Here is a 54,523-nt window from a genome sequence, read left to right on the forward strand (position 1 = left end):
GCCGCCGGGGGGACGTAGACGGGAGGCGCCCCGGGAGCGGGCTGGACGTAGCCGCCGCTCGTGGAGGGGGCCGCCGGCGCGGTGGGCTCGAGGGGCGCAGCGGGCTGCGGGTTGTCGCTCACGTGCTCATCCTAGGCAGAGCCGCCGCTCGGCGCGCGTCGGAGCGGCGTCGCGGCGAGCGGCGCGCAGCGTCCGGTGTCGGCGGTGCGCCGTAGACTCTTCCGGTGACAGTTTCCGGGATCGTTCGCGCCCTCATCCAGGCGGACACGGTCCGCGAAGCCGTCGAGTCCGCGCTCGCCGACACCGACTTCTCGCTCGTCGCGGGACTCGACGCGCCCGTCCTCGCGGCACTCGTCGAGCGCCGCCGCCGCGCCGGACACCCGGCGGCCCTGCTCGCCGTGGCGCCGACCGGCCGGCGGGCCGAAGCGCTCGGCGCGGCGCTGTCGAGCGTCCTGCCGGATGCCGAGGTGCTGCACTTCCCCGCCTGGGAGACCCTGCCGCACGAACGGCTGAGCCCGTCGCCGGAGACCGTCGGGCGGCGCCTCGCCGTGCTGCGCGCCGTCGACCACTGGGACGGCTCCCACCCCCTCATCGTGACCGCGTCGGTGCGCAGCGCGCTGCAGCCGATCGCGGCGGGGCTGACCGACGCCGGCGTGATCGAGCTGTCGGCAGGGGGTCGCGGCTACGACCTCGACGGGGTGACGCGCCGGCTCGTCGACCTCGCGTACCACCGGGTCGACATGGTGTCGCGGCGCGGTGAGTTCGCCGTGCGCGGCGGCATCCTCGACGTGTTCCCGCCCGCCGCCGATCACCCGTACCGCGTCGAGTTCTTCGGCGACGAGGTCGACCAGATCCGCGCGTTCTCGGTCGCCGATCAGCGCTCGTTGCCCGGCGAGGTGGCGGCCGTCACCCTGCTGCCCAGCCGTGAGCTGCTGCTGACGCCGGCCGTGCGCGAGCGCGCAGCGGGTCTTCGCGACCGGTTCCCGGGCCTGCGCGGCATGCTCGAGAAGATGAGCGAAGGCATCCCGGTCGAAGGGATGGAATCGCTCCTTCCGGCCCTCGCGGACGCCGCCGTGCCGCTCGTGGACTATCTCCCCGCCGCGACGGCGGTGGCCCTGGTCGATCCCGAGCGCGCGGTGGGTCGGGCGATGACGCTGGGGGAGACCAACCGCGAGTTCCTCGAGGCGGCCTGGAGCGCCGCCGTCGCCGGCGCCGACACCCCGATCGATCTCGGCTCGGGCGACTTCCTCGCCCTGCCTGAGCTGCGCGCGGCGACCTCGGCGCGCGGCGGTGTGTGGTGGACGCTGAGTGGGTTCGACTCGGGCGACGCCGACGCGGCGGCCGACCTCGCGGGCATCGACGGCGGGCACCGGGCCGATGTCGTGCGCGTCCCCGCCTCCGCCGTGCCGTCGTTCCAGGGCAACGTCGACGGCGCCACGGCCCACGTGGGCGACCTGCTCGCCGACGGCTGGCGCGTCGTGATCGCGGCCTCCGGCGCCGGGCTCGTCGACCGTGCGCGCGACGTGCTGGCCGAGCGCGGCATCGCGGCGCGCACGGTCGACGCGCTGGCCGAAGCCCCCGAGCCGGGCGTGGCCGTCGCCGTGCTCGGGGCGCTGGAGAGCGGATTCGAGCAGCCCGACGCCCGACTGGCGGTGCTCACCGAGGCGGAGTTCTACGGGCGCACCATCGGTGCCGACAGCCGCGTCGTCAAAAAGCTCGCATCGCGGCGCCGCAACGTCGTCGACCCGCTGCAGCTGAAGGCGGGCGACATCGTCGTGCACGCCACCCACGGCATCGGCCGCTTCGTCGAGCTCGTGCAGCGCGAGGTGTCCAGCGGCGGCCGCAACGCCGTGAAGACGACGCGCGAGTACCTCGTGCTCGAGTACGCGCCCTCCAAGCGCGGTCATCCCGGCGACAAGCTCTTCGTCCCCACCGACCAGCTCGACCTGCTCAGCAAGTACGTCGGCGGCGAGGCGCCCACGCTGTCGAAGATGGGCGGCAGCGACTGGGCTGCCGCGAAGGGCAAGGCGCGCAAGGCCGTCCGCGACATCGCCGTGGAGCTCGTCAAGCTGTACTCCGCCCGGATGGCGGCCAAGGGCTACGCGTTCGGTCCCGACACGCCCTGGCAGCGCGAGCTGGAGGAGGCGTTCCCCTTCGCCGAGACCCCCGATCAGCTGCAGACGATCGAGGAGATCAAGGCCGACATGGAGCGGCCGATCCCGATGGACCGCCTGCTGTCCGGCGATGTCGGCTTCGGCAAGACCGAGGTCGCGGTCCGCGCGGCGTTCAAGGCCATCCAGGACGGCAAGCAGGTCGCGATGCTCGTGCCGACGACGCTGCTCGTCAAGCAGCACCTCGACACGTTCACCGAGCGGTTCGCGGGCTTCCCCGTGAAGGTGCGGGCGCTGTCGCGCTTCCAGACCGACAAGGAGGCGCGCGAGATCCTCGCGGGGCTCACCGAGGGCAGCATCGACATGGTCATCGGCACCCACCGCATCCTCACCGAGAAGGTCGTCTTCAAAGACCTCGGCCTCATGATCATCGACGAGGAGCAGCGCTTCGGCGTCGAGCACAAGGATGCGCTGAAGAAGCTCAAGACCAACGTCGACATCCTGGCGATGAGCGCGACGCCGATTCCGCGGACGCTCGAGATGGCGGTGACCGGCATCCGCGAGATGTCGACGCTGCAGACCCCGCCGGAGGACCGGCATCCGATCCTGTCCTACGTCGGTCCGCGCAGCGACAAGCAGATCGCCGCCGCGATCCGTCGCGAGCTCCTGCGCGAAGGCCAGGTCTTCTACGTGCACAACCGCGTGCAGTCGATCCAGCGGGTCGCCGCCCACCTCGCCGAGCTCGTGCCGGAGGCGCGCATCGCGGTCGCCCACGGGCAGATGGGCGAGCACGCCCTGGAGGAGGTCGTCGACGGCTTCTGGGAGCGCCGGTTCGACGTGCTCGTGTCGACGACCATCATCGAGACCGGTCTGGACATCTCCAACGCCAACACGATCGTCATCGACCGCGCCGACAAGTACGGCCTCAGCCAGCTGCATCAGCTGCGCGGACGCGTCGGTCGCGGACGCGAGCGCGCCTACGCCTACTTCCTCTACGACGAGATGAAGCCTCTCTCGGAGACCGCGGCCGATCGGCTCGAGACCATCGCGGTGAACAACGATCTGGGCAGCGGCATGCAGGTCGCGCTCAAAGACCTGGAGCTGCGCGGCGCGGGCAATCTCCTCGGCGCCGAGCAGGCCGGCCACATCGCCGGAGTCGGCTTCGACCTGTACCTGCGCATGATCGGCGAGGCCGTCGCGACGTTCCGCGGCGACGACGTGGAGGGGCCGACCGAGCTGCGCCTGGAGCTTCCCATCGACGCCCGCCTGCCGGAGAGCTACATCGACAGCGAGCGTCTGCGCCTGGAGGCCTACCAGAAGCTCTCGGCCGCCGCCTCGCCCGACGCCCGTACGCGCGGCGGGGATGCCGGAGCCTCCAGCGACCCCATCGATCTCGTGATCGAGGAGCTCACCGACCGCTATGGCACGCCGCCGCGCGAGGTCGACGGTCTCGTCGCGATCGCCCGGCTGCGCCGCCGTGCCGCCGTCGCGGGCCTCAGCGACGTCGTCGCGATGGGGCCGAACCTGCGGGTCGTGCCGGCGCCGGCATCCGACTCGCTGCGGGTGCGGCTGCAGCGCCTCTACCCGAAGTCGAAGGTCCTCGCCGGCGGCGAGGCGATGGTCGTGCCGCTGCCGACGGCGGCGGGGGAGCCACTGGCCGACGGTGATCTGATCGCCTGGGTCGGCCAGCTCATCGACCAGCTCTACCCGCTGCCGGTCGCCGAGGCCGTCGAGGCCTGAGCCCGGGGCGCTCAGATCTCGATCGCCCCCACGGCCAGCAGGACGGCCGCCGCGAGAGCCGCGGCGACGGCGACGGCGAAGACGACCCACTCGCCGCGCTGGAAGACGCGGTCGCCGCGACGGCGCCGCGCGAGGGCGAACAGCAGCGTGCCGGGCACGAGGACCAGCATCGCGAGCAGCAGGTACTGGCCTCCCGCCGCGGCGAGCAGGAACAGGGTGTAGGCGGTGGCGCAGGCGGCCACGACGAGGGCGCCGGCGACCGCGCGCGAGCCGTCGGAGCGGGCATCGGCGAGAGCCACACGCAGCCCGTACCCCGCCGTGAGGACGTAGGGGATGAGCGCGAACGCGCTGGTCAGGCTGAGCGCGACGTCGAACGCGTTCGTGGAGAAGAGCACCACGATCAGCAGTGCCTGCACGAGCAGCGTCGACATCGTGAGGGCTCCGACCGGCACGTCACGGGCGTTCGTGCGGGCGAACACCGGGGGCAGGTCGCCGTCGCGCGCCGCGACCAGCAGCACCTCCGCCGCCATCAGCGTCCACGACAGGTACGCCCCGAGCACCGCCACGATGAGCGCCACGCCGACGAAGCCCGCACCCCACGGTCCGACGACCTCGGCGAGCACCCCGGCCATCGACGGCTGGGCCAGCTGCGCGATGCGCTCGCGCGGGAGGATGCCGAAGGACACGATCGTCACCGACAGGAAGATCGCGAGCACGCTGAGGAATCCGAGCACGGTCGCGCGCCCGATGTCGCGGCGGCGGCGTGCGTGCCGCGAGTACGCGCTCGCGCCCTCGACGCCGATGAAGGCGAACACCGTGACGAGCAGGGTGCCGCGCACCTGATCGTAGAGCGGGACGTCGCCGGGGCCGGACAGGTTCGCGGCGAACACCGCCGGATCGAACGCGAACAGACACAGGAACACGAACACCACGATCGGCAGCACCTTCGCGACGCTGACGATGCGGTTGACCGCGGCCGCCTCACGCGTACCGCGACGCACGAGCAGGAAGAAGGTCCACAATCCCGCGGACGACACCGCGACGGCCACGGGCGTGTCGCCCCCGGCGACGGCGGGCAGCACCGCGCCCACCGTAGACATGATGAACACCCAGTAGAAGACGTTTCCCGCGCAGGCGCTCGCCCAGTAGCCGAACGCGGACAGGAAGCCGAGGTAGCGGCCGAACCCGGCCCGCGCGTACGAGTACACGCCGGCATCCAACTCCGGCCGGCGCGCGGCCAGCCGCTGGAAGACGAGCGCCAGCATGAGCATGCCGGTGCCCGCCACCGCCCACGCGACGAGGGAGCCCACCACCCCCGTCTGCGCCGCGAAGGTGCCCGGCAGCGAGAAGACCCCGGCGCCGACCATCGAGCCGACGACGAACGTCGACAGGGTCAGCGTCGAGACGGTGGCGGGGGCGGGGGAGCCGGCTCCGGAGGACACGGCCGTCAGATCACTCCCTGCGCCAGCATCGCCTGGGCGACGCGTTCGAACCCGGCGATGTTGGCGCCCGCGACGTAGTCCCCGTCGCGCCCGTGTCGCTCGGCGGCGTCGAACGCGGCGCGGTGGATGTCGCGGACGATGGCGCGGAGCTTCCGCTCACTGTCCTCGAAGCTCCAGCGCTGTCGCGCGGCGTTCTGGCTCATCTCGAGCGCCGAGGTCGCGACACCCCCGGCGTTGGCCGCCTTGCCCGGGCCGAAGAGCACACCGGCCGACTGGAAGGCGGCGACGGCCGCGGGGGTGCAGGGCATGTTCGCGCCCTCCGACACGGCGCCGACGCCGTTTCCCAGCAGCGCCCGCGCGTCCGTCTCGTCGAGCTCGTTCTGCGTCGCGGCGGGGATCGCGATGTCGACGGCGACCTCCCACGGGCGGGCGCCCTCGACGAAGCGCGCGGAGGCGCGGCGGTCGGCGTACGTCGAGATCCGTGCCCGCTCGACCTCCTTCACCTGACGGAGCAGGCCCACGTCGATGCCCTCGTCGTCGACCACATACCCCGACGAGTCGGACGCCGTCACCGGAATCGCCCCGAGCTGATGCGCCTTCTCGATCGCATAGATCGCGACGTTGCCCGAGCCGGAGACACCGACCCGGCGACCCGACATCGACCGTCCGCGCACCGCGAGCATCTCCTCCGCGAAGAAGACGGCGCCGTAGCCGGTGGCCTCCGTGCGCACCTCCGCCCCGCCCCACTGCACGCCCTTGCCGGTGAACATGCCCGACTCGTGACGGTTGGTGATCTTGCGGTACTGCCCGAACAGGTAGCCGATCTCGCGGCCCCCGACGCCGATGTCGCCGGCGGGGACGTCGGTGTGCTCGCCGAGATGCCGGTACAACTCGTTCATGAAGGCCTGGCAGAACCGCATGATCTCGGCATCCGAGCGCCCGCGGGGATCGAAGTCGCTGCCGCCCTTGGCGCCGCCGATGCCCTGACCGGTGAGCGCGTTCTTGAAGATCTGCTCGAAGCCGAGGAACTTGACGATCGACAGGTTCACGCTCGGGTGGAACCGCAGGCCGCCCTTGTAGGGGCCCAGCACCGAGGAGAACTGCACGCGGAAGCCGCGATTCACGCGGACCCGCCCCTGGTCGTCGACCCAGGGCACACGGAACATGATCTGTCGCTCCGGCTCGACCATGCGCTCGAGGACTCCGGCCGCGGCGAACTCCGGGCGGCTCTCGATGACCGGCGCGATCGAGTTCACGACCTCGTGCACGGCCTGCTGGAACTCGGGCTCGTTCGGGTTGCGGTCGACCACGGCGTCGAAGACGGCGGCGACGGAAGAGGGCAGGGAGGTGAGGGTTTCTGTCACGGTGGAGCTTTCCGGCCGCAGTCCCGGGTGGTTCGGCCTGTCCCACCCTAATGGGGCTCCGACAGAGCCTCGACGGCTCGGCGGCGGCGCCCTAGGGTGAGGTCGGGAGGTCGATGATGCAGTTCGAACACCTCGGGGCCCGGCCCCGCATCCACCCCGACGCCGTGGTCGCCCCGACGGCGGTGATCTCGGGGGACGTGGAGATCGGCGCGGGATGCCAGATCCTCCACGGCGCCGTGCTGACCGCCGAGGGCGGCCCGATCACGCTCGGCACGCACGTGATCGTCATGGAGAACGCGCTCATCCGCGCCAGCGCAGTGCACCCCGTCCACATCGGCTCCCACGTCCTCGTCGGGCCGACCGCCAGCATCTCGGGGGCGACCGTGGGCGACGAGGTGTTCCTCGCCACCGGCACGCGCGTGTTCAACGGCGCGCGCATCGGCGACCGGTCGGAGGTGCGCATCGGCGCCATCGTGCACGTGCGCACCGCGCTGCCCCCGGAGTCGGTCGTGCCGATCGGGTGGGTGGCGGTGGGCGATCCCGCACGGATGCTGTCGCCCGACCGTCACGAGGAGATCTGGGCCCTGCAGAAGGAGCTGGACTTCCCCGGCTTCGTCTTCGGCCTGGACCGCGACACGCCCGATCTGATGATCCAGCTCACCGAGCGCTACGGCGCAGCGCTCGCGCGCCACGCCGACGACCGCCGCGCGGACTGAGCCCGCGCGGCGTCACGGGCGCGGGGCGGCTCACCCCGTGTTCTGCAGTCCGGCCGAGACGCCGGAGACGCTGAGCAGCAGCAGTCGCTGCCACTGCGGCAGATCCGCCTCGTCGTGCTCGCCGGTGCGCAACGTGCGCAGGGCGCGCAACTGCAGCAGCGAGAGCGCGTCGACGTACGGGCTGCGCATCTTGACGGCCCGCTGCAGCACCGGCTTGTTGGCGAGCAGCTCGTCCCCGCCGACGATGCGGACCACCCAGTCGCCGGTCAGCTGCAGCTCGTCGACGACGAGGGCGGCGAGGTCGGGACGGTCGCCCAGGTCGAGGTAGCGGCGGGCGATGCGCCCGTCGGCCTTCGCGAGGCTCATGCCGACGTTGTCGATGACGGTGCGCAGCAGCGGCCACTCCGCGTAGGCACGGCGCAGGAGCTCGACGTCGCCGACGGCTTCGAGCGCGGAGCCCAGGCCGAACCACCCGGCGAGGTTGATGCGCGCCTGCGACCAGGCGAACACCCACGGGATCGCGCGGAGGTCTTCGAGCGACTCGACGGACAGGCCGCGCCGGGCGGGGCGGGAGCCGAGTGCGAGCAGCCCGATCTCCTCCATCGGCGTCACCGTCGCGAACCAGGAGGCGAAGCCGTCGGCCTTCACCAGCGAGAAGAACCGCTCGCGCGATGCGGCATCCATCGTCGCCGCGACCTCGGCGTAGCGCTCGGCGGCGGCGCTGTTGCGCTTCTCGATCGACGGCGCCGAGGCGAGGAGCACGGCGGCCGCGACCTGATCGATGTGGCGCATCGCGATGTTCGTGTCGCCGTAGCGGGCGAAGATCACCTCGCCCTGCTCGGTGAGCTTGAACCGGCCGTCGACCGAGTGCGGGGGCTGGGCGAGGATCGCCGAGTTCGCCGGTCCGCCGCCGCGTCCGAGTGCGCCGCCGCGCCCGTGGAAGAGCGTGAGGTGGATGCCGGTCTGCTTCGCCCACGCGGCGATCTTGGCCTGAGCCTCGTACAGGGCGAGGTTCGCCGCGACCGGGCCGACGTCCTTGGACGAGTCGGAGTAGCCGAGCATGACCTCCAGGCGGCGGCCGGTCGCCTCCAGCCGCGCCGCGAACTGCGGGTGCTCCACGATCTCGGCCATGATGCCGGGGGCGGCCTGCAGGTCGGCGAACGTCTCGAAGAGGGGGATCACGTCCAGCACCGGCGGCGTGCCCCCCGGGCCGACCGCGAGGCGGGCCAGCTCGTGGACGGCGGCGAGGTCGCCGGCGGACTGCGTGAACGACACGATGTAGCGTCCGGCGGCGCGCGGCCCGTACCGGTGCTGGATCTGCGCGATCGTGCGGAACACCTCGAGCACCTCTTCGGCCTGGGTGCTCAGCGGCTCGCCGCCGGCGGCCTCGGCGAGCACCTTGGCGTGGACGGCGGAGTGCTGGCGCACCTCGAGCTCGGCCAGGTGGAATCCGAACGTCTCCACCTGCCACAGCAGCTGCTGCAGGTGGCCGTAGGCCTGCCGGGGTGCGCCGGCCTCGACGAGGGACTGCTGCACGATCCGCAGGTCGCGCAGGAGCACCTCGGGGTCGCGGTAGGCGAGATCGGCGTCGCGCCCGCGGGTCGCCGTGATCCGGCGGGCGATGAGCAGCATCGCACGCTTGTGCGGCTCGACGGCGGCGCGCTTGGCGGCATCCGCGGCGCCGTCCTCGTCGGCGTCGGCGAGGCGCTGCAGGAGCGCGAGGAGCTCGTCGCTGGGCGGTGTCGTGTCGGCGGAGAGGGTGAGGGTCTTCGCGATGCGATCGGCCGAGCGCTCCAGGCCGAGCAGGATGTGCTCGGCGCCGATCGCGGCCGCCTTCTTCGTCACCGCCGCGGTGACGAAGGGGTTGCCGTCGCGGTCGCCGCCGACCCAGGTGCCCAGGCGCACGAAGGGACGCACGACCGGCGCGCGTCCGCCGGCGGCGGGCCCCTGCAGCGCGTCGTCGACGCGGCGGTAGACGTGCGGGACGGCGGTGTAGAGCGTCTCGTCGAAGACGGCCATGATGGCGCGGACCTCGTCGACGGGCGTCGGCTTCTCGGCGCGCAGCGGCGCGGTGCGCCAGAGCGTGTCGATCTCCTCGAGCATGCGGCGTTCGGCCCGACGCTCGTCAGCGCCACCGTTCAGCGAGGCGTCGTGCTCGGTCAGCAGCGTCACGAGACGGCGGATGCTGGTGGACACGGCGCGCCGACGCGCCTCCGTGGGGTGCGCCGTGAACACGGGGTGGAAGCGCATGTCCTGCAGGCGCTGCAGCGCGGTGTCGTCGCCGACCTCAGCGGCGAGGCGCACGAAGGCGGCGGCGACGGAGTCGGCGGCATCCTCCTTCTCCGGACGGCCGTCGCGTTCGCGCAGCACGCGCACCCGCTGGTGCTCCTCCGCGAGGTTGACGAGGTGGAAGTAGACCGTGAAGGCGCGCGCGACCTCGTCGGCGCGCTCGACGGAGAAGGACTCCGCGATCGTCGCGGCCCGCTCGAACGCCTCCGGCGACTCGTCGGTGTAGGCGGCGATGGTCGCGAGCCGCAGGCGCTCGACGTCGTCGTACAGGCCGGGGGAGCCGCTCTCGCGCAGGACGCGACCGAGCAGCGCACCGAGCATGCGCACGTCGGCGCGCAGGCGCTCGGGCAGTTCGTTCTCGGCCTCGTCGCGGCCGACGAGGTCGATCGCTTCGGTTCGGGTGAGTTCGCGCATGACACCACGCTAATGGCACGGTGTTTCACCTTTGTCACGGGGTATGATTCAGCCTGGTGTGAAACCGTGCAGAGTCCGGGGCTGAGACCCGTTCGGAGTCCGCATTCCGGTGTGCCGGGAAGTCTGGTCGGCGATTCCCGTCCGTCGACCCCTCGGAGTGCCCATGTCCCTGCTGCGATCCGCGCGTTTCCCCGCCGTTCTGCTGCTCCTCGCCGCCGCCGCCGGCCTCGTGCTGGCCAACTCGCCGCTGCGCGATGCCGCGTTCGCCGTGGCCGATGCGCACCTGGGCATCCCCGGCGTCGTGGACCTCTCGGTGCGTCACTGGATCTCGGACGGTCTGCTCGCCGTGTTCTTCTTCGTCGCGGCGGTGGAGCTGCAGTTCGAGCTCACGAGCGGGCAGCTCGCCTCCGCGCGGCGCGCCGTGCTGCCGGCGATCGCCGCGGCCGGCGGCGTGCTGGTGCCGGTCGCGCTGTATCTGGCGATCGCCGGGACGCCGGCGACATCGGCCGGGTGGCCCATCCCGACGGCCACCGACATCGCGTTCGCGCTGGGTGTGCTCGCCGTCTTCGGCCGCGGCCTTCCGCCCGCGGTGCGGGTCTTCCTCCTGGCGCTGGCGATCCTCGACGACATCGTCGGCATCGTGTTCATCGCCGTGCTGTTCACCTCCGACGTCGACACCGCCATGCTGCTGCTCGCGGTCGTGCTCGTCGTCGTCTTCGCCGTCTGCAGCCGACTCCTCGACACCCGGGCGCGGCCGATCGCGATCGCGGGTCTCGCCGTGTCGGCGCTCGGCACGTGGTACGCCGTGCACGAGTCCGGCGTCCACGCCACGATCGCCGGCGTCGTGCTGGGACTCGTGATGGCGCAGCAGCCGGCGATGCGCACGCGCCACGCGATCGAGCCGTGGGTCAACGGCCTGATCCTCCCGCTGTTCGCCCTGTGCGCCGCGCTCGTGACCATCCCCGCAGTGTCGGCGGGAGAGCTCTCGCCGGCGTTCTGGGGCGTGCTCGTCGCGCTGCCCCTCGGCAAGATCATCGGCATCGGCCTCGCCGGCGGCCTCGCGCAGCGGATCCTGCGCGTCGCTCCCTCGGAGCGGCTGGCCGCGGGAGACCTGCTCGCCGCGGGCGCGCTGGGCGGCATCGGGTTCACCGTGTCGCTGCTGCTGAGCGAGCTGGCGTTCGCCGGTGACCCCGGCATCCGCGATCAGGCGACCCTCGGCGTGCTGGCGGGCTCCGCGATCTCGCTCGTCGCGGCCGGGATCCTCGTATCGTGGCGGGCATGGCATCACCGACGCCGGGTCCCGGCGATTTCCTGACACCTTCGGCATCGCCGGCGTCGTCCCCGGCGTCGTCCACTCCGTCGGGCGATGCGCTCCGCCGCGCCGCCGACGTGATGCGCGCCGTCCGCGAGCGGTGCGTGTGGTCGCGGCAGATCACCCACGACGACCTCGTGCCCTACCTCGTCGAGGAGTCGGCCGAGCTGATCGACGCGGTCGAGGCCGGCACGCGCGCCGACCTGCGCGAGGAGCTCGGCGATCTGCTCTGGCAGGTGCTGTTCCACGCCGCCGTCGCCGCTGAGGACCCGGACGATCCGTTCGACATCGACGACGTCGCCGACGCCCTCGCGGAGAAGATGGTGCGCCGCCACCCCCACGTCTTCGGGGATGCCGTGGCCACCACGCCTGAGGAGGTGCTCGTGCACTGGAACGCAGCGAAGGCCGCCGAGAAGCGCGACCGGCGGTCGGTGCTCGACGGCGTCTCGGCGCACATGCCCTCCCTCGCGCTGGCCCAGAAGGTCCTCGGTCGCGCCGCTGCGCTCCCCGGTGCGCCGTCCGCACCGCTCGCGGACGGGGTGGCGCCCAGCAGCGAGGAGGAGCTCGGGGCGACGCTGCTGGGGCTCGTCGCGCTCGCGCGGGAACGGGGCTGGGACGCCGAGCGAGCGTTGCGCGGCGCCGTCCGCACGTTGGAGGGCGGCATCCGACAGGTCGAGGCGCGGGGCGCCGGAGCCGACCTGGAAGAATGATCCCGTGGCATCCGTGAACCCGCCGCGCGGCATGCGCGACTTCCTCCCCGCCGACAAGGCCCGTCGCGAGCGCGTGCTCGCCGTCATCCGCGAGCGCTACCGTGCGCACGGGTTCGACGAGATCGAGACCCCCGTCATGGAGGACTACGACCGCCTGCACGCGGGCATCGGCGGCGACAACGAGAAGCTCGCCTTCAACGTCCTCAAGCGGGGCCTGGATGCCGACGCCGTCCGCGCCGGCGCCGACGACGCGGCCGCCCTCAGCGACCTGGGCCTGCGCTACGACCTGACGGTGCCCCTCGCGCGCTTCTATGCGACCCATCGCGCGGAGCTGCCGGCGGTCTTCCGCTCGATCCAGATGGCACCGGTGTGGCGCGCCGAGCGTCCCCAGAAGGGGCGCTACCGCCAGTTCGTGCAGTGCGACATCGACATCATCGGCGACGCGACCGGGCGCGCCGAGGCGGAGCTGCTGGTCGCGAGCCTCGACACCCTCGACGCTCTCGGGCTGGTCGGCGGCAGCATCCGCATCAACGACCGCCGCGCCCTCGACTGGATGCTCGGCAGCTTCGGCTTCGCCGACGCCGAGCGTGCCGGCGTGCTGATCACGATCGATAAGCTCGACAAGATCGGCCCCGACGGTGTCGCCGCCGAGCTGCGCGGACGGGGCGCGACCGCCGCGGCCGTCGATGCGTTCGAGGCCTTCCTGCGCCGGCCGCAGACGCGCGAGTTCCGTCCGTACGGGGAGGGGCAGATCCGCACGGCCCTTCCGGACGGGGCACCGGACGACGTGGTCGCCGATCTCGTGGCGATCGGCTCCGCGGTGTCGGCCGCACGGGGGCTCGCCGGCGAGGGTGGGGCGGGCGCCCCACTGGTGTTCGACCCGTTCCTCGTGCGTGGCATGGGGTACTACACCGGCACGATCTTCGAGCTCGCCCACCCGAGCGTCGACTACTCCCTGGGCGGCGGCGGTCGCTACGACGGGATGATCGGGCGATTCCTCGGCCAGCAGGTGCCCGCGGTCGGCTTCTCCATCGGCTTCGAACGCATCGTCGATCTGCTGGAGGCGTCCGACGAGGGCGGCGCGACCGCGGTCGTCCTCGTGCACGACCGCGACGTGCCGGTGGAGGAGCTGGTCGCACTCAAGTCCGCACTCGTGGCGGAGGGGGCGCGGGTGCGTCTCGAGCAGCGCACGAAGAACCTCAAGGCGCTTCTGGAGCGGGCCGCCGCCGACGGCTACACCTCCTTCGCGACCGTCGCGGCGGGGCAGGAGGCCGCGGCGCTCGAGGTCAAGCCGCTGAGCTGATCGCGCGCCGCGCCGACACCGACCGTTCACCTGGCCGGGGTGGAATCGGCGACGTGAACACCCGACCGGGCCGGAGCGGCGCGCCGCGACGCCGTGTGGCGATGCGCGCCGCCGCGGTCGCCGTGGTCGTCTCGGCAGCGGCGGCGACCCTGATCACGCGGAGCGTGCTGACCCGGCAGGCGGCGATCGCCCGCCGACGGATCGGCAAGCCGCTCGGCGAGATCGCTCTGGATGCCGATCGGCTCTGGCGCTCGAAGTTGCCGGGGGAGCCGATCGAGCTGGTGGTCGTCGGCGACTCGATCGCTGCCGGGCTCGGGGCCGACCGCGCCAAAGACGTGCTCGGCGCGCGGCTGGCCAAAGGCATCGCCGCGTTCCTCCAACGCCCTGTGCAGCTGCGCACGGTCGCGACGGTCGGCGCGCAGTCGCAGGACCTCGCGCGCCAGCTCGACCGTCTCCCGGGCGGCTACCGGCCGGATGCCGCGGTCATCATCGTCGGGGGCAACGACGTGACCCACCGCACGCCGGTGTCGGGGGCGGCCGCCGATCTCGAGGAGGCGGTGCGGCGCCTGCGGGCGACGGGCGCCGCCGTCGTCGTCGGCACCTGTCCCGACCTGGGGGCGCTGCGTCCGGTGCCTCAGCCGCTGCGCGCTCTGGGGGCGCAGGCCTCGCGTCAGCTCGCCCACGCGCAGGCGGCCGCGGCCCGCCGCGCCGGCGCCCGCGTCGTCTCGTTGCGCCGCACCGTGGGCCCGATGTTCGTCGAGCACCCGGACGACATGTTCAGCCTGGACCGCTTCCACCCGAGCGCCCTGGGCTATCGGCGCACGGCGGACGCGCTCGTGCCCGAGATCGTCGCCGCGCTCGCCGAGGGGGCGTTGGCTCGGGGGTGAGACCGCGGCGGTCGCCGCGCGGACCTCCCAACTGTTCTAGTTGTCATAGAATGGATGCGGAGGCCGCATGCTGATCCGCACCGATCCGACGAGCGATGTGCCGCTGTTCGCGCAGATCGCGGCATCCGTCCGCGCGGACGCCCTCGCCCGCCGTCTCCGCCCGGGGGACCGCCTGCCCTCGGCGCGCGAGGTCGCCGCCGCGCTCGACGTGAACCTGCACACCGTGCTGCACGCCTATCAGCAGCTGCGCGACGAGGGTCTCGTCTCGATGCACCGCGGTCGCGGCGCCGTCGTCACGGCCGCGGTGGATCGCCTGGCCGAGCTCCAGCCCGACATCACCGGCCTCGTCGCGCGCGCCCGCTCCCGCGGACTGTCGCCGCAGGCGCTGGCCGCGCTCATCCACCACACATCCGATCCGGAGGAGTCACCATGACCACCCCGCGGCCGCGCGCCGTCTCCCGCTTCCTCGTCGTCGCCGTCGCGATCCCCGTCGTCGCCACCCTCGTCGCCGTGCTGCTGCAGCTGGGGGCCCGCGCCTCCCTGCCCGACCCGATCGCCATCCACTGGGGCGTCGACGGAGGGCCGGACGGCTACGGCCCCCTCGCGGTGGCGGTGCTCTCCACCGCGGCGATCGGGCTCGGGGTGCCCCTGCTGATCGCGGCCTCCGCGCTCAACGGGCTGCGCCGCGGCGACCGCGGCCCCGCCTACCGGATGATGGGCGCCCTCGCCGGGGCGACGTCCGTGTTCACCGCGGTCCTGACCACGTCGTCGGTGCTGATGCAGCGCGGCGTCGCGGAGGCCGCCGACGGGCCGTCCGTCCTCCCCTGGCTGATGGTCGCGGCCGTCGTCGCCGTCCCGGTCGGCGTCCTCGCCTGGTTCCTCCAGCCCGACGAGCGCATCGTGTCGACTCCGACGACCGCGGCGATCTCCCCGCCCCTGTCGAGCGGGGAGCGCGCCGTCTGGCTGCGCAGCGTCCGTCTCGCGCGGGGCGGTCTCATCGTGCTCGGTACGGCTCTGGCGCTGCTGGTCGTCGTCACGATCCTCACCGTGGCCGTCAGCGGCAGCGCGGTGGCCGCGACGATCCTCATCGTGCTGATCGCTCTGATGGCCGCGGTCATCGCCGCGACCGCGGTCTTCCACGTGCGCGTCGATGCGACGGGCTTGACCGTCAACTCCGCGACCGGCTTCCCGCGGATCCACCTCCCGCTCGCCGAGATCGACCGCGTGGAGGTGGTCGAGGTCAGCCCCATGGGGGAGTTCGGCGGCTGGGGGCTGCGCTGGGCCCCGGGCGGCGGCTTCGGCGTCGTGCTGCGCACCGGACCCGGAATACGCGTCACGCGCCGCGACCGGCGGGTGTTCACGGTCACTGTCGACGACGCCGGCACCGGCGCGGCGCTGCTCGCCGCCGAGGCGGAGCGCGCCGCGGGGCGTTGACCCGGCCGCGCCGAGGCGGTTGGGTGGAGCCATGACCGAGCTCTCCCTCGCGGCCGCGCATGAGGTCGACCGCTACCTCGTCGACACGCTCGTCGACGCCGACGACGGCCTCGACGCGGCCGTGCGGGCCCAGCGCGCCGCCGACATGCCGGCGATCGAAGTGGCGCCCACGGGCGGCAAGCTGCTGTGGCTGCTCGCACGCCTCAGCGGAGCGCGCCGTGTGCTCGAGATCGGGACGCTCGGCGGGTACTCGACCATCTGGCTGGCGCGCGGCATCCCCGACGACGGCCGGGTCGTGACGATCGAGGCCGAACCCCGCCACGCCGAGGTCGCACGGCGCAGCATCGATCGCGCCGGGGTGGGGGAGCGCGTCGACATCCGCGTCGGTCGCGGGGCCGACGTGCTGCCGACGCTGGAGGATCAGGCTCCCTTCGACCTCGTCTTCATCGACGCCGACAAGGAGTCCAACACCGTCTACCTCGACTGGGCCGCGCGCCTGGGCCGGCCGGGGACGCTCATCGTGGTCGACAACGTGGTGAGGGCGGGACGGGTGGCGGATGCCGAGGATCCCAGCCCTCAGGTGCGGGGCGTCCGGGCGGGGCTGCAGATGCTCCGCGACGACCCGCGCTTCACGGCCACGGCCCTGCAGACGCTGGACGCGAAGGGCTGGGACGGGATCGCGCTCGCGCTGGTCGTTTGATCCGGTGCCGCGCAAGTGGCCCCGCCATCCAGGTCACTAGACTCAAGGACGGAGCCGAGACACACCCGTGACGCTCCAAGGTTCACCCTCCACAAGCAAGGAGTCCCCTGTGGCACTGATCGAGGCTGTAGGCGCACGCGAGATCCTGGATTCGCGTGGCAACCCGACCGTCGAGGTGGAGGTGTTGCTCGACGACGGCATCGTCCAGCGCGCGGCCGTCCCGTCGGGCGCATCCACCGGCGCCTTCGAGGCGTACGAGCTGCGCGACGGCGACAAGAGCCGCTACGGCGGAAAGGGCGTGCTGAAGGCCGTCAACGCCGTCATCGACGAGCTCGGCCCCGCGATCGAGGGCGTGGAGGCGAGCGAGCAGCGCGTCATCGACGAGATCCTCATCGCCACCGACGGCACCGAGAACAAGTCGCGCTGCGGCGCGAACGCCATCCTCGGCGTGTCGCTGGCCGTCGCGAAGGCGGCCGCCGACGCGGCCGACCTGCCGCTGTTCCGTTACCTGGGCGGCCCGAACGCGCACGTGCTGCCCGTTCCGCTGTTCAACGTCATCAACGGTGGCGAGCACGCCGACAACGGCATCGACTTCCAGGAGTACTTCCTCGCCCCCATCGGTGCGGAGACCTACGGCGAGTCCCTGCGCTGGGGCACGGAGGTCTACCACGTCCTCAAGGGCGAGCTGAAGGCCGCCGGCTACAACACGGGCCTCGGCGACGAGGGCGGCTTCGCCCCCGACCTGCCCAGCAACCGCGAGGGCCTCGACTTCCTCATCAAGGCGATCGAGAAGGCCGGCTTCACCCCCGGCAAGGACGTCGCCGTGGGTCTGGACGTCGCCGCGACCGAGTTCTACAAGGACGGCGTGTACACCGTCGAGGGCAAGGCGTGGTCGGCCGAGAAGCTGACCGACTACTTCGCCGACCTCGTCGCGAACTACCCCGTCGTCACGATCGAGGACGCCCTCGCCGAGGACGACTGGGACGCCTGGAAGCACCTCACCGACGCGATCGGCTCGAAGGTCCAGCTCGTCGGCGACGACCTGTTCGTCACCAACCCGGTGCGCCTGCAGAAGGGCATCGACCTCGGCGTCGCGAACGCCCTGCTCGTCAAGGTGAACCAGATCGGGACGCTCTCGGAGACGCTCGACGCGATCTCGCTGGCCACCCAGAACGGGTACCGCTCGATGCTGTCGCACCGCTCCGGTGAGACCGAGGACACGACCATCGCCGACCTCGCCGTCGCGGTGAACGCGGGTCAGATCAAGACCGGTGCGCCCGCCCGCAGCGAGCGCGTCGCGAAGTACAACCAGCTGCTGCGCATCGAGGAGGAGCTCGGCGACGCCGCGGTCTTCGCCGGCCGCGCGGCGTTCCCCCGCTTCAAGGGCTGAGGATTCGCTGAACCGATCGGGGCGGCGTACGGCGGGCGCGTGAGCGCCACGTAGGCTGGACCCCATGACGAGAGAGGGAGCCGTGCGCGACGCGCCGGCTCCCTCTTCCCGTCCCGGACGGCGCCCCGCGTCGCCCGACGGGACGCGGGGGCGCGTCGACGTGCGGGCCTGGGCCGGCGGCATCCGTTTCTCGGCCTTCACGGTCATCATGCTGGGACTCGTCGTCCTCGCGGTGTTCACGCTCGTGCCCACGGTCGGCACCTATCTGGGCCAGCGCCAGCAGATCGCCGCGCTCACGCACTCCGTCCAGGTCACGGAGGCCGACGTCGCGGCGCTGCAGCAGCAGAAGGACCGCTGGAACGACCCCGCCTACGTCACGTCGCAGGCGCGCGAGCGGCTGTACTACGTGCGCCCCGGCGAGGTGGTCTACCTCGTCGACAACGACCTGCCCGCCACGGCGATCCCGCAGGAGCAGTCCGCGGTGAGCGCGCAGGTGCAGGAGACGCGCACCGACTGGATGGCGCAGCTCGTGCGCTCGATCGCGGGCGCCGGACTCGCCCAGACGGCGACCGTGACGCCGACCGATCCCGCCGGCTGATCAGCGGTCGGTCAGCGCGCCCCGGTACCCTGGACGGGTGTCGCACCCCGCCCTGACTCCTGCCTCCGACGCCGACCTCGAGGTCATGCGCGCCCAGCTGGGGCGGCCGATGCGCGGTGTCGTCGGCATCGCCGCGCGGTGCGTGTGCGGCAATCCCACCGTCGTCGCCACCGAGCCGCGCCTTCCCGACGGCACGCCGTTCCCCACGTTCTACTACCTGACGCACCCGGGGGCGACGGCGGCCATGTCGGCGCTCGAGGCGACCCAGGTCATGCCGGAGCTGGCCGCCGTGCTCGAGACCGATCCCGACGTCGCCGCCGCCTACGCAGCCGCCCACGCCGCATATCTCGCCGACCGGGCCGTCTACGGCGAGGTCCCCGAGATCGCGGGCATCTCGGCGGGCGGGATGCCGACACGCGTGAAGTGCCTGCACGCCCTGGCGGGTCATGCGCTGGCCGCAGGGCCGGGCGTCAACCCGATCGGCGACCTCGCCCTCGCCCGCGGTGACTGGTCGCCCACGCGGTGCACGTGCGTCGTGCCGCGGAGCGCCCCGTGACGCGCGGCGCACATCGGGCGCTGGGCGTGGCCGCGGCGTTCGCACTCGTCGTGCTGATCGACGGGGCCGCCGCCGGTGCGGCGACCCCGGCCACGCCCGCCGCCGTGGTCGGGACCCCGGCGGCCGCCTCGGTGTCGACACCGGCCGTCACCGACCCGGCGCGCGCCGCGGAGTACTGGCTGGACGAGTACGGCATCCGCTCCGCCTGGCAGACCACCCGCGGCAAGGGCACGACGATCGCCGTCATCGACACCGGGATCGGGCGGTCGCCCGTCGAGTTCTCCGGCGCCGTGGTCGGCGGCGCGGACTTCTCGGGAGCGGGTTCCTCGGACGGTCGCACCCCCGTCGGCGCCGTCGATGCGAACCACGGCAGCTGGGTGGCCTCGCTCGCCGCGGCGCGGGGGACCGGCGCCGACACCGGCATGATCGGCGTCGCTCCCGAGGCGGACCTGCTGTCCCTGTCGATCGGGTTCGGTGCAGCATCCTCCGTGCCGTTCGTCCAACAGGTGGCCGACGCGATGGTGTGGGCCGTCGACCACGGGGCCGACATCATCAACCTGTCGTTCACGACGAACACGCTCACCTGGGACACCTCCTGGGACGACGCCTTCCAGTACGCCTTCGATCACGACGTCGTCGTCGTGGTCGCGGCGGGGAACAAGGGCAGCGGCACGGAGGAGGTCGGTGCCCCCGCCACCATCCCCGGAGTGCTGACCGTCGGCGGCGTCAACCGCGCCGGCGTCGCGAGCGAGCGCGCCTCGACCCAGGGGATCACGATCGGCATCTCGGCGCCGAGCGAGCAGCTCCTCGGCGTCTCCGCCGACGGGCAGCTGGTCGTCTGGGACGGCACGAGCGGTGCCGCGCCCATCGTGGCGGGGATCGCCGCGCTCGTCCGCTCGGCGCACCCCGAGCTGAACGCCGACAACGTGATCAACCGCATCATCAAGACCGCACGTCCCGCGGCCGGGTCGACCAAGGTCCCCGACGAGAAGTACGGCTACGGACTCATCGACGCCAACGCGGCCGTCGGTGCGTCGGTCGCCGAGGTCGACGCCAACCCCATGGGGAGCCTCGCGGAGTGGGTGCGGCTCTACCGCCGCGCCGACGCCGGGCCCCAGCCCACCCCCACCTCGACGCCGGTCGTCATCGAACAGCTCCCGCAGGCGGAGACGCTCGAGCGTCGCTCGCCGCTGCTGCCCAGCGCCGACACCCTGCGCTACGGGACGGTGCCGCTCGTCGGGGTCACCCTGACGGCTATACTGGTCGCGCTCGGTGTCACTGCTGCTGCCCGGCGCATCAGATCGGAGCGCGCACCTCGTACTCCGAGCCGTTGATTCAAGGAGTACTTCCCCTGTGACCCACGCAGAGACCAGCACGGCCGCCACGTCCTCACACGGGGCCGTTCCCAAGATCCTCATCGTCGGCGGCGGCTACGCCGGCTTCTACACCGCCTGGAAGCTCGAGAAGCACCTGCGCAAGGGCGAGGCGGAGGTCACGGTCGTCGACCCGCTGCCGTACATGACGTACCAGCCGTTCCTCCCTGAGGTGGCAGCCGGTGAGATCGAGGCCCGTCACGTCATCGTGGGGCTGCGCCGTCACCTGAAGAAGACGCGCATCGTCACCGCGAAGGTCACCGGCATCGACCACGCCACCCGCACGGCGACCATCACGCCCGCCGAGGGCGAGCCGTGGCAGGAGAGCTACGACCAGATCGTCGTGACCGCGGGTGCCGTCTCGCGCACCTTCCCGATCCCCGGCATCGCCGAGAACGCGATCGGCCTGAAGACGATCGAGGAGGCCGTCGCCGTCCGCGACCGCATCCTCACCAACTTCGACCGCGCCGCGAACCTGCCCGCGGGCCCCGAGCGCGACCGTCTGCTGACCGTCGTCGTCGTCGGCGGCGGCTTCGCCGGCATCGAGGTGTTCGCCGAGACCCGTGCGCTGGCGTCCTCGCTGCTCAAGGATTACCCGCAGCTGCGCTTCGAGGACACCCACTTCCACCTCATCGAGGCGATGGGTCGCATCATGCCCGAGGTGTCGCTCAAGACGAGCGAGTGGGTGCTCAAGGACCTCGCCAAGCGCGGTGCGAACGTCCACCTCGACACGCAGGTGACCGGCGCCGTCGACGGCAACGTCGAGCTCTCCACAGGTGAGACCATCCCGACCGACCTGATCATCTGGACGGCCGGCGTCATGGCGAACCCCACGGTGGTGCGCGGCAGCGACCTGCCGGTGGAGGAGCGCGGCCGCATCCGCACGCGCGCCGACCTGCGCGTGGGCACCCCGGAAGAGATCGTCGAGGGCGCGTGGGCCGCCGGAGACGTGTCGGCCGTCCCCGACCTGACCGGCAAGGGCGTCGGCGGCTACTGCGTGCCGAACGCCCAGCACGCCGTGCGTCAGGCGAAGCTGCTCGCGAAGAACCTCGTCGCCGTCCTGCGCGACGAGGTGCCGCGCGAGTACATCCACCACAACCTGGGCGCCGTCGCCGGCCTCGGCCTCTACAACGGCGTGTTCCAGTCGGGCAACCTCGCCCTCAAGGGCTTCATCGCCTGGTGCGCCCACCGCGGCTACCACGGTCTCGCGATGCCGTCGTGGGAGCGCAAGTGGCGTGTGATCGGCGACTGGTGGCACAACTTCTGGCTGCGTCGCGACAACGTCTCGCTGCAGACCGTCCAGAACCCGCGTTACGTCTTCGAGGAGTTCGCCTCCCGGCCGCGCCCGGCCGCACCGGCCGCCGCTCCCGCCGCACCCGCGATCGACCCCAAGTCGGTCGCCGCGGAGAAGAGCGCCGCCGCGGAGCCCAAGGTCGAGGAGAAGGCTTCCGCCGCCAGCTGAGGCATCCGTTTCGCACGCACCGGACCCCCACCCGCCCCGCGGTGTGGGGGTCCGCTGCGTGCGGCGTCGCTACGCTGGGAGCGGGCCCCCGTAGCCCAACGGCAGAGGCAGGCGACTTAAAATCGCTTCAGTGTGGGTTCGAGTCCCACCGGGGGTACGGGACGGAGACGATCAGCCGGCGACGCCGCGCGGGTCGGCCACGAAACGGCCGACGAGCTCGTACGCCGCGCGTGCCTCGCGGGTCCAGTGCGCCCCCGGATAGACGTGGAAGCCGTCGTCGGCCACGACGATGCGCGCGGGCGATCCCGCAGACCGCGCCTTCGCGACGAACGCGACGGCATCGTCGTGGAACACGTCGTTGGCGCCCTGGAAGACGATCGTCGGAGCCAGCCCTGCAAGGGTGTCGTCGATCGGGCTGATCGAGGGATCCCGGAGGTCGCGCGTGCCGGCCCACGCCCCGGCCGCAGCGCGCAGACCGGTGCAGCGCAGAGTGGGGTCGCGCCGTTCCCGCTGCCAGGCTCCGGCCGTGCGCATGGTCGGGTCGACCCACGGTGCCAACAGGATCAGTCCGTCGAGCGGATGCCGATGGGTGTCGCGGACGCGCAGAGCCAACGTCGTCGCGACGTTGCCCCCGGCGGAGTCGCCCGCCACGAAGATCTCCCTGGTGGTGGGGCGGTGCGCCACCTCGTCGTAGACCGCGTCGATGAACGCCTCCGCCTCGTCGACGGTGTGCTCCGGCGTGAGCGGATACGGAGCGATCGTGAGGGCGGCGCGCGTGGCCGTCATGATGCGCTGGACGATCCACCAGTGCTCGCGGACCATCGGGCTCACGAAGCCGCCGCCGGGCAGGTAGATCAGTTCGCGTCCGACGACGTGATCGTGCGGCTGCCAGCGCAGCACCGTCGAACCCGCGACCGTGCTCTCCGTCAGCCGCCCGAACGCGCCGGCATCCCGTGGCGGAGGGGCGAAGGTGCGCTGCGGATCGACCCGGGACAGATACTCTGCACCGGAGAGGTCACGACGCGTCCGCCCGGACGTGAGCCACAGCGCGCCGACGGTGAGCTTCATGAGCAGGGTCACGCGTCGAGACTAACGTCCGGGTTCCGCTGTCGATGACACCGCGTGTCATCTAGGCTGGTGCCCTCACGCGCGAAGGAGCCCCGATCAGATGAGCCTCGACCTCCTGAGCCTGCGCCTGCAGTCCGACGATGCGCGGCGCGATCCGTCGGCCTCCTGGGCGGCACGCTCCGCGGCGATCGCGGAGCTGTCCGGGCCCGTGGCGACGATCGACCTCGACGCGTTGCGCTTCAACGCGATGGACCTCGTCGTGCGCTCCGGAGGCGTTCCCATCCGCGTGGCGAGCAAGTCGATCCGCGTGCGCGAGGTGCTCGACGCGACGCTCGCGATCGCGGGCTTCCGCGGCATCCTCGCGTTCACCCTGCCGGAAGCGCTCTGGCTCGCCCGCGACCACGACGACGTGGTGCTCGGGTACCCGACCGTCGACCGGGCCGCGCTGGCCGCACTCGTGCACGACGAGGAGGCGGCCGCCCGCATCACGCTGATGGTCGACGACCTCACGCAACTCGACGTGGTGGATGCCGTGGCCTCGCCCGCCTCCCGCGCGACGCTGCGCGTCGCGATCGACGCGGACGCCTCCTGGCGGTCTCCGGTGCTCGGACACATCGGCGTGCGACGCTCGCCCGTGCACGAGCCCGCCGAGGTGACCCGTCTCGCACGGGCGATCACGCGCCGACCCGGCTTCCGCCTCGTCGGGCTGATGATGTACGAGGCCCAGATCGCCGGACAGCCCGACGCGACCGGCTCGGGCGACGCCGTCATCAGATGGATGCAGGGCCGATCGCGCAGCGAGCTCGTCGACCGTCGCGGGGCCATCGTCGCCGCACTGCGGGAGATCGCACCGCTCGAGTTCGTCAACGGCGGCGGCACGGGCTCGCTCGAGTCGACCTCGGCCGACCTCGCGGTCACCGAGACGACGGCCGGCAGCGGTCTGCTCGCCGGGCACCTCTTCGACGGATACCGCGCGTTCGACCCGGCGCCCGCGGCGGCGTTCGCCCTCGAGGTGGTCCGAAAGCCCACCGCGGACATCGCCGTGGTGCTCGGCGGCGGGTGGATCGCGTCGGGACCGCCCGTGGCCTCGCGTCAGCCCCTCCCGGTGTGGCCGCCGGGCCTCAAGACCCTCGCGCGCGAGGGCGCCGGAGAGGTGCAGACCCCGTTGCAGGGCGATGCCGCCCGCGGCCTGGCGGTGGGGGATCGCGTGTGGTTCCGACACGCCAAGAGCGGCGAGCTCGCCGAGCGCGTCGACCGCTACCACTTCACCCTCGGCGATCGCCTCGTGGGCGAAGCGCCGACGTACCGCGGCGAAGGGAAGAGCTTCCTGTGACACGACCGGGCGGCACATGGCAGAACTGGGCGCGCACCGAACGGGTCCGTCCGCAGCTGGTCGAATACCCGACGACCGTGGAGGCCGTCCGCCGCTCGGTGCGCTCGGCCGCCGCCCGCGGACGAGCCGTGAAGGCGGTGGGCGCGGGACACAGCTTCACCGGCATCGCCGTCGCGCCGGGAACCCTGCTGGAGCTCACGGAGCTCTCGGGCCTGATCTCCGTCGACCGCGACCGGGGGAGGGCCCGGCTCCTCGCCGGCACACGGCTGCATCGGATCCCCGCCCTTCTCGCGCCCTACGGACTCGCGATGGCCAACCTGGGCGACATCGACCGGCAGTCCATCGCGGGAGCCGTCTCGACCGGCACCCATGGGACGGGTCTGGGCTTCGGCGGGCTCGCGACCCAGGTGGTGGCCGCGACGCTCGTCACCGCCGACGGCGAGCTGCTCACCGTCGACGAGGACCACGAGCCCGAGCTGCTGCCCGCCGTCGCCCTCGGTCTGGGTGCCCTCGGCATCCTCGTCGACGTCACACTGCAGTGCGTGCCCGCCTTCGGCCTGCACGCCGCGGAGCGCCCCGAGGACCTCGACGCGGTGCTCGGCGCGCTGGATGCGCGGATGCGCGACGCCGACCATTTCGAGTTCTACTGGTTCCCGCACACCGACGTCGCCCTCACCAAGACGAACACCCGGCTCGCCGCCGATGCGCCCACCGCGCCGCTGTCGATCGTGTCGCGGGTGATCGACGACGTGGTCGTCGGCAACGGCGTGCACCAGCTGGCCTGCTCCGTCGGTCGGACGGTCCCGGCCCTCGTCCCCGGCATCAATCGGCTGTCGGCACGGGTGTGGGGAGACCGCGAGTTCTCCGACGCCTCGCACCGCGTGTTCGCGACGAGCCGCGGGGTGCGCTTCCGCGAGATGGAGTACGCGGTTCCGATCGAGCACCTGGGCTCGGCCGTCCGCGCCGTACGCGCGCTCGTCGACGCGCGCGGGTGGCGGGTGGAGTTCCCGATCGAGGTGCGGGTCGCCGCCGGCGACGACCGCTGGCTGTCGACGGCCCACGGCCGCGACAGCGGGTACGTCGCGGTCCATCGGTACTGGCGGGCCGATCATCGCGCCTACTTCGAGGCGGTCGAGCAGATCATGCTCGATCACGACGGACGTCCGCACTGGGGGAAGCTCCACACCCTGGATGCGGCGACCCTACGGAGCCGCTACCCCCGCTTCGACGACTTCGTCGCCCTGCGCGAGCGACTCGATCCCGGGCGCATGTTCCGCAACCCCTACCTGGACCGGATCCTCGGCGCCTGATCGCGCCTGCCGCGCCTGCCGCGCGGGTGCGCGAGGTGGGGAACGCCTGGGAGTGGGGGTCGGGGCCGACGCGGGACGCCGCGACGCCGATAGGATGAGCCTCAGTCGATGGGAGTCGTATGGAATGGCTGATCCCGGTCCTGATCGTCGTTGCTCTGGTGGTGATCGCCGGAATCTATCTGTGGGCGACGTACAACTCGCTGGTGGCGCTCGGCGTGCGCGTCGACGAGGCCTGGAGCGACATCACCGTGCAGCTCAAGCGTCGCGCCGACCTGCTCCCGAACCTCATCGAGACGGTCAAGGGCTACGCCGCGCATGAGAAGGCGGTCTTCGAGAACGTCACCCGCGCCCGCGCCGAGACCCTCACCGCGGGCTCGCCCGCGGAGGCCGGCGTCGCCGAGGGGCACATGCAGCAGGCGCTGAAGTCGCTGTTCGCCGTGGCAGAGGCCTACCCGCAGCTGCAGGCGAGCCAGAACTTCCTCCAGCTCCAGCAGTCGATCGTCGACACCGAGGACAAGATCCAGGCGTCGCGCCGGTTCTACAACGGTGGTGTGCGCGAGCTCAACACCAAGATCAAGGTGTTCCCGAACAACATGTTCGCCCGGAACCTCGGCTTCCACGAGCGGGAGTTCTTCGAGGTCGTCGACGGCGCCGCCATCGCCGAGCCGCCGCGCATCCAGTTCTGAACGCGCGCGCGGCATGTACTCCGCGATCGCACGCAACAAGCGCAACACCTGGCTGATCCTGGCCGGCTTCGTCGTCGTGCTCGGACTCATCGGTCTCGCCGCCGGCTGGCTCGCGGGCAACAACTGGTGGATCACCGCCTTCGTGCTGCTCGGCTCCGCGGGCTACGCCACGGTGCAGTATTTCGTCGCCGATCGGGAGGCGCTCGCGCTGTCGGGGGCCCAGCCGGTGACGAAGGAGGAGGCCCCCCGCTACCATCGCCTCGTCGAGAACCTCTGCATCTCCACCGGCACCCCCATGCCGGCGCTGTACGTCGTGGAGGATCCCGCCCCCAACGCGTTCGCCACCGGACGCACGCCCGATCGGGCCGCGATCACGGTCACCACCGGGCTGTTCGAGCTCATGACCGACCGTGAGCTGGAGGGCGTGCTCGGCCACGAGCTCGGCCACATCCGCAACTACGACATCCGGGTGTCGCTCGTCGTCTTCGGCCTCGTCGTCGCCGTCGGCCTCGTCGCCGACATCCTGCTGCGCATCGCCTTCTTCGGGGGCGGCCGTCGCGGCGGCAACAACCAGTCGCAGCTGGTCTTCCTGATCTTCGGCGTCGTGGCCGCCATCGTCGCGCCGCTGCTGGCCGCCCTCGTGCAGGCGGCGATCTCCCGCCAGCGCGAGTACCTGGCCGACGCGACGAGCGCGCTGACCACCCGCGACCCCGACGCGCTCGCGTCCGCGCTCGCCAAGCTCGGTGAGTACGGGCGGCCGCTCGCCAAGGCGAACACCGCGATGGCGCACCTGTGGATCAGCGACCCGCTGCGCCCCGGAGCGGTGCAGCGCATGTTCGCGACGCATCCGCCGATCCCCGATCGCATCGCCCGTCTGGAGGAGATGGGCGGACGGTTCTGAGTCTTAGACTGGCGGGATGAGCGGTTCCGACGACACACCCGGCTCCGCACCGCGCGGGTCGTTCCTCGACGCCCTGCGCGAGCGAACGGTCGCCTCGGACATCGACCGCGGACTGCCGCGCGGACTGCGCGTCGCGACCGCCTACGCCTGGCGGTTCGTCGTGATCGCGGCGGCCGCCGGCATCCTCATCTGGCTCGTCATCCAGCTGAAGCTCCTCGTCATCCCGCTGCTCGTCTCCATCCTGATCACGGCGCTGCTCTGGCCCGTGTTCACGTGGATGCTGCGCCGGGGCGTGCCGCGATGGCTCGCGATCGTGATCGCCGTCATCGGCACGATCGGCGTGATCGGGGGGCTCCTGTGGCTCGCCGTCTGGCAGATCACCCGCGAGTGGGCGAGCGTGCAGGCGCGCACGACGGAGGCGATCGGCCAGTTCCGTGACTACCTGATCGACGGCCCCCTGCACCTGACCGCCCAGCAGATCGACGACCTCCTCGCGCAGGCGTGGACCTTCCTGCAGCAGCAGGCGGAGCTGCTGTGGTCGGGCGCCCTCGTCGTGGGCTCCACGGTCGGGCACGTGGTCACCGGCGCCGTGCTCGCGCTGTTCATCCTGCTGTGCACGCTGGCGGACGGCGCCGGCATCTGGCGGTGGGTCGTGCGGCTCTTCCCGCGCCGCGCGCGCAGCGAGGTCGACGGCGCGGGTCGCGCGGGATGGCGGACGGTCGTCACCTACGCCCGCACCCAGCTGCTGGTCGCGACCATCGACGCGACCGGCATCGCGCTCGGCGCCTTCCTGTTGGGCGTTCCGCTGGCGATCCCGATCGGCGTCCTCGTCTTCCTGGGCGCCTTCGTCCCCTTCGTCGGCGCGATCGTCACCGGAGCGCTGGCCGTCTTCCTCGCCCTCGTCTACAACGGACCGTGGATCGCGCTGTGGATGCTGGTGGTGGTGCTCGCCGTCCAGCAGCTGGAGGGACACGTCCTGCAGCCGCTGCTGATGGGGTCCGCCGTCAAGGTGCACCCGCTGGCCGTGGTCCTCGTCGTCACCGGGGGAGCCATGATCGCCGGCATCCCGGGCGCCCTCTTCGCGGTGCCCCTCGCCGCCTTCGTCAACGTCGTCGCCGTCTATCTGGGGCGTCGAACCGAGAACGGGGCGCTGCCACCCGACAGCGCCGACCTCATCTGGAGCACCGTTCCCCGCAGCAGGAAGAAGACCGCGTGACCCTCCCGACCCTGGCGGAACTCGAGGACGCCGCCGCCGTCCTCCGCGACGTCATCGTGAAGACCCCTTTCGACGTCTCCGAGCACCTCACGGAGGTGCTGGGTGCGCCGGTGTACCTCAAGCTCGAGAACCTCCAGCGCACCGGATCGTTCAAGATCCGCGGCGCGACCTACCGTCTGTCGCGGCTGAGCGCGGAGGAGCGTGCGCGCGGCGTCGTCGCCGCGTCGGCGGGAAACCACGCCCAGGGCGTCGCACTGGCCGCCCAGAAGCTCGGCATCCCGGCGACGATCTTCATGCCACTCGGCGTCCCGGTACCCAAGCTGCTCGCCACCCGCGGCTACGGCGCCGAGGTGGTGCTGGAGGGGGCGACGGTCGAGACGCCGCTGCGCCTCGCCGCAGAGTTCGCCGAGCGCACCGGCGCCGTGATGATCCACCCCTACGACCACCGCGATGTCATCGTCGGTCAGGGGACACTGGGCCTGGAGGTCTGGGATGCCGTGCCCGACCTCGACACCGTCGTGGTCGGCATCGGCGGGGGAGGCCTGATCGCGGGCGTCGCCGCCGCGGTGAAGGCCCGCGCCGCGCTCGAGGGCCGCACGGTCCGGGTGATCGGCGTGCAGGCGGAGAACTCCGCCGCCTATCCGTCCTCTCTCGCCGCGGGCGTGCCCCTCACGGTCGACACGACCCCGACCATCGCCGACGGCATCGCCGTCGCGCGCCCCGGAGACGTGCCCTTCGAGGTGATCAGCGAGCTGGTCGACGAGGTCGTGACGGTCAGCGACGACGACATCGCGCGGGCCCTGCTGGTGCTGCTCGAACGCGCGAAGCAGGTCGTCGAGCCCGCCGGAGCCGTCGGCGTGGCCGCGATCCTGGCCGGGAAGATCATCGCGAGCGGGCCGACCGCCGTGATCCTGTCGGGCGGCAACATCGACCCCCTGCTGCTGCAGCGTGTCGTGGCGCACGGACTCGCGGCATCCGGTCGGTACATGACGCTGCAGGTGCCGCTGCCGGATCGTCCGGGCCAGCTCGCGCGGGTGTCGGAGCTGCTGGCGATCGCCGGCGCGAACGTGATCGAGGCGCTGCACACGCGCCACGGCCAGGGGCTGCAGATCAGCGAGGTGATCCTCCAGCTCAGCGTCGAGACGCGCGGTCAGGAGCACCGCGCCCACGTCATCAGCGTGCTCGAGGAAGCGGGCTTCCGCCCCCGCGTCGCGCAGGACTGAGCCTCTCCGCGAGTTTCGGTCGCCTCACGCGCCCGAAACGCGCGTGGATGCCGTTTCGGGCGCTCGAAGCGACCTAAACGCGGGTCGCGGCCGGCTCCTGTGGACGGGGAGAGATGGGGCGGGGGATGCTGCGGCATCCTCGAGTCATGTCCGAGCTGCCGCGCGCGTTCACCGTCGCTCACGCGCGCGCCCAGGGGACCGCGCCGTCGGCGCTGCGCTCGCGTGCGCGGTGGGCGCGTCCGTTCCGCGGGCTGCGCGCCGCGGTCGACGCGACGTGGGTCGACGTGACCCGGGCCCGCGTGGAGGCGGCGGGGGAGGGCGTCTTCGTGTTCGGCCCCAGCGCGCTGCGGCTGTGGGGGCTCGACCTGCCCGCGCCCTACGCCGACGACGGACTTCTGCATCTCGCGGTGCCGCGTCCGGGACGGGCTCCGCGCGGCGAAGGTGTGGTGGGGGTCAGCGTCGGCATCGATCCGGTGCTCTGCACCTGGCGGCTCGGCATCCGGGTCACGACGCCCGCACGGACGTGGGTCGATCTCGCGCGGATGCTGTCCGTTCCGGCGCTCGTCGCCGTCGCCGATCGGCTGTGTCTGCCCGAGCTCGACGCGTGCACCACCCGCGAGCTGCAGGTCGCGCTCGACCTGTCGCCGCGGGTGCGCGGCGCCGCGCACCTGCGTGCCGCGTGGCCGCTCGTGGTGCCCGGGGCGGAGTCGTACCCGGAGTCGCAGATCCGGGTCTCGCTGGAGACCGCGGGTCTGCCGCGACCGCTCGTGAACGCCGAGATCCGCGACGGCCGAGACCTGGTGGCGCGCGTCGACCTGCTCTTCGCGCCCTGGGGCGTGGTCGTGGAGTACGAAGGGGCCCATCATGCCGATGACCGGCGCCAGTGGCGCCGCGACCTCACCCGGATCGGGGAGCTGCAGCGCCTCGGCTACATCGTCGAGCGCGCGCACGCCGACGACCTGCGCGATCCGGCGCGGCTGACCGAGCGCGTCCGCACGCACCTCGAGCGCCGCGGCTGGCGCGGCTAGCGGCCCGTGCCGACGAGTTTCGGTCGCCTCACGCGCCCGAAACGCGCGCGGATGCCGTTTCGGACGCTCGAAGCGCCCGAAACGTCGGCGTCACTGACCGTTGTAGGTCTCGACCTTGACGATCTCGACGGCGATCTCGCGGCCGTTGGGGGCCGTGTACGAGGTCTTCTCGCCCTCGGACAAGCCCAGGATGGCCGCGCCGAGGGGCGACGCCTCGCTGTAGACGTCGAGCTCCGAACCGGCCGCGATCTCGCGGCTGCCGAGCAGGAACACCTCTTCGCCGCCGGCGACGATCGCGGTGACGACGGTGCCGCCCTTGACGGTGCCGTCCGACTCCGGGGCCTCGCCGACGACGGCATCCTTCAGGAGGGCCTGGAGGGTGCGGATGCGCGCCTCCTGCTTGCCCTGCTCGTCCTTGGCGGCGTGATAGCCGCCGTTCTCCTTGAGGTCGCCCTCTTCGCGAGCGGCCTCGATGCGCTTGGCGATCTCTTCGCGACCCGTCGTCGACAGGTGCTCGAGTTCGGCGGCGAGCCGGTCGTAGGCGTCCTGGGTGAGGAAGGTCTCCGTGTTCTCGGGCACGTCGTCTCCTTGTCGATGAGCGTGGTCGTTGACCGTTGTCGGTGCGGCCGCGCGGCGCGACGGCGGCTTCGAGGAGAAGCGCCGTCGGTGCGGGCCTAAGCCAAACGCCCCGGCAGCTGCCAGGGCGCGTGTGTCGAATCAGCCTACGGGATCCAGCACGACGGGACCAAACCGGTCGTCGCCTCGGCCGTCGTCGCGACGGTCTCCGAGAAGCTCCGGCTGTGCGCGTCGTCGGCGGGGTAGGAGACGACCTTCCACCCGACGATGCCGTGCTCGGTGTCCTGCGCCTCGATCACGCAGTCGACCGCGGCACCGCGCGGCAGGGTGAGCTGGAAGTCGACCGTCACGCTGTGCGCGTCGTCGAGGTGGAACGCGGTCACGTCGATGTCCACGGACTGCGCGGCCTGCGCGTAGGTGCTCCACCCGAAGTAGCCGACCACGGCGATCGCGAGCGCTCCGACGCCGATCCAGGCCCACCGGCGCCCGCGGATGCCGCGTCCGCGTCCGTAGCGGTCGTCGAGCTCCTGCTGCGTGCGCATCGCGGTCATGACACTTCCCGAGGTTCTAGGCTGGACTTCCAGGCTAAGCGCTCCGCGCGGAACAGAGGAACGATGCACGCACTGACGGTCGCACTCGCGAGCGTCGCCGCCGAGGCGACGCCCACCCCGACGATGACGGTCGATCCGGATGTCGTCACGCCGGGATTCGCGGGCTTCGTCGCCATCGCCCTGCTGTCGGTCGTCGTCATCTTCCTCATCGTCGACATGCTCCGCCGCATCCGCCGGGCGGGATACCGCTCCGAGATCGCCGAGGAACTCGACGCCCACGAGCGCGACGCCGCGGCCGCGGCCTCCGACGCGCAGGCCCGGGCCGCCGTCGAGGCGAGCGACACCGACGACCAGGACATCGACCCGCCGTCGCGCTGACCGCGCCCGTCGCGCGCGGCGGCGCTCAGCCGGCCGCGCCGAGCGAGGGGGCGAGCGGATCGAGAGCGATCAGCAGGCACGCCGTCCAGTGGCACAGGAACGCCAGCACCGTGCACACGTGGAAGATCTCGTGGAAGCCGAAGTGGCCGGGCCACGGGTTCGGCTTCTTGAGCGCGTACACGACGGCTCCCGCGGTGTACAGCAGCCCGCCGACGATGACGAGGATCATCATCGCCAGGTTCGCCGCCATCAGGTCGCCGAGGTACATCACGGCCGCCCAGCCCAGCAGCAGGTAGAGCGCGACGTACAGCCAGCGGGGCGCGTGGATCCAGAAGACGCGGAACAGGATGCCGAGAAGGGCACCGGACCACACGAGCACGAGCAGCAGCGCGCCCTTGCCGGGGGGCAGTGCGAGCACCGCGATCGGCGTGTAGGTGCCGGCGATCAGCAGGAGGATGTTCGCGTGGTCGATGCGCTTGAGGACGGCCTTCGTCGTGGGGCCCCAATTGAAGCGGTGGTACAGCGCCGAGTTCCCGAACAGGAGCAGCGAGGTCGCCATGAACACCGCGGCGGCCCACTTCGCCGGAGCGCCCTGCGCGAGGACGATGAGCACGACACCCGCGGCGATCGCCACGGGGAAGGTGCCCGCGTGGATCCAGCCGCGCCACGACGGCTTCAGCTCCACCTGGGCGCCGACGGATGCCGCTTCGATGAGGGGAAGCTGAGGCATGTCCGCGCCGTCGGAGGCTGCGTGTCGGGTCACGGTCCTGAGCCTACGCGCCCGCGTATGCCGGCTCGTGCACATAGCGCCTGCGCGAGACGACGGCGGTGCGCGCGGTAGCGTAGTCGCCGTGACACCCACCGGTTCGGGCGAGGGGCGCGGGTTCCTCTATCGCCTCTACAGTTCGCGCCTGCGACGTGAGTTGACCCCCGATACCGTTCCGCACCACGTGGCGATGATGATCGACGGCAACCGCCGCTGGGCACGCCAGGCGGGTTTCACCACGGTCGCCCACGGCCACCGTGCCGGGGCCGCGAAGATGCACGAGTTCCTGCGCTGGTGCGATGACCTCGGCATCCGCGTCGTCTCGCTCTACCTGCTGTCGACGGACAACCTCACCAAGCGCGACTCGCAGGAGCTCGCCGACCTCATCGAGATCATCGCCGAACTGGCCGATGAGCTGTCGCACGAACCCGGCTGGCGCGTGCAGCACGTCGGGCGCGCCGAGGTCCTCCCGGCCGATCTCGCCCGGGTGCTGCGGACGGCGGAGGAGCGGACCGCCGGCAACACCGGGCTGCACGTCAATCTCGCCGTCGGCTACGGCGGGCGCGGGGAGATCGTGGATGCGGTGCGCAGCATCATCGCGCAGCATCACGAGCGCGGCGGCTCGCTCGAAGAGCTGGCGGCCAGCCTCACGCCGGAGCAGATCGGCGAGCACCTCTACACGGGCGGCCAGGCCGACCCGGACCTCGTCATCCGCACGTCCGGCGAGCAGCGGCTGAGCGATTTCCTCCTCTGGCAGTCGGCCCACTCGGAGTTCTACTTCGTGGAGGCGCTGGGACCGGACCTGCGCGAGGTCGACTTCCTCCGCGCCATCCGCGACTACGCCACCCGCGACCGCCGGTACGGCGGCTGAGCACCCGGCCCCGCGCACGGCGCGTGGGACAATGGCAGACGTGAACGACCTGGAGCCCTACCTCGAGACCTTCGACAGCGCGACGGGATACCTCGACTGGGCGGCCTTCGGTCCGCTGTCCCCGGCGGTGCGGGCGGAGATGCTCGCCGACGCCGAGCTGCTCGGCAGCGGACGGCGCTCGAGCATCGATCTCGTGACCGCGCGCGTGACCGAGGCGCGCGATCTGGTGGCGGGCGTCCTCGGATGCGCGCCCGAGGAGGTCGTGCTGCAGCCGTCGACGACCCACGGCCTGTTCCATACAATGCAGGGCCTCACCGGCACGGTGGTCGTCTCCGCGCAGGACTTCCCGTCGCTCCGGGTCACCGCTCGGCGCGCCCAGGACGCGCGCGGCCTGCTCAGCGTGCGGGAGATCGACCCGATCGACGGCATCGTGACGGTGGATGCCGTCGCGGAGGCGCTCGACGACGACGTGACGGCCGTGGGCGTGAGCCTCGTCGACTTCCGGACGGGCGCCCTCGCCGACCTCGCGGCGCTGCGCGAGCTCATCGGTGACCGTCTGCTCATCGTCGACGCGATCCAGGGATTCGGGGTCACCGAGGTGGACTGGGCCGCTGCGGACGTCGTCTGCGCGAACGGCTACAAGTGGCTGCGCGCGGGCCGGGGCACGGGCTTCGCGCGCTTCTCGGACCGCGCCCGGGAGCGCATCGAACCCGTCCTGTCGGGGATCTCCGGGATGCAGGGGGATGCCACGACCCCGGGAGTGCCCGCGCCCCTCGCGACCGCGGCGGCGTACCAGGTCGCTCCCACCGACCCCCTCGCGGCCGGCCGCCTCGCGGCGGCGCTACGCGAGATGACGGATGCCGGCATCCCCGCGATCGCCCAGGAGCTGCGCGCGCGTGCACGCGACGTGATGGATCTCGCCGACCGTTACGCGGTACCGGTGCTGACCCCCCGCGACCGGCACGCCGGCATCGTCACCCTCCAGCCCGCCGCGCACGACGCCGCCGCGCTCGCGGCCGCCCTCGCGAACCACGGTGTGACGGTGACCGCGCGCGGCGCCACCATCCGCGTGTCGCCGCACGTGGGCACCGGTGCCGACAGCCTGCGTCTGCTCGGCGACGCCTCGCCGAGGTGGCCGCCACGCGTGTCGTCATCGACGCCGCGCCGGGAGCGCTCGCGCTCTCCGAGGCGGACATCGTCCCGGCGCCGCCGGCGCTGGCCGACGCCGTCGGCTCCGACACCGCGAATTAACACGCCGGACACCGCAGCGCGGCGTGTCGTGGATGACGTCGGCGCGTCGCCCGCCGTACGGTCATCACATCGGGCAAGGCGCCCGGTCGAGTCGGCCTCATCACGACTCGTGGCCACGGTCGACTCGAGACTGCCGGGTGCTCCACCCGGGGCGGGAGTGAGTTGTGACCACACGGGCTTCACTGCAGCAACGCCGGATCGATGACGTCGCCGAGGAGGTCGCGGATACGGATCTGCGCACCTACGTCCTCGACACCTCGGTCCTGCTGAGCGATCCGCGGGCTTTCTTCCGCTTCGCCGAACATTCGGTCGTCGTGCCGGTCGTCGTCGTCACCGAGCTCGAAGGCAAGCGCCACGACCCGGAGATCGGCTACTTCGCGCGGCAGGCACTCCGTCACCTCGACGAGCTGCGGGTCGAGCACGGCAGACTCGACTTCCCCGTGCCCGTCGGCGAGGGCGGCACCCTGCGCGTCGAGCTCACCAACACCGACCCCTCCGTGCTGCCCGCGGGCATGCGCCTGGGCGACAACGACACCCGCATCCTCGCCGTGGCGATGCACCTGGCCCAGGAGGGTCAGGAGGTGACCGTCGTCTCGAAGGACCTGCCCATGCGGGTGAAGGCGGCGTCCCTCGGCATCCCGGCGGAGGAGTACCTCGCCGAACAGGCGGTCGACAGCGGGTGGACCGGCATCGCGGACATCGCCGTATCGGGCGACGACATCAGCGACCTCTACGAGAGCGAGGTCGCCACGAGCGAAGAGGTGCGCGGGTTCCCGGTCAACACGGGGCTCGTCATCCACTCCGAGCGCGGCTCCGCCCTCGGGCGCGTCACCGGCGACGGGGCGTTCCGCCTGGTGCGCGGCGACCGCGACGTCTTCGGCCTGCACGGGCGCAGCGCCGAGCAGCGCATCGCCATCGACCTGCTTCTCGACCCCGAGGTGGGCATCGTCTCGCTCGGCGGTCGCGCCGGCACCGGCAAGTCGGCCCTCGCCCTCTGCGCGGGACTGGAGGCCGTGCTGGAACGGCAGCAGCAGAAGAAGATCATCGTCTTCCGCCCGCTGTTCGCCGTCGGCGGTCAGGAGCTGGGCTACCTGCCGGGCGATCAGGCCGAGAAGATGAACCCGTGGGGGCAGGCGGTGTTCGACACGCTCGGCTCCGTCGTGTCGGGCAACGTCCTCGAGGAGGTCGTCGCGCGCGGGATGCTGGAGGTGCTTCCCCTCACGCACATCCGCGGACGCTCGCTGCACGACGCGTTCGTGATCGTCGACGAGGCGCAGTCCCTCGAGCGCAACGTGCTGCTGACGGTCCTCAGCCGCATCGGGCAGAACTCCCGCGTGGTGCTCACCCACGACGTCGGGCAGCGCGACAACCTGCGGGTGGGCCGCCACGACGGCATCGCCTCGGTCATCGAGACGCTCAAGGGCCACGGCCTCTTCGGCCACGTGACCCTCGTCCGCTCGGAGCGCTCGGCGATCGCCGCGCTCGTCACCGACCTGCTGGAGCAGGGCGAGCTGAGCTGAACCCCGCGGGCGCGGCGGGGGCTACTCCCAGCGGTAGCCCTCGCCGCGCACCGTCACGATGTGCTCGGCGCCGAGTTTCGCCCGCAGATACCGGACGTACACGTCGACCACGTTCGAGCCGGGGTCGAAGTCCAGACCCCAGATGCGGCTGAGCAGCGTCTCGCGGGTGAGCACCTCGCCCGGATGCCGCAGGAACTGCTCCGCCAGCGCGAACTCCCGAGCCGAGAGGTCGACCTCGCGCCCCGCCACGGTCGTGCGTCGCGCGAGCAGGTCCAGACTGACGTCGCCCTGCGTCAGCACCATGACGATCGTGCCGGTGCGCTCCCGCAGACGCGAGCGCACCCGCGCCATGAGCTCCGCCAGCGAGAACGGCTTCGGCACGTAGTCGCTGGCCCCGGCATCCAACCCGTCGACGGCGTCGCGCGCCGAGCTGCGGGCGGTGAGCATGATCACCGGCACGGTCGCGCCGTCCGCGCGCAGATGCCGCAGCACCTCGAACCCGTCCATCGTGGGAAGGCCCACGTCGAGGATCACGAGATCGATGTCGCCGCGCAGCGCCCGTTCCAGGCCGGCCGGACCGTCGTCGCACGCGACGCTCTCATGACCCTCGGCCGCCAGGGCGCGCGACACCATGGACACGATGTGCGGTTCGTCGTCGACGATGAGGATGCGGGTCATCCGGAGGCCTCCCGTTGTTGGACGACATCCCCCGCGCGCACGGGCGTCGGGAGGGTCGCCTGCGTGCCGATGGGGATCTCGATGGTGAACGTCGCGCCGCCTCCCGGCGTGTCGGCGACGGTGCAGTGCCCGGCGTGTGCGCGCGCGATCGTGTCGACGATCGCCAGCCCCAGTCCCGATCCGCCCACCGCGCGCTTGCCGGTGCCCCGATCGAAGCGGCGGAAGATGCGATGCCGCAGCGACGGCGGGATGCCGGGGCCGTGGTCGCGCACCCACAGCTGCGCGCCGGACGGGTGCACGGCACTGCCGATCTCGATGGGGGAGTCGGACGGCGTGTACTTGGCCGCGTTGTCCGCCAGTTGCAGCCACGCCTGCAGAAGACGGTCGTGGTCGCCGTGGATGATGCCCGCCGCGCGCTGTTCGACGCTCCAGCCGTGGCCGCCGATCACCGTGACGAGCTCGGCGACGCGCTGGGTGAGCGCCGCCAGATCGACGTCGCCCATCGTGAAGCTGTCGCTCTCCACCGCCGCCAGCAGATCGATGTCGCCGATCAGCCGCGTCATGCGATCCAGCTCGGCGATGCCGAGGGTCCGGGTGGACGCCACGTCGGCGGGGTCCGCGGCATCCATCAGCTCGAGGTGTCCCCGCACGATCGTGATCGGCGTCTTCAGCTCGTGGCGCACGTCGTCGAGCAGTCGGCGCTGCGCGTCGAAGAGCGCGTCGGGGGTGTCGAGACCCTCGGGGAGTTCGGGGAGATCGGGAAGGCGACGCGGATCCGCGTCGACGAGGAACCAGCCGACGACCGCCGTCGCGGCCAGGGTGAGGACCGCGGCGGCAGCGAAGACGCCGACGTCCGCCCAGGTCGTCTCGGTGCCCGTGGCCGCGTGCAGCAGGAGCAGGGCCAGCGCGGTGAACGCGAATCCGCCGGTCACGACGGCGAGCAGCACCGCCAGCGTGCGCGCACGACGTCCCGTGCGGGCGGTGCTGGCGGCGCGGTTCACCCTCTGATTATCGACCCGGGATCGACGCGGCCGCGATCAGCCCGGGTGGGTCATCGAGAGCAGGTCGAGCTTGGCGTCGAGCTGCTCCTCCGTCAGCTCGCCGCGCTCGACGTAGCCGAGGTCGATGACGGCCTCGCGCACCGTGATGCCCTTGGCGACGGCGTGCTTGGCGATCTTCGCCGCGGCCTCGTACCCGATCAGCTTGTTCAGCGGCGTCACGATCGACGGCGACATCCCCGCGAAGGCGGCGGCGCGGTCGAGGTTCGCCTGCAGGCCGTCGATCGTCTTGTCGGCCAGCACGCGCATCGCGTTGGACAGCAGCCGGGTCGACTCCAGCAGGGCGGTGCCCATGACGGGGATCGCGACGTTGAGCTCGAACGAGCCCGACGCGCCGGCCCAGGCGACCGTGGCGTCGTTGCCGATCACCCGGGCACACACCATGAGCGTGGCCTCGGGTACGACGGGGTTGACCTTTCCGGGCATGATCGACGAGCCCGGCTGCAGGTCGGGGATGTGCAGCTCCCCGAGTCCGGTGTTGGGGCCGGAGCCCATCCACCGCAGGTCGTTGTTGATCTTCGTGAGCGACACCGCGATCGTGCGCAGCGCGCCGGAGGCCTCGACGAGCCCGTCGCGGTTGGCCTGGGCCTCGAAGTGGTCCTTCGCCTCCGTGATCGGCAGCTCGGTCTCCTCGGCCAGCAGCGCGATGACCTTCTGCGGGAAGCCGAGCGGGGTGTTGATGCCGGTACCCACGGCGGTGCCGCCCAGCGGGACCTCGCCCACGCGGGGGAGCACCGCGCGCACCCGCTCGATGCCGAGGCGGATCTGGCGGGCGTAGCCGCCGAACTCCTGGCCGAGGGTCACCGGCGTCGCATCCATCAGGTGCGTGCGGCCGGACTTCACGGCGTCCTTCCACAGCTCCGCCTTCGCCTCGAGCGCGACCGCCAGGTGGTCCAGCGCCGGGATGAGGTCGTCGATGAGGGCCTGCGTGACCGCGATGTGCACCGATGTCGGGAAGACGTCGTTGGACGACTGCGACGCGTTGACGTGGTCGTTCGGGTGCACCGGGGCACCGAGCTTCTGCGTCGCGAGGGAGGCCAGCACCTCGTTCATGTTCATGTTCGAGGAGGTGCCCGAGCCGGTCTGGTAGGTGTCGACCGGGAAGTGCGCGTCGTAGCGGCCCGTGATGACGTCATCGGCGGCGGCGGCGATCGCGTCGGCGATCGCGCCGTCCAGGGTACCGAGCTCCTTGTTCGCGAGGGCGGCCGCCTTCTTGATGCGGGCGAGCGCGGCGATCTGGGTCGACTCGAGTCCCGTCCCCGAGATCGGGAAGTTCTCCACGGCGCGCTGCGTCTGCGCGGCGTACAGCGCGTCCTTGGGGACGCGCACCTCACCCATCGTGTCGTGCTCGATGCGGTACTCGGTGGTCTCGGTCATTGCGGTCACGTCCTCGTTTCCTGTGCGTGTTCTGTTGTGGTGATGTCGGGCGGGGCGCGGGCGGAACCGGTCAGGCCTCGTCGAGTCCGACCGTGACGTGCGGCACGGCGGTGCCCTCGCTCAGCCGGTAGTTGGCCCCGACGATGCCCAGTCTTCCCTCGGCCACGGCCTCGGCGATCAGCCGCGAGGAGGCGAGGAGGTCGTCGACCGTGTTCTTGAGGTGTTCGCGGCCGACCTCCTCGGCATCCAGCGTGCGCGGGTCGACGTCGCCGCCGGCGTCGCGCAGCACGGTTCGCGCCGCCGGCACGATGCGGGCGATCAGGCGCCAGATGTGCGAGGGCAGCTCGGGCGAGCCGAGGGCCGTCGAGTCGATCGCGGCGCGCACCGCCCCGCACGCGTCGTGGGCGAGCACGATGATCAACGACACATCGAGCGCCGCGACGGCGTACTCCAGGCTGGCGATCGCCGAATCGGAGGCCACCTGTCCGGCGTTGCGGACCACGAACAGATCGCCGAGGCCCTGGTCGAAGATGATCTCGGCCGCCAGGCGCGAGTCCGCGCATCCGAACAGCGCGGCGCGCGGGGTCTGCGCGGCCGCGAGCTCGTTGCGGCGCTCGACGTCCTGACGGGGGTGGCGGGGCTCTCCCGCCACGAAGCGCTCATTGCCTTCGCGCATCTCGGCCCAGACGGTCGCGGGCGTCGGGCGGATCGTCGTGCTCATCGCGTCTCCTCGCGCAGGGTGCGGATCTGGTCGGTCACGCCGGTGGCGGCGACCGCGGCGGTGGGGGCGTCGGTGGCCCCGTAGATGAGGACCGTGTCGGTGCCGGCCGCCGTCGAGAGGGCGTAGGAGACCGTGTCGGTGCGTGCCGACGCGGGGATCGTGTACTCGTCCCAGACGATGCCGTCGATCGTGACGCTCCCCGTCGGGGCGAAGCCCCCGAGCACCTTCGATGCCCACGTCGGGTCGGCGTCGATGCCCTGCGCGATGCGGATGTAGCCGGTCGGCGGCGCGTAGACGATGCGCCACATCGAGCCCTCGAGACGCGCGGAGTTGGCGCGCCAGTCCTGCGGCACCGTGGGAACGAGCAGGGTGTGCTCCAGCGATGCCGACGCGCTCTGCGCGGATGCCGCCACGTCGGCCTCTTCGGGGTCGGGCAGCGACCCGCGGGGCACGCCGAAGTACACGACGGCGACGACCGCCATCGTCACGAGCAGTGCGGCGACGAGGTTGCGGAACGTCTTGCTCTGCCGATAGGCGCGGGATGCCGCAGCCTTGCGGTCGGCGGTCTCGTCGGGCGTCTCGGGGCGACCGAGCTCGGCGACGATGCGGGGACCGGCGGCCATCACGACTCCGCGTCCGCCGGACGAGCGGCATCGAGCAGGCGCTTGGCGCCCAGGAGCCACTCCTCGCAGCGGGCTGCGAGCGCCTCTCCCCGCGTCCAGAGCGCGAGGGAGTGCTCGAGGGTCGGGGCGCCCTGCTCGAGTTCGGCGACGACGCGGACGAGCTCGTCGCGTGCCTGCTCGAACGAGAGATCGGCGACGTCGGCGGCCGTGTCGCTGGTCATGGCGTCCATTCTAGGACGCGGCCCCGACGTCTTCGGCGACGGGTCCCTCCGATCGCGCGGCGAACGATCCCTCGGCGACGGTGACCGTGACCGACGCCCCCGCCGGGGCCTGCGCGGCGTCCCGGACGATGACGCCGCCGTCCAGGCGCGCGATGGCATATCCGCGCGACAGCGTCGCCCCGGGCGACAGGGCGCGCAGCGAGGCCCGCAGCTGTGCGGTCGTCCGGTCGGCGGCATCCAGGCGTCGCGTCACGACGTCGCGACCGCGCGACACGAGCGTCCACAGCTCGTGCGAGCGCGGCGTGAGCAGCGACTCGGGGGAGCGCAGCACCGGCCGCGAGCGCAGCTGTTCCAGCTGGGCGATGTCGTGCGAGATCCGCTGGGTGAGACGGGTGCGGGCGCGCGTGCGCAGCTGCTGCACGAGCGCGCGCTGCTCCGACACGTCGGGGACGACCTTCTTCGCGGCATCCGTGGGGGTGGAGGCGCGCAGGTCGGCGACGTCGTCGAGGAGCGGGTGGTCGTTCTCGTGCCCGATCGCCGAGACGACAGGGGTGGATGCCGCGGCCACCGCTCGCACCAGACGCTCGTCGCTGAAGCCGAGGAGGGTCTGGGGGTCGCCGCCGCCGCGGGCGATCACGATGACGTCCACCTCGGGGTCGGCGTCCAGCGCGGCCAGCGCGGCGATCGTCTCCGGCACGCAGCGCTCGCCCTGCACCGCGGCGTGGATCGTGCGGAAGCGCACCTCCGGCCAGCGCAGCTCGGCGTTGCGGTGCACGTCCTTCTCGGCGTCACTGCGCTCACCCGTGATGAGCCCGACGACGTGCGGGAGGAACGGGATGCGCTTCTTGCGCGCGGGGTCGAACAGCCCCTCGCTCCGCAGCCGGGTGCGCAGTCGCTCCAGCCGTTCGAGCTGGTCGCCCAGGCCCGTGTGCCGCATGGCCGACACCGTGAAGGTGAAATCGCCCGTCTTGACGAAGAAGTCGCTTTTGACGCACGCGACCACCAGGTCGCCCACCTTCACGTCGTCCTGCAGCCGCTGGAGCGTCGATGACCACAGGCGGAAGGAGATCATCGCGTCGCCGTTGGCGTCCTTCAGGCGGCCGAAGACGTGACCGCCGCGGAGGTTCCACGCCGTGATCTCGCCTTCGACCCACACCGAGCCCCAGGTCGACACGAAGCCGCGGATCGTCTCGTTCAGCCGCGACACGGAGGTCGGCGCGTCGGCGCGGGAATCGCGCGGGGCCACGGCATCCGGCGGAGCGACCTCACCGGGAGCGGACGCGAACGAAGCCATCGCTGCCTTTCCGCCGCGCGCATGCGGCCCTCACTCAGCCCGCCCTCCCTAGAATCGAGGGGTGAGCAGCTCTGCCGTCCGTCTACCGACGCCCCATATCCCAGGACCGCGCGGACGGCTCCAGGATAACCCGGTGCCAGGGCCCAAGAAGGTCCTCCTGGCCTCCCCGCGCGGATACTGCGCGGGGGTGGACCGCGCCGTGATCGCCGTCGAGAAGGCGCTGGAACGCTACGGCGCCCCGGTGTACGTGCGCAAGCAGATCGTCCACAACATCCACGTCGTCACCGAGCTCGAGGCGAAGGGGGCGATCTTCGTCGAAGAGGTCGACGAGGTCCCGTCCGGTGCGCACGTGGTCTTCAGCGCGCACGGGGTCTCGCCGGCCGTCGTGAACGCGGCATCCGAGCGCGGGCTTCAGGCGATCGACGCGACCTGCCCGCTCGTCACCAAGGTGCACCGCGAGGCGGTGCGCTTCGCGCGCGACGACTTCGAGATCCTGCTCATCGGCCACGACGGCCACGAAGAGGTCGAAGGCACCGCCGGAGAGGCTCCCGACCACGTCACCGTCGTGAACTCGCCCGACGAGGCCGATCGCGTGGTCGTCAAGGACCCGGAGAAGGTCGTGTGGCTCTCGCAGACCACGCTCTCGGTCGACGAGACCATGGAGACCGTGCGCCGTCTGCGTGAGCGCTTCCCGAGCCTGCAGGATCCGCCGTCGGACGACATCTGCTACGCGACGCAGAACCGCCAGGTCGCCATCAAGAAGGTCGCCAAGGACGCGGATCTGGTCATCGTCGTCGGCTCGTCGAACTCCTCGAACTCGGTGCGTCTGGTCGAGGTCGCCCTCGAGTACGGCGCGAAGGCGGCCTACCGGGTCGACTACGCGCACGAGATCCGACAGGAGTGGCTCGACGGCGTCGGAACGGTCGGCGTCACCAGCGGCGCCTCGGTCCCCGAGGTCCTCGTCCAGGAGGTGCTCGCCGATCTGGCCGGCGCCGGCTACGCCGACGTCGAGCAGGTGCGCACCGCCGAGGAGGACCTGATGTTCTCCCTCCCGAAGGAGCTGCGTCAGGACGCCACCGGACGCCGTGACGACCGCGCGCTCGGCGGGCGGTCCCGGACGTGAGCGAGCCCGCGGCGGAGCCGACGCGCCCGCGCCCGCAGTACGGAGAGTACGCCACACCGGAGGAGCAGCGCGCGCGCATCGCGCAGCCGGCACCACCGGCGCAGCATCCCGTGCTCCCGCCCACCGTCCCGAGCCGTGCCCATCCGCCGACCGCGCCGGCGACGACCGCCGCGGCGCGTCCGTCGCGCACGGCCGATCGGATCATCACCTTCGCGCTGCTCGTCTACGGCCTCGTCACCGTCGTCAGCGCGGTTCCCCAGCTGTGGGACTTCGCGGGCTTCGCGCAGACCTGGATGCAGGTCGCCGGGATCGACGCCACCTTCACCAACACGGCGCAGGGCGAGCTGTGGGGGCGCATCTCGGCGTTCGTCTTCATCGGAGGCTGGATGCTGACGGCCGTGCTGTCCTGGGCCTCGCTGAGAGCGCACCGGCTGTCGTGGTGGATTCCCCTCGTCGGGGCCATCGTGACGTTCATCATCGCGACGGTGTGCCTCACGATCCCCCTGCTCGGCGACCCCGCGATCGTCAGCCACTTCGCCCGATGAGCGCATCCGGCACGCTCCTCGCGGTGTGCGTCGTGCGGGCGCTGCGACCCGACGCCGGGGCGCTCGGGGTGACCGCGATCGACAAGGCCGCCGTCGAGGGGCCGGTCCGCCTCGGACGCTACGGCGCGTATGCCGACGTCCAGGCCAATCGCAAGCACCACGGCGGCCTCGACAAGGCCCTCTACGCCTACGCGCAGGAGGACGCCGACTTCTGGGCGGCCGAGTTGGGCGTCGACCTGCCGCCCGGGTGGTTCGGCGAGAACCTCCGCGTCGACGGGCTGGACGTCAACCGCTCGCGCATCGGCGAGCGATGGAGGATCGGCGCGACCGCCGTCGTCGAGGTGACGATGCCGCGAACGCCCTGCCAGACGTTCGCGCGCTGGGTGCGCACGGTCGACCGGTCGGCCGAGCGCGGCTGGGTACGCCGCTTCTCGGCGGAGCGTCGACTGGGCCCGTACCTGCGCGTCGTGCGCACCGGGTCGGTCCGCGCCGGCGACCCCCTCACCGTCATCCACGTGCCCGAGGGTGCGCCCGGACTCCTGGACGCGTACGCCGATCCCGCGTGATCGTCGCGGGCGCCCCGCGCCGGTCACGGTCGGGCATCCGCGGCGACGGCCCGTACGTCGAACCGAGCTGCTGCGTGGCCTCGACCACGCGGGCCGCCATCGCCGACTCGGCGATCTTGCCCCAGGCGCGCGGGTCGTAGGCCTTCTTGTTGCCCACCTCGCCGTCGACCTTGAGCACGCCGTCGTAGTTGCTGAACATGAACCCGGCGACCGAGCGCGTGAACGCGTACTGCGTGTCGGTGTCGATGTTCATCTTGACGACACCGTTGGCGACCGCGGTGGCGATCTCCTCCGGCGTCGAGCCGCTGCCGCCGTGGAACACGAGGTCGAGGGGCTTCGCGCCGGTGCCGAACTTCTCCGCGATGCCCGCCTGGATCTCGCCGAGCAGCTCGGGGCGCAGCTTCACGTTGCCCGGCTTGTAGACGCCGTGCACGTTGCCGAACGTCAGCGCCGCGATGTACCGACCGTTCTCGCCGAGTCCGAGCGCGTCGACGAACTTCGAGACGTCCGCGGTGGTCGTGTACAGGGCCTCGTTCGACCCCTCGTGCTTGACGCCGTCCTCCTCGCCGCCCACGACGCCGATCTCGACCTCGAGGATGGCGTTGATGTTCTTCATGCGGGGGAGCAGCTGCTTGGCGATCTCGATGTTCTCCTCGAGCGGTACCGCCGAGCCGTCCCACATGTGCGACTGGAAGATGGGGTTGCGACCGGCGCGCACCTCCTCCTCGGATGCCGCGATCAGCGGCAGCACGAAGTCCTCCAGCGCCGGCTTCGGGCAGTGGTCGGTGTGCAGGGCCACCGTGATCGGGTAGTTCGTCGCGACCTCGGTGGCGAACTTCGCGAACGCGAGGGCACCCGTGGCACGGCCCTTGACGGTGTGGCCGGCGAAGTAGTCGGCGCCGCCGGTCGTCACCTGGATGATGCCGTCGGAGCCGGCTTCGGTCAGACCCTGCAGGACGGCATTGATCGACTGCGAGCTGGCGGCGTTGATCGCGGGGAACGCATATCCACCGGCCTTCGCACGGTCCAGCATCTCGGCGTATTGCTCAGGGGTGGCGACAGGCATTTCTGCTCCTCAGTTCTGCGGGGATTCCAGGCTCAGCCTATCGAAGCGGCGGGACCGTCCGTGAGGGGGCGACCGGGCAAAAGAGTCCCCTCCCGCTTGTCCGCGGTGAAAGAATCGCCGTTCCTTCGTTGCGGCGCCGCCGAAAACGCCACGGCAGACGCAGGTGTCGCTCTAGGCTGGCGACATGGTGAGCCTGACCGCGGACATGAGCCCTTTGCACCCCGACCGCAACCTCGCGATGGAGCTCGTGCGCGCCACCGAGGCCGCAGCCATCCGCTCGGTCCCCTTCATCGGGCGCGGCGAGAAGGAGAAGGCCGACGGCGCGGCCGTCGACGCGATGCGCGCGTTCCTGACCACCGTCGCCTTCGACGGCGTCATCGTGATCGGCGAGGGCGAGAAGGACAACGCTCCGATGCTCTTCAACGGCGAGCACGTCGGGACCGGGCGGGGGCCGCAGTGCGATGTCGCCGTCGATCCCATCGACGGCACGTCGCTGACCGCGGAGGGTCGCAACAACGCCCTCTCGGTGCTCGCCGTCTCCGACCGTGGCTCCATGCTCGACGCCTCGAGCGTCTTCTACATGGACAAGATCGTCACCGGCCCCGCCGGCGTCGGCGTCGTCGACATCCGCCTGCCCGTCGGCGAGAACATCCGCCGGCTCGCCGCCTCGCTCGGCAAGCCCGTCGACGAACTCGTCGTCTCCGTGCTCAACCGTCCGCGCCACGCGCGCCTCATCGAGGAGATCCGCGAAGCCGGCGCGGGCACGCGTCTGATGAGCGACGGCGACGTCGCCGGCGGCATCAACGCGGCGCGCCACAACGCGCGCACGGACATGTGCATCGGCATCGGCGGCAGCCCCGAGGGCGTGGCGACCACCTGCGCGATCAAGGCGCTGGGCGGTCACATCCAGGGTCGGCTCTGGGCGCGCGACGACGACGAGAAGCAGCGGGGGATCGACGCCGGTCTCAAGCTCGACGGCTACGTCTACGAAGCCGACGAACTGGTGAAGGGACGCAACACGATCTTCGTCGCGACCGGTGTCACCAACGGCGAGCTCGTCGCGGGCGTGCGTCGCGACGGCGACTTCGTCTACACCGAGAGCGTCGTCCTGCGCGGCGCGTCCGGAACGCTGCGCCGCATCTCCTCGGAGCACCTCACCTCGAAGTGGCTCTGAGCGCGACGCGCGGGGGCGTGGAGGACAGCTGACGCCCGCTCTGGCAGAATGTGGAGCGGTGTCACCGGCGACACATACGTCGTCCACGCAGTCCGGGGGTCACATGTCCGCAGCATCGAGCAGTCCCAGAACGGGTCAGGTCACCGTGCCGGTCGACCCCGCGCGCAGGCCCGACGTCCTGTTGCGGCGACGGATGCCGGAGGGGCATCAGGTCAGCGCGTGGTGGATGATCGGCGCCTTCGTCGCGGTCTCCGTCGCGGTCGTCGGGCTGCTGAACCTCTTCCCGGCCTGATCCGGCGCGCTCACAGTCGATCGCGCAGGTCGCCCACGTCGGCGACCATGGCCTCGGCGGCACCGTCGGTGAGTTCGGGGGCGATCAGCTTCCGCGGTGTCTTCTCGATCGCGGCGGGTGCCGCCGCCGCATCCAGCTTCGTCTCATCGATGCCGGGGAACTTGCGCGCCGTGACGAGCACGCGGGTCTCCAGCGAGCCGGCGAAGCGGTTGTAGGTGTCCACCGTCCGCTCGATGGCGCGGCGGAGATCGTCGGCGTGCCCGGCGAGCGCGCCGAGGCGCTGGTAGAGCTCGGTTCCGAGATCGAACAGACGGCGCGCCTCGGCGGAGACGTCCTGCTGGGTCCAGGTGTAGGCGACGGTCTTCAGGACCGCCCACAGGTTGACCGGCGACGCCAGAGCCACGCGCTTGCCGAACGCGTAGTCGAGCAGGGTCGGATCCTCCTCGAGGGCGGTCGCGAGCAGCGCCTCGTTCGGCAGGAAGCACACGACGAACTCGGGGCTGGAGTCCAATCCGCTCCAGTAGGCCTTCTTCGCGAGGGCGTCCACGTGCGCGCGGACCGCCTTCACGTGCCGCTGCAGCAGCTGTGCCCGCCGGGTCGCCTCCTCCCCGAGAGCGGTCACGGGGATCGCGGATGCCTCGAGGTACGCGTCGAGCGGCACCTTCGCATCGACGGCGAGCGACTTGCCCCCGGGAAGGCGCACGATCATGTCGGGGCGCCCCTCGCCGGCGTGCGAGGTGACCGACGACTGCAGGTCGAAGTCGACGTAACGCGTCAGCCCGGCCGACTCGACGACCCGCCGCAGCTGCGTCTCGCCCCAGACCCCGCGCGTCGCATTCGAGCGGAGGGCTCCGGCGAGCGACTCCGTCGTCGCGCGCAGCGCCTCATCCGACGCCTGCGCCTGGCGCAGCTGTTCCGCGAGGGAGCCGAACTGGGCCTGGCGGTCGCGTTCGAGGGCGGTCACCTTCTGCTGCATCGCCTCCAACGTCTCCTGGACCGGGGCGAGCGCGCGCAGCACGAGCTGCTCGCGTCGTTCCCGCTCCTGCTGCGCGCTCTGGTCGGCGCGCGCCTGCGCGCTGAGCTCACGGGTGAGCGTCCGCTGCTGCTCGAGCTGCTCGCCGAGCGAGCGCGCCGTCGCGTCGGCGGCGCCCAGGCGCGCGGTGAGCGCCGCAGCATCGCGGGCGGCACGTTCGGCGGAGCGGGCGCCGCCCGTGAACCAGCCGGCGACCAGGCCGCAGATCAGGCAGAGGACCGCGAGGGAGATGACCACGAGTGCATCCATGTGCACAGCGTGCCCGAGGCCTCGGACATCGTCGTGCGCCGCACCGTCAGAAGGTCGGAACCGCCGCGGTGGGGCGCGATGCCGTGCCCGCGAGCTGCGGCACGCGCACACCGAGCAGCATCGCGAGCTCGACGACGTCGTGCGCCCCCGCGCGGGCCGCGGCGTCGATCATGATGTGCGCGCAGGCCAAAGAGTCGGCCGTCGCATCGTGGTGCGCGAAATCGAGGAACCCCGCGGCGGCGGCCACCAGCGGGAGCCGGTATGACGCGAGATCGTAGGTCTTGCGCGCCACCTGGAGGCTGCACACGTAGCGGTACGGCGGGCACGCGGCATCCGTCACCTCGCAGGCGCGGCGCAGGACGCTCATGTCGAAGCCCGCGTTGTGCGCGACGACCACGTCATCGCCGACGAAGGCGGCGAGGTCGTCGAGCTGGGTGGCCCAGGAGGGGGCGTCGGCGACGTCCTCGGGGCGGATGCCGTGGATGCCGACGTTGATCTCGAAGAACCGGTCGTGGCCCGGCGGGGGCTGGATCAGCCAACCCGCGGTCGCCACGACGCGCCCGTCGCGGACGCGGGTGAGTCCCACGGCGCACGCGGAGGCGCTGGAGGAGTTCGCCGTCTCGAAGTCGATCGCGGTGAAGTCCAGGGCCACGCGTCCACTCTGCGTGTCGTGCCCCGGCCGCCGCGGCAGGCGCGCCGTGCTCGTCGCACACCGCCGCCTGCGGCCGGGGCGCAAGGAGAGCGGGGAGCGATCCTGCTGCGATCGCTCCCCGCTGGTCGTGGCGCCGGGTCAGTAGGTCATGACGATCCGGCCGTCGATCTTGCCCCGCTCCATCCGCTCGAAGATGTCGTTGATGTCCTCGAGGGTCTCGACGTGCACCGTCGGATGGATCTGGCCGCGCGCGTAGAAGTCCAGGGCCTCGATCATGTCCTGGCGGGTGCCCACGATCGAGCCGCGGATCGTGATCGCCCGCAGCACGATGTCGAAGATGTCGGCGTCGAAGGTCCCGGGCGGCAGTCCGTTGAAGACGATCGTCGCTCCGCGCCGCACGACGCTGAGCGCCTGATCGAACGCCTTCGGGTGCACGGCCGTGACGAGCACCCCGTGGGTGCCGCCGGTGGCCTCCTGGATGGCGGCTCCCGGGTCGGTGTGTGCCGCGTTGACCGTCACCTCGGCGCCGTGCCGCCGCGCGAGTTCCAGCTTGTCGTCGTCGACGTCGACCGCTGCGACCCGCATCCCGAGGGCGCGTGCGTACTGCACGGCGATGTGTCCGAGCCCGCCGATGCCCGAGATCGTGACCCATTCGCCGGGGCGCACCCCCGTCATCTTCAGCCCCTTGTAGACGGTGACGCCGGCGCAGAGGATCGGCGCCACCTCCACCGGGTCGGCGCCGTCGGGGATGCGGGCCGCGTACTTCTCGTCCACGAGCATGAACTCTCCGAAGCTGCCGTCGACGGAGTATCCGCCGTTCTGCTGATCGGGGCACAGCGTCTCCCAGCCGGTGCGGCAGTATTCGCACGTGCCGCACGCCGACCACAGCCACGCGTTGCCGACCTTCTGTCCGATCGACAGGGTGGTCACGCCGGGACCGAGGGCGACGACCTCGCCGTAGCCTTCGTGGCCGGGGATGAGCTGCGGCTTCGGCGCGACGGGCCAGTCGCCGCGGGCGGCGTGCAGGTCGGTGTGGCAGACACCGCTCGTGATGACCTTCACGAGGGCTTGGCCGGGTCCCGGCGTGGGGACGGGGACCTCCGCGACGACGAGGGGTTCGCCCGCCGCGGTCACGACGGCTGCGCGCATCGTCGTCCGATCGTCGCGGGTTCCCGCCGCGACGGAGGTTTCGGTCAGAGTCGTCATCGACATCACTTCCTCTCGGCGGAGCCGTTCCGCCCGATGCTCCGACGCTAGGAACCCGAAGGTTGCACGCGGTTGCGGGCGGCGTAGGGTCGGACCATGGCGACGCGCGACGAGATGGCGACGAGCTTCGGGGCGGCGGTGGGGGAGTACGAGCGGGGCCGTCCGTCGTACCCGGCGGAGGCCGTCGCCTGGTTGATCGCTCCGGCCGGCCTCCGTCCGCGGGTCGCCGACGTCGGTGCCGGCACCGGCAAGCTGACCGAGGCGCTGCGGCGGGCGGGCGCGGAGGTGGTCGCCGTCGAACCGGATGCCGCGATGCGGGACGCCTTTCGTCGTTCCCTTCCGGGTGTCGAGGTGCGCGCGGGCGCGGCCGAGGCCGCGGGGCTGGCCGACGGCAGCGTCGATGCGGTCGTCTTCGGCCAGGCGTGGCACTGGGTGCGCGTTCCCGAGGCCTCGACCGAGGCCGCGCGGGTGCTGCGGTCCGGCGGTGTGATCGGGCTGATCTGGAACATCCGCGACGAGTCGGTCGCCTGGGTCGCGCGTCTGGGTGCGGCGATGAAGGGAAGCCACGCGGAGGAGCTGCTCGCGGGCGAGGGGCCGACCGTCGCGGCGCCGTTCGGCACGCTGGAGCACGAGAGCTGGCGCTGGTCGCGCACCGTCACCCGCGATGAGGTCCTCTCGATGGTGCGTTCGCGCAGCTACGTCATCACCGCGCCGGCCGAGGAGCGCGCACGCATCGAGCAGGAGGTCGCCGCTCTGCTCGACGAGATCGGTGCCGTCGGCGACGCGAGCGTGGAGCTGCCGTACGTCACGCACGGGTTCCGCGCCGTCGCGGGGTGAGCTCGTCGCCCGCGTAGACTGAGATCCCGTGGCTCTTACCATCGGAATCGTCGGTCTCCCCAACGTCGGCAAGTCGACCCTGTTCAACGCGCTGACCAAGAACCAGGTTCTCGCGGCCAACTATCCCTTCGCGACGATCGAGCCGAACGTCGGCGTCGTCAACCTCCCCGACCCGCGGCTCGAGAAGCTCGCCGCGGTGTTCGGAAGCGAACGCATCCTTCCGGCCGCCGTCTCCTTCGTGGACATCGCGGGCATCGTGCGCGGCGCGAGCGAGGGGGAGGGGCTCGGCAACAAGTTCCTCGCCAACATCCGCGAGGCCGATGCGATCGCGCAGGTGGTCCGCGGCTTCGCCGACTCCGACGTCGTGCACGTGGACGGCAAGGTCGACCCGGCATCCGACATGGAGACCATCAACGCCGAGCTCCAGCTGGCCGACCTCGAGACGCTCGAGAAGGCGATCACCCGGTACGAGAAGGAAGTGCGCGGGAAGAAGCTCGATCCCGCCGTGCTCGAGGCCGCCGTCGCCGCGCGTGACGCGCTGCAGCGCGGCGAGCTGCTGTCGGCCTCCGGAATCGACCTCGCGCCGATCAGGGAGCTCGGTCTGCTGACGGCGAAGCCGTTCATCTTCGTGTTCAACGTCGACGAGGCGGTGCTGACGGATGCCGACCGCAAGGCCGAGCTGGCCGCGCTCGTGGCTCCGGCGAAGGCCGTCTTCCTCGACGCGAAGATCGAGTCCGAGCTCATCGACCTCGATCCGGCGGATGCCGCCGACCTCCTCGCGTCGACGGGTCAGGATGAGTCGGGACTCGACCAGCTCGCCCGCATCGGCTTCGACACGCTCGGACTCCAGACCTACCTCACGGCGGGCCCCAAGGAGGCGCGCGCCTGGACGATCGGCAAGGGATGGAAGGCGCCGCAGGCCGCGGGGGTGATCCACACCGACTTCGAGAAGGGCTTCATCAAGGCGGAGGTCATCTCGTTCGACGATCTCGTCGCGCTGGGCTCCGTCGCCGAGGCGCGTGCGAAGGGCAAGGCCCGCCTGGAGGGCAAGGACTACGTCATGCAGGACGGCGACGTGGTGGAGTTCCGCTTCAACGTCTGACGCCCCGGCCCGCTCGCACCGCCGCACCGCGGAGCACCCTTAAAGTGAGCGCATGAGTTCTGCCGCGCCGGCGGCCGGCGTCGATCCGGCTCGCTCCCGAGGTCTCCGGATGCTCCTCAGCGGGTCGTTCCCGAACCTCGTGCAGTGGTACAACCTCTACGTCTTCGCGGCGTTTGCGCCGTTCTTCCGGACGGAGTTCTTCGACCCCGCCGACGGGGGCTCACTCGTCTACGTCTACGGCATCTTCGCGCTGACCTTCGTCATGCGACCGGTGGGTTCCTGGCTGTTCGGACGTATCGCCGATCGGCGAGGCCTGCGATTCGCGCTCGTGTCGAGCGTCCTGCTGATGTCGGCGGGATCGGCCGTGCTGGCGGTGAGCCCGACGGCGTCGGACGCGGGCGCGGCGGCCGGCGGCATCCTCCTGCTCGTCGGGCTCGTGCAGGGCGTGGCGACCGGCGGAGAGTACGGCGTGTCGGCGGTGTACCTCTCGGAGGTGTCGACCGACGGCCGACGCGGCTTCTTCTCCTCGTTCCAGACGGCGACGATCGTGGCGGGTCAGGTGCTCGCGCAGGCGACGCTGCTGGTGCTGCTCACATCGGTCGACCGTGCAGAGGTGTCCGCGTGGGGATGGCGGGTCGCGTTCGGCATCGGTGCGCTCGCCGGGCTGTCGACCCTGCTGGTCGCGCGGCGGATGCCGGGGGAGCGGCGTCGCCCCACGGCGGGAGTCACCCTGGCCGTCCTCCTGCGCGAGGGGTGGCGTCCGCTGCTGTGGGTCGTCCTGATGACCTCCGGCGGAACGGCCGCCTTCTACACGTTCACCGTCACGGTGCCGGCGGTGTCGCGTGAGGCCGCGTACGGCTCCGGGGGTGCGGCAGCCGAGCGGGCCAGCACGACCGCGATCCTGCTCGCGCTGATCGTGCTGATGGTGCTGCAGCCCGTCGGCGGCGCGCTCAGCGATCGCGTCGGGCGCAAGGCGCTCCTGGTGTTCTTCGGCGTGGCGGGCGTCATCGTCATCGGCCCGGTCGTCGCCGTGGCCGGGGGACTCCTCGATCCGTGGGTGCTGTTCGCCGCCCTCGTCGCGGTGTTCACCGTGCTCACCGGCTATCTCGCCACCAACACGATCGTCAAGGCCGAGGCCTTCCCTCCGCAGCTGCGTGCTCTCGGCGTCGGCTTCGGCTATGCCGTGGCCAACTCCCTCTTCGGTGGAACGGCGCCGCTGATCTACCACGCCACCGCGGCGACGCCGTGGGTCTTCTCCGGATACGTGACGGTGCTGGTGGGGATCACCCTCGCCACTGCGCTCACCATGCGCGGAGGACGGACGAGTCCGCTCGATCGTCGGCTCTGACACCGCGGCGGTGAGAGGGACGCCGGCTACGGCTCCGTGGTGAGGACGGGCCCGCAGGTGAGGCACGACCAGGCGACGAGGAACCTCTCGTCGTCCAGGACCTCGAAGCCCAGGCGGTCCCCGCACAGAGGACAGGTCGGGCCGTCGCCGACGGGGATGCGCATACCGCCAGTATCGCCGCGACGCCGCGCCGACAGACGCCGGGGAGCGCGCGACACGCCCGGGATGCCGGTGTGATTTGCCGCCGGCGCGGATCCGACCTAAGTTTGTATCCGTTCGCCCCACAGGGAAGAGCGAAGGGCCGGAAGGCCTCGCCCCCTCAAGCGGAGAACCGATCCCCATCCCACACCCTCCACGAGGGCAGACCATCCGGTCTGGGATGAGGGTTTCCCCCGTGCAGCCGTTGCCAGCGGTCGTCACCACGGATCTTCTGATCCTGAGACGCCGACTTGACAAGATGCGCGAGAGGGATAAGATAGAGAAGTTGCCCTGCGGGTGAGGCTGAGAGGCCGAGCAGCAGGAGCATCCGATCCTTGAGAACTCAACAGCGTGCACTTGTCAAATGCCAAATAACCTCGTCTCAGCTTCGGCTGGGTGAGATTCCTTTGGATCAAGTCCAGCCTCTTTTGGGGTTGGCGTATGGATTGTCAGTAATGGCATCCTTTTGGTCAGTTTCGAACTCGCTGCATCGTCGTTTTCCCGGTGGTGTATGCATTTTTTCTTTTTGGAGAGTTTGATCCTGGCTCAGGATGAACGCTGGCGGCGTGCTTAACACATGCAAGTCGAACGGTGAAGCCCAGCTTGCTGGGTGGATCAGTGGCGAACGGGTGAGTAACACGTGAGCAATCTGCCCCTGACTCTGGGATAAGCGCTGGAAAC

The 54,523-nt window shown here is 71.6% G+C and carries 52 protein-coding genes, 1 tRNA gene and 1 rRNA gene; 35 read left to right on the forward strand and 19 right to left on the reverse strand.

Annotated elements, in window-relative coordinates; translation table 11 throughout:
* Positions 1–224: 224 nt before the first annotated feature.
* The gene (mfd, locus tag AC1Q49_RS10015; protein WP_492491943.1) at positions 225–3,851 is read left to right on the forward strand and encodes a transcription-repair coupling factor; all 3,627 of its coding nucleotides are present in this window, start codon (positions 225–227) and stop codon (positions 3,849–3,851) included.
* A gap of 11 nt (positions 3,852–3,862) precedes the next feature.
* Here mfd and AC1Q49_RS10020 read toward each other — a convergent pair whose 3' ends face one another.
* Both AC1Q49_RS10020 and gdhA read right to left on the reverse strand, forming a co-directional pair.
* Entirely contained in the window at positions 3,863–5,302 is a 1,440-nt protein-coding gene (locus AC1Q49_RS10020) for a basic amino acid/polyamine antiporter (protein ID WP_492491989.1), read from the reverse strand.
* The gene (gdhA, locus tag AC1Q49_RS10025) at positions 5,299–6,657 is read right to left on the reverse strand and encodes an NADP-specific glutamate dehydrogenase (RefSeq protein ID WP_060959809.1); all 1,359 of its coding nucleotides are present in this window, start codon (positions 6,655–6,657) and stop codon (positions 5,299–5,301) included. Before gdhA ends, AC1Q49_RS10020 begins: the two co-directional genes overlap by 4 nt.
* A gap of 116 nt (positions 6,658–6,773) precedes the next feature.
* On the opposite strand from gdhA, the gene AC1Q49_RS10030 reads away from it, so the two are divergent.
* On the forward strand, positions 6,774–7,373 hold the full coding sequence (locus AC1Q49_RS10030) for a gamma carbonic anhydrase family protein (RefSeq protein WP_101306018.1): 600 nt from the start codon (positions 6,774–6,776) through the stop codon (positions 7,371–7,373).
* A gap of 30 nt (positions 7,374–7,403) precedes the next feature.
* Here AC1Q49_RS10030 and AC1Q49_RS10035 read toward each other — a convergent pair whose 3' ends face one another.
* Positions 7,404–10,076 (reverse strand): phosphoenolpyruvate carboxylase, encoded by a 2,673-nt coding sequence (locus AC1Q49_RS10035; RefSeq protein ID WP_061782183.1) that lies wholly within the window; start codon positions 10,074–10,076, stop codon positions 7,404–7,406.
* A gap of 163 nt (positions 10,077–10,239) precedes the next feature.
* Between AC1Q49_RS10035 and AC1Q49_RS10040 the strand changes: the two genes are divergently transcribed.
* The 13 genes from AC1Q49_RS10040 (at position 10,240) to AC1Q49_RS10100 (ending at position 21,958) form a co-directional block, all read left to right on the forward strand.
* Entirely contained in the window at positions 10,240–11,391 is a 1,152-nt protein-coding gene (locus tag AC1Q49_RS10040) for a Na+/H+ antiporter NhaA (protein ID WP_060959806.1), read from the forward strand.
* On the forward strand, positions 11,355–12,098 hold the full coding sequence (locus AC1Q49_RS10045; RefSeq protein WP_060959805.1) for a nucleoside triphosphate pyrophosphohydrolase: 744 nt from the start codon (positions 11,355–11,357) through the stop codon (positions 12,096–12,098). Before AC1Q49_RS10040 ends, AC1Q49_RS10045 begins: the two co-directional genes overlap by 37 nt.
* Positions 12,099–12,129: 31 nt before the next feature.
* Positions 12,130–13,401, forward strand: a complete 1,272-nt coding sequence (locus AC1Q49_RS10050) for a histidine--tRNA ligase (protein ID WP_492491992.1) — start codon at positions 12,130–12,132, stop codon at positions 13,399–13,401.
* Between the two features lie 101 nt (positions 13,402–13,502).
* Entirely contained in the window at positions 13,503–14,288 is a 786-nt protein-coding gene (locus AC1Q49_RS10055) for an SGNH/GDSL hydrolase family protein (RefSeq protein ID WP_492491994.1), read from the forward strand.
* A 67-nt stretch (positions 14,289–14,355) separates the two neighbouring features.
* Positions 14,356–14,721, forward strand: coding sequence for a GntR family transcriptional regulator (locus AC1Q49_RS10060; RefSeq protein WP_492491947.1), 366 nt, complete (start codon positions 14,356–14,358; stop codon positions 14,719–14,721).
* Entirely contained in the window at positions 14,718–15,722 is a 1,005-nt protein-coding gene (locus AC1Q49_RS10065) for a DUF1648 domain-containing protein (protein WP_492491949.1), read from the forward strand. The genes AC1Q49_RS10060 and AC1Q49_RS10065 overlap by 4 nt, the downstream gene beginning before the upstream one ends.
* Before the next feature lie 31 nt (positions 15,723–15,753).
* Complete coding sequence (locus AC1Q49_RS10070) at positions 15,754–16,422, forward strand: O-methyltransferase (protein ID WP_492491951.1); 669 nt, start codon at positions 15,754–15,756, stop codon at positions 16,420–16,422.
* Between the two features lie 109 nt (positions 16,423–16,531).
* Entirely contained in the window at positions 16,532–17,812 is a 1,281-nt protein-coding gene (eno, locus tag AC1Q49_RS10075; RefSeq protein ID WP_060959801.1) for a phosphopyruvate hydratase, read from the forward strand.
* A gap of 64 nt (positions 17,813–17,876) precedes the next feature.
* Complete coding sequence (locus AC1Q49_RS10080; protein ID WP_492491953.1) at positions 17,877–18,410, forward strand: FtsB family cell division protein; 534 nt, start codon at positions 17,877–17,879, stop codon at positions 18,408–18,410.
* A gap of 85 nt (positions 18,411–18,495) precedes the next feature.
* Positions 18,496–18,966: a DUF501 domain-containing protein gene (locus AC1Q49_RS10085; RefSeq protein WP_082734169.1), complete on the forward strand. Its 471-nt coding sequence runs from the start codon at positions 18,496–18,498 to the stop codon at positions 18,964–18,966.
* Positions 18,967–19,019: 53 nt separating this feature from the next.
* Positions 19,020–20,300 carry a S8 family serine peptidase gene (locus tag AC1Q49_RS10090; protein ID WP_371836323.1) on the forward strand — a complete coding sequence of 427 codons (1,281 nt, stop codon included), beginning with the start codon at positions 19,020–19,022 and terminating at the stop codon, positions 20,298–20,300.
* Positions 20,301–20,319: 19 nt separating this feature from the next.
* Complete coding sequence (locus AC1Q49_RS10095; RefSeq protein ID WP_101306025.1) at positions 20,320–21,801, forward strand: NAD(P)/FAD-dependent oxidoreductase; 1,482 nt, start codon at positions 20,320–20,322, stop codon at positions 21,799–21,801.
* 84 nt (positions 21,802–21,885) lie between these two features.
* A tRNA-Leu gene (locus AC1Q49_RS10100) sits at positions 21,886–21,958 on the forward strand.
* A gap of 14 nt (positions 21,959–21,972) precedes the next feature.
* On the opposite strand, the gene AC1Q49_RS10105 is transcribed toward AC1Q49_RS10100, so the two are convergent.
* The gene (locus tag AC1Q49_RS10105) at positions 21,973–22,881 is read right to left on the reverse strand and encodes an alpha/beta hydrolase (RefSeq protein WP_492491956.1); all 909 of its coding nucleotides are present in this window, start codon (positions 22,879–22,881) and stop codon (positions 21,973–21,975) included.
* Between the two features lie 88 nt (positions 22,882–22,969).
* On the opposite strand from AC1Q49_RS10105, the gene AC1Q49_RS10110 reads away from it, so the two are divergent.
* From AC1Q49_RS10110 to AC1Q49_RS10140, 7 genes are all read left to right on the forward strand, one after another.
* Positions 22,970–24,202 (forward strand): alanine racemase, encoded by a 1,233-nt coding sequence (locus tag AC1Q49_RS10110; RefSeq protein ID WP_492491958.1) that lies wholly within the window; start codon positions 22,970–22,972, stop codon positions 24,200–24,202.
* On the forward strand, positions 24,199–25,512 hold the full coding sequence (locus tag AC1Q49_RS10115) for a D-arabinono-1,4-lactone oxidase (RefSeq protein ID WP_492491960.1): 1,314 nt from the start codon (positions 24,199–24,201) through the stop codon (positions 25,510–25,512). The genes AC1Q49_RS10110 and AC1Q49_RS10115 overlap by 4 nt, the downstream gene beginning before the upstream one ends.
* Before the next feature lie 119 nt (positions 25,513–25,631).
* On the forward strand, positions 25,632–26,198 hold the full coding sequence (locus AC1Q49_RS10120; RefSeq protein WP_005052555.1) for a LemA family protein: 567 nt from the start codon (positions 25,632–25,634) through the stop codon (positions 26,196–26,198).
* A gap of 13 nt (positions 26,199–26,211) precedes the next feature.
* Positions 26,212–27,099: a M48 family metalloprotease gene (locus AC1Q49_RS10125; RefSeq protein ID WP_492491962.1), complete on the forward strand. Its 888-nt coding sequence runs from the start codon at positions 26,212–26,214 to the stop codon at positions 27,097–27,099.
* Positions 27,100–27,115: 16 nt separating this feature from the next.
* The gene (locus tag AC1Q49_RS10130; protein WP_061782591.1) at positions 27,116–28,315 is read left to right on the forward strand and encodes an AI-2E family transporter; all 1,200 of its coding nucleotides are present in this window, start codon (positions 27,116–27,118) and stop codon (positions 28,313–28,315) included.
* Positions 28,312–29,538 carry a threonine ammonia-lyase gene (gene ilvA, locus AC1Q49_RS10135; protein ID WP_191008355.1) on the forward strand — a complete coding sequence of 409 codons (1,227 nt, stop codon included), beginning with the start codon at positions 28,312–28,314 and terminating at the stop codon, positions 29,536–29,538. The genes AC1Q49_RS10130 and ilvA overlap by 4 nt, the downstream gene beginning before the upstream one ends.
* A gap of 146 nt (positions 29,539–29,684) precedes the next feature.
* On the forward strand, positions 29,685–30,566 hold the full coding sequence (locus AC1Q49_RS10140) for a putative endonuclease domain-containing protein (protein ID WP_492491965.1): 882 nt from the start codon (positions 29,685–29,687) through the stop codon (positions 30,564–30,566).
* A 90-nt stretch (positions 30,567–30,656) separates the two neighbouring features.
* On the opposite strand, the gene greA is transcribed toward AC1Q49_RS10140, so the two are convergent.
* Positions 30,657–31,145 (reverse strand): transcription elongation factor GreA, encoded by a 489-nt coding sequence (greA, locus tag AC1Q49_RS10145; RefSeq protein ID WP_060959230.1) that lies wholly within the window; start codon positions 31,143–31,145, stop codon positions 30,657–30,659.
* Positions 31,146–31,288: 143 nt separating this feature from the next.
* Positions 31,289–31,693, reverse strand: coding sequence for a DUF4307 domain-containing protein (locus AC1Q49_RS10150; RefSeq protein ID WP_082734118.1), 405 nt, complete (start codon positions 31,691–31,693; stop codon positions 31,289–31,291).
* A gap of 63 nt (positions 31,694–31,756) precedes the next feature.
* Between AC1Q49_RS10150 and AC1Q49_RS10155 the strand changes: the two genes are divergently transcribed.
* Positions 31,757–32,071, forward strand: a complete 315-nt coding sequence (locus tag AC1Q49_RS10155) for a hypothetical protein (RefSeq protein WP_061782553.1) — start codon at positions 31,757–31,759, stop codon at positions 32,069–32,071.
* A gap of 25 nt (positions 32,072–32,096) precedes the next feature.
* Here the strand turns inward: AC1Q49_RS10155 and trhA are convergent, their stop codons facing one another.
* Positions 32,097–32,801, reverse strand: coding sequence for a PAQR family membrane homeostasis protein TrhA (gene trhA, locus AC1Q49_RS10160; RefSeq protein WP_060959231.1), 705 nt, complete (start codon positions 32,799–32,801; stop codon positions 32,097–32,099).
* Positions 32,802–32,922: 121 nt separating this feature from the next.
* Here trhA and AC1Q49_RS10165 point away from each other — a divergent pair, with 121 nt between their 5' ends.
* The 3 genes from AC1Q49_RS10165 to phoH2 are packed head-to-tail and all read left to right on the forward strand — an operon-like array spanning position 32,923 to position 36,479.
* Positions 32,923–33,708, forward strand: a complete 786-nt coding sequence (locus AC1Q49_RS10165) for an isoprenyl transferase (protein WP_060959232.1) — start codon at positions 32,923–32,925, stop codon at positions 33,706–33,708.
* Between the two features lie 40 nt (positions 33,709–33,748).
* Positions 33,749–35,164 (forward strand): aminotransferase class V-fold PLP-dependent enzyme, encoded by a 1,416-nt coding sequence (locus AC1Q49_RS10170; RefSeq protein WP_492491968.1) that lies wholly within the window; start codon positions 33,749–33,751, stop codon positions 35,162–35,164.
* Positions 35,124–36,479 (forward strand): RNA 5'-3' helicase PhoH2, encoded by a 1,356-nt coding sequence (gene phoH2, locus AC1Q49_RS10175; RefSeq protein ID WP_061782551.1) that lies wholly within the window; start codon positions 35,124–35,126, stop codon positions 36,477–36,479. The genes AC1Q49_RS10170 and phoH2 overlap by 41 nt, the downstream gene beginning before the upstream one ends.
* Before the next feature lie 21 nt (positions 36,480–36,500).
* On the opposite strand, the gene AC1Q49_RS10180 is transcribed toward phoH2, so the two are convergent.
* The 7 genes from AC1Q49_RS10180 to xseA all read right to left on the reverse strand — a co-directional run bounded on the left by AC1Q49_RS10180 (position 36,501) and on the right by xseA (position 42,451).
* Positions 36,501–37,157 carry a response regulator transcription factor gene (locus AC1Q49_RS10180; protein ID WP_060959235.1) on the reverse strand — a complete coding sequence of 219 codons (657 nt, stop codon included), beginning with the start codon at positions 37,155–37,157 and terminating at the stop codon, positions 36,501–36,503.
* A complete protein-coding gene (locus AC1Q49_RS10185; RefSeq protein ID WP_060959236.1) occupies positions 37,154–38,158 on the reverse strand; it encodes a sensor histidine kinase in 1,005 nt (334 codons plus the stop codon). Before AC1Q49_RS10185 ends, AC1Q49_RS10180 begins: the two co-directional genes overlap by 4 nt.
* Before the next feature lie 36 nt (positions 38,159–38,194).
* Positions 38,195–39,592 carry a class II fumarate hydratase gene (locus tag AC1Q49_RS10190; RefSeq protein WP_492491971.1) on the reverse strand — a complete coding sequence of 466 codons (1,398 nt, stop codon included), beginning with the start codon at positions 39,590–39,592 and terminating at the stop codon, positions 38,195–38,197.
* A 70-nt stretch (positions 39,593–39,662) separates the two neighbouring features.
* Positions 39,663–40,313, reverse strand: a complete 651-nt coding sequence (locus AC1Q49_RS10195) for a carbonic anhydrase (protein ID WP_060959238.1) — start codon at positions 40,311–40,313, stop codon at positions 39,663–39,665.
* Positions 40,310–40,936, reverse strand: coding sequence for a DUF4245 family protein (locus AC1Q49_RS10200; RefSeq protein WP_060959239.1), 627 nt, complete (start codon positions 40,934–40,936; stop codon positions 40,310–40,312). The genes AC1Q49_RS10195 and AC1Q49_RS10200 overlap by 4 nt, the downstream gene beginning before the upstream one ends.
* Complete coding sequence (locus AC1Q49_RS10205; protein WP_082734119.1) at positions 40,936–41,166, reverse strand: exodeoxyribonuclease VII small subunit; 231 nt, start codon at positions 41,164–41,166, stop codon at positions 40,936–40,938. Before AC1Q49_RS10205 ends, AC1Q49_RS10200 begins: the two co-directional genes overlap by 1 nt.
* Before the next feature lies 1 nt (position 41,167).
* The gene (xseA, locus tag AC1Q49_RS10210) at positions 41,168–42,451 is read right to left on the reverse strand and encodes an exodeoxyribonuclease VII large subunit (protein ID WP_492491974.1); all 1,284 of its coding nucleotides are present in this window, start codon (positions 42,449–42,451) and stop codon (positions 41,168–41,170) included.
* Positions 42,452–42,584: 133 nt separating this feature from the next.
* On the opposite strand from xseA, the gene AC1Q49_RS10215 reads away from it, so the two are divergent.
* Genes AC1Q49_RS10215 through AC1Q49_RS10225 form a run of 3 tightly spaced genes read left to right on the forward strand, consistent with a single transcriptional unit; the run spans position 42,585 to position 44,685 of the window.
* Positions 42,585–43,574, forward strand: coding sequence for a 4-hydroxy-3-methylbut-2-enyl diphosphate reductase (locus tag AC1Q49_RS10215; protein ID WP_060959241.1), 990 nt, complete (start codon positions 42,585–42,587; stop codon positions 43,572–43,574).
* The gene (locus AC1Q49_RS10220) at positions 43,571–44,119 is read left to right on the forward strand and encodes a DUF6264 family protein (protein WP_492491976.1); all 549 of its coding nucleotides are present in this window, start codon (positions 43,571–43,573) and stop codon (positions 44,117–44,119) included. Before AC1Q49_RS10215 ends, AC1Q49_RS10220 begins: the two co-directional genes overlap by 4 nt.
* Entirely contained in the window at positions 44,116–44,685 is a 570-nt protein-coding gene (locus tag AC1Q49_RS10225; RefSeq protein WP_492491978.1) for an MOSC domain-containing protein, read from the forward strand. The genes AC1Q49_RS10220 and AC1Q49_RS10225 overlap by 4 nt, the downstream gene beginning before the upstream one ends.
* On the opposite strand, the gene fbaA is transcribed toward AC1Q49_RS10225, so the two are convergent.
* On the reverse strand, positions 44,627–45,751 hold the full coding sequence (fbaA, locus tag AC1Q49_RS10230) for a class II fructose-bisphosphate aldolase (RefSeq protein ID WP_492491980.1): 1,125 nt from the start codon (positions 45,749–45,751) through the stop codon (positions 44,627–44,629). The genes AC1Q49_RS10225 and fbaA overlap by 59 nt on opposite strands.
* Positions 45,752–45,935: 184 nt before the next feature.
* Between fbaA and glpX the strand changes: the two genes are divergently transcribed.
* Both glpX and AC1Q49_RS10240 read left to right on the forward strand, forming a co-directional pair.
* Positions 45,936–46,925, forward strand: coding sequence for a class II fructose-bisphosphatase (gene glpX / locus AC1Q49_RS10235; protein ID WP_060959245.1), 990 nt, complete (start codon positions 45,936–45,938; stop codon positions 46,923–46,925).
* 103 nt (positions 46,926–47,028) lie between these two features.
* Entirely contained in the window at positions 47,029–47,217 is a 189-nt protein-coding gene (locus tag AC1Q49_RS10240) for a hypothetical protein (protein WP_060959246.1), read from the forward strand.
* A gap of 10 nt (positions 47,218–47,227) precedes the next feature.
* Here AC1Q49_RS10240 and AC1Q49_RS10245 read toward each other — a convergent pair whose 3' ends face one another.
* The 3 genes from AC1Q49_RS10245 to adhP form a co-directional block, all read right to left on the reverse strand.
* Positions 47,228–48,499 (reverse strand): DNA recombination protein RmuC, encoded by a 1,272-nt coding sequence (locus AC1Q49_RS10245; RefSeq protein ID WP_492491983.1) that lies wholly within the window; start codon positions 48,497–48,499, stop codon positions 47,228–47,230.
* 46 nt (positions 48,500–48,545) lie between these two features.
* Positions 48,546–49,151 carry an exonuclease domain-containing protein gene (locus tag AC1Q49_RS10250; RefSeq protein WP_060959248.1) on the reverse strand — a complete coding sequence of 202 codons (606 nt, stop codon included), beginning with the start codon at positions 49,149–49,151 and terminating at the stop codon, positions 48,546–48,548.
* A 138-nt stretch (positions 49,152–49,289) separates the two neighbouring features.
* Complete coding sequence (adhP, locus tag AC1Q49_RS10255; protein WP_082734120.1) at positions 49,290–50,357, reverse strand: alcohol dehydrogenase AdhP; 1,068 nt, start codon at positions 50,355–50,357, stop codon at positions 49,290–49,292.
* Between the two features lie 96 nt (positions 50,358–50,453).
* Between adhP and AC1Q49_RS10260 the strand changes: the two genes are divergently transcribed.
* From AC1Q49_RS10260 to AC1Q49_RS10270, 3 genes are read left to right on the forward strand one after another with little or no spacing between them, the layout of a single operon-like run.
* Positions 50,454–51,194 (forward strand): class I SAM-dependent methyltransferase, encoded by a 741-nt coding sequence (locus tag AC1Q49_RS10260; RefSeq protein ID WP_492491985.1) that lies wholly within the window; start codon positions 50,454–50,456, stop codon positions 51,192–51,194.
* A gap of 28 nt (positions 51,195–51,222) precedes the next feature.
* Positions 51,223–52,296 (forward strand): redox-regulated ATPase YchF, encoded by a 1,074-nt coding sequence (gene ychF / locus AC1Q49_RS10265; RefSeq protein WP_101306040.1) that lies wholly within the window; start codon positions 51,223–51,225, stop codon positions 52,294–52,296.
* A gap of 52 nt (positions 52,297–52,348) precedes the next feature.
* Positions 52,349–53,644, forward strand: coding sequence for an MFS transporter (locus AC1Q49_RS10270; RefSeq protein WP_492491987.1), 1,296 nt, complete (start codon positions 52,349–52,351; stop codon positions 53,642–53,644).
* Between the two features lie 26 nt (positions 53,645–53,670).
* Here the strand turns inward: AC1Q49_RS10270 and AC1Q49_RS10275 are convergent, their stop codons facing one another.
* The gene (locus AC1Q49_RS10275) at positions 53,671–53,808 is read right to left on the reverse strand and encodes a hypothetical protein (protein WP_191008393.1); all 138 of its coding nucleotides are present in this window, start codon (positions 53,806–53,808) and stop codon (positions 53,671–53,673) included.
* Between the two features lie 557 nt (positions 53,809–54,365).
* Between AC1Q49_RS10275 and AC1Q49_RS10280 the strand changes: the two genes are divergently transcribed.
* Positions 54,366–54,523: ribosomal RNA gene (locus AC1Q49_RS10280) — 16S ribosomal RNA — on the forward strand; the annotation flags it as partial.

The sequence above is a fragment of the Microbacterium sp. MPR-TSA4 genome (assembly GCF_058792815.1).

Coding starts and splice junctions, on each gene's coding strand:
- AC1Q49_RS10035 (WP_061782183.1), bottom strand. CDS start 10,076: ATGCGCGAACTCACCCGAACCGAAGCGATCGACCTCGTCGGCCGCGAC.
- AC1Q49_RS10155 (WP_061782553.1), top strand. CDS start 31,757: ATGCACGCACTGACGGTCGCACTCGCGAGCGTCGCCGCCGAGGCGACG.
- AC1Q49_RS10110 (WP_492491958.1), top strand. CDS start 22,970: ATGAGCCTCGACCTCCTGAGCCTGCGCCTGCAGTCCGACGATGCGCGG.
- xseA (WP_492491974.1), bottom strand. CDS start 42,451: ATGGCTTCGTTCGCGTCCGCTCCCGGTGAGGTCGCTCCGCCGGATGCC.
- AC1Q49_RS10150 (WP_082734118.1), bottom strand. CDS start 31,693: ATGACCGCGATGCGCACGCAGCAGGAGCTCGACGACCGCTACGGACGC.
- AC1Q49_RS10240 (WP_060959246.1), top strand. CDS start 47,029: ATGTCCGCAGCATCGAGCAGTCCCAGAACGGGTCAGGTCACCGTGCCG.
- AC1Q49_RS10260 (WP_492491985.1), top strand. CDS start 50,454: ATGGCGACGCGCGACGAGATGGCGACGAGCTTCGGGGCGGCGGTGGGG.
- glpX (WP_060959245.1), top strand. CDS start 45,936: ATGGTGAGCCTGACCGCGGACATGAGCCCTTTGCACCCCGACCGCAAC.
- AC1Q49_RS10245 (WP_492491983.1), bottom strand. CDS start 48,499: ATGGATGCACTCGTGGTCATCTCCCTCGCGGTCCTCTGCCTGATCTGC.
- AC1Q49_RS10125 (WP_492491962.1), top strand. CDS start 26,212: ATGTACTCCGCGATCGCACGCAACAAGCGCAACACCTGGCTGATCCTG.
- AC1Q49_RS10275 (WP_191008393.1), bottom strand. CDS start 53,808: ATGCGCATCCCCGTCGGCGACGGCCCGACCTGTCCTCTGTGCGGGGAC.
- AC1Q49_RS10200 (WP_060959239.1), bottom strand. CDS start 40,936: ATGGCCGCCGGTCCCCGCATCGTCGCCGAGCTCGGTCGCCCCGAGACG.
- AC1Q49_RS10045 (WP_060959805.1), top strand. CDS start 11,355: ATGGCATCACCGACGCCGGGTCCCGGCGATTTCCTGACACCTTCGGCA.
- AC1Q49_RS10040 (WP_060959806.1), top strand. CDS start 10,240: ATGTCCCTGCTGCGATCCGCGCGTTTCCCCGCCGTTCTGCTGCTCCTC.
- AC1Q49_RS10270 (WP_492491987.1), top strand. CDS start 52,349: ATGAGTTCTGCCGCGCCGGCGGCCGGCGTCGATCCGGCTCGCTCCCGA.
- AC1Q49_RS10030 (WP_101306018.1), top strand. CDS start 6,774: ATGCAGTTCGAACACCTCGGGGCCCGGCCCCGCATCCACCCCGACGCC.
- adhP (WP_082734120.1), bottom strand. CDS start 50,357: ATGACGACTCTGACCGAAACCTCCGTCGCGGCGGGAACCCGCGACGAT.
- AC1Q49_RS10065 (WP_492491949.1), top strand. CDS start 14,718: ATGACCACCCCGCGGCCGCGCGCCGTCTCCCGCTTCCTCGTCGTCGCC.
- AC1Q49_RS10140 (WP_492491965.1), top strand. CDS start 29,685: ATGTCCGAGCTGCCGCGCGCGTTCACCGTCGCTCACGCGCGCGCCCAG.
- AC1Q49_RS10070 (WP_492491951.1), top strand. CDS start 15,754: ATGACCGAGCTCTCCCTCGCGGCCGCGCATGAGGTCGACCGCTACCTC.
- AC1Q49_RS10055 (WP_492491994.1), top strand. CDS start 13,503: ATGCGCGCCGCCGCGGTCGCCGTGGTCGTCTCGGCAGCGGCGGCGACC.
- AC1Q49_RS10050 (WP_492491992.1), top strand. CDS start 12,130: ATGCGCGACTTCCTCCCCGCCGACAAGGCCCGTCGCGAGCGCGTGCTC.
- AC1Q49_RS10120 (WP_005052555.1), top strand. CDS start 25,632: ATGGAATGGCTGATCCCGGTCCTGATCGTCGTTGCTCTGGTGGTGATC.
- AC1Q49_RS10225 (WP_492491978.1), top strand. CDS start 44,116: ATGAGCGCATCCGGCACGCTCCTCGCGGTGTGCGTCGTGCGGGCGCTG.
- AC1Q49_RS10205 (WP_082734119.1), bottom strand. CDS start 41,166: ATGGACGCCATGACCAGCGACACGGCCGCCGACGTCGCCGATCTCTCG.
- AC1Q49_RS10180 (WP_060959235.1), bottom strand. CDS start 37,157: ATGACCCGCATCCTCATCGTCGACGACGAACCGCACATCGTGTCCATG.
- fbaA (WP_492491980.1), bottom strand. CDS start 45,751: ATGCCTGTCGCCACCCCTGAGCAATACGCCGAGATGCTGGACCGTGCG.
- AC1Q49_RS10190 (WP_492491971.1), bottom strand. CDS start 39,592: ATGACCGAGACCACCGAGTACCGCATCGAGCACGACACGATGGGTGAG.
- AC1Q49_RS10080 (WP_492491953.1), top strand. CDS start 17,877: ATGACGAGAGAGGGAGCCGTGCGCGACGCGCCGGCTCCCTCTTCCCGT.
- AC1Q49_RS10060 (WP_492491947.1), top strand. CDS start 14,356: ATGCTGATCCGCACCGATCCGACGAGCGATGTGCCGCTGTTCGCGCAG.
- trhA (WP_060959231.1), bottom strand. CDS start 32,801: ATGCCTCAGCTTCCCCTCATCGAAGCGGCATCCGTCGGCGCCCAGGTG.
- AC1Q49_RS10085 (WP_082734169.1), top strand. CDS start 18,496: ATGCGCGCCCAGCTGGGGCGGCCGATGCGCGGTGTCGTCGGCATCGCC.
- AC1Q49_RS10130 (WP_061782591.1), top strand. CDS start 27,116: ATGAGCGGTTCCGACGACACACCCGGCTCCGCACCGCGCGGGTCGTTC.
- AC1Q49_RS10195 (WP_060959238.1), bottom strand. CDS start 40,313: ATGAGCACGACGATCCGCCCGACGCCCGCGACCGTCTGGGCCGAGATG.